Source organism: Brevibacillus sp. DP1.3A, assembly GCF_013284245.2.
GTDB lineage: Bacteria > Bacillota > Bacilli > Brevibacillales > Brevibacillaceae > Brevibacillus.
In genome coordinates this window covers 2,559,652-2,617,322 of record NZ_CP085876.1, presented here as the reverse complement: position 1 = coordinate 2,617,322, position 57,671 = coordinate 2,559,652, and the positions used below count along the sequence as shown (strand labels likewise).

Annotated in this window: 53 protein-coding genes and 3 riboswitches (2 of these 56 only partly in view); of the genes, 12 read left to right on the top strand and 41 right to left on the bottom strand. The window is 47.9% G+C overall.

The window, feature by feature from the left end; all coding sequences use genetic code 11:
• From HP399_RS12055 to HP399_RS11995, 13 genes are all read right to left on the bottom strand, one after another.
• On the bottom strand, positions 1 to 454 hold the beginning of the coding sequence (locus HP399_RS12055; RefSeq protein ID WP_173617278.1) for a homoserine dehydrogenase. Its footprint begins 812 nt before the window's first position; only the first 454 of its 1,266 coding nucleotides appear in the window; its start codon is at positions 452 to 454; its stop codon lies beyond the left edge, outside the window.
• An 89-nt stretch (positions 455 to 543) separates the two neighbouring features.
• A riboswitch (SAM riboswitch) is annotated at positions 544 to 655 on the bottom strand.
• Positions 656 to 721: 66 nt separating this feature from the next.
• A riboswitch (SAM riboswitch) is annotated at positions 722 to 828 on the bottom strand.
• A 96-nt stretch (positions 829 to 924) separates the two neighbouring features.
• Entirely contained in the window at positions 925 to 1,059 is a 135-nt protein-coding gene (locus HP399_RS30985; RefSeq protein ID WP_255654063.1) for a hypothetical protein, read from the bottom strand.
• A gap of 158 nt (positions 1,060 to 1,217) precedes the next feature.
• Positions 1,218 to 1,424, bottom strand: a riboswitch (cobalamin riboswitch).
• A 262-nt stretch (positions 1,425 to 1,686) separates the two neighbouring features.
• A complete protein-coding gene (locus tag HP399_RS12045; RefSeq protein WP_173617277.1) occupies positions 1,687 to 2,202 on the bottom strand; it encodes a DinB family protein in 516 nt (171 codons plus the stop codon).
• Positions 2,203 to 2,307: 105 nt separating this feature from the next.
• Positions 2,308 to 2,931 carry a cyclase family protein gene (locus HP399_RS12040; RefSeq protein WP_173617276.1) on the bottom strand — a complete coding sequence of 208 codons (624 nt, stop codon included), beginning with the start codon at positions 2,929 to 2,931 and terminating at the stop codon, positions 2,308 to 2,310.
• Positions 2,932 to 2,952: 21 nt separating this feature from the next.
• Complete coding sequence (locus HP399_RS12035) at positions 2,953 to 3,942, bottom strand: Gfo/Idh/MocA family protein (protein ID WP_173617275.1); 990 nt, start codon at positions 3,940 to 3,942, stop codon at positions 2,953 to 2,955.
• Between the two features lie 25 nt (positions 3,943 to 3,967).
• Positions 3,968 to 5,467: a glucose-6-phosphate dehydrogenase gene (gene zwf / locus HP399_RS12030; protein ID WP_173617274.1), complete on the bottom strand. Its 1,500-nt coding sequence runs from the start codon at positions 5,465 to 5,467 to the stop codon at positions 3,968 to 3,970.
• A 97-nt stretch (positions 5,468 to 5,564) separates the two neighbouring features.
• Positions 5,565 to 6,185 (bottom strand): arylformamidase, encoded by a 621-nt coding sequence (gene kynB / locus HP399_RS12025; RefSeq protein WP_173617273.1) that lies wholly within the window; start codon positions 6,183 to 6,185, stop codon positions 5,565 to 5,567.
• 142 nt (positions 6,186 to 6,327) lie between these two features.
• Positions 6,328 to 7,503, bottom strand: a complete 1,176-nt coding sequence (locus tag HP399_RS12020) for an AAA family ATPase (protein ID WP_173617272.1) — start codon at positions 7,501 to 7,503, stop codon at positions 6,328 to 6,330.
• Between the two features lie 183 nt (positions 7,504 to 7,686).
• The gene (locus tag HP399_RS12015) at positions 7,687 to 8,211 is read right to left on the bottom strand and encodes a phage tail protein (RefSeq protein ID WP_173617271.1); all 525 of its coding nucleotides are present in this window, start codon (positions 8,209 to 8,211) and stop codon (positions 7,687 to 7,689) included.
• A 15-nt stretch (positions 8,212 to 8,226) separates the two neighbouring features.
• Positions 8,227 to 8,736 (bottom strand): phage tail protein, encoded by a 510-nt coding sequence (locus HP399_RS12010; protein WP_173617270.1) that lies wholly within the window; start codon positions 8,734 to 8,736, stop codon positions 8,227 to 8,229.
• A gap of 27 nt (positions 8,737 to 8,763) precedes the next feature.
• Positions 8,764 to 9,279, bottom strand: a complete 516-nt coding sequence (locus tag HP399_RS12005) for a phage tail protein (RefSeq protein WP_173617269.1) — start codon at positions 9,277 to 9,279, stop codon at positions 8,764 to 8,766.
• 54 nt (positions 9,280 to 9,333) lie between these two features.
• A complete protein-coding gene (locus HP399_RS12000; protein WP_173617268.1) occupies positions 9,334 to 9,810 on the bottom strand; it encodes a GNAT family N-acetyltransferase in 477 nt (158 codons plus the stop codon).
• A 270-nt stretch (positions 9,811 to 10,080) separates the two neighbouring features.
• Complete coding sequence (locus HP399_RS11995; protein ID WP_173617267.1) at positions 10,081 to 11,301, bottom strand: peptidoglycan-binding domain-containing protein; 1,221 nt, start codon at positions 11,299 to 11,301, stop codon at positions 10,081 to 10,083.
• A gap of 190 nt (positions 11,302 to 11,491) precedes the next feature.
• Between HP399_RS11995 and HP399_RS11990 the strand changes: the two genes are divergently transcribed.
• Together HP399_RS11990 and HP399_RS11985 are read left to right on the top strand one after the other, a co-directional pair.
• On the top strand, positions 11,492 to 11,809 hold the full coding sequence (locus HP399_RS11990; protein ID WP_007728447.1) for an ArsR/SmtB family transcription factor: 318 nt from the start codon (positions 11,492 to 11,494) through the stop codon (positions 11,807 to 11,809).
• A 99-nt stretch (positions 11,810 to 11,908) separates the two neighbouring features.
• Positions 11,909 to 13,006 (top strand): saccharopine dehydrogenase, encoded by a 1,098-nt coding sequence (locus HP399_RS11985; RefSeq protein ID WP_173617266.1) that lies wholly within the window; start codon positions 11,909 to 11,911, stop codon positions 13,004 to 13,006.
• Between the two features lie 32 nt (positions 13,007 to 13,038).
• Here HP399_RS11985 and pyrE read toward each other — a convergent pair whose 3' ends face one another.
• From pyrE to HP399_RS11915, 14 genes are all read right to left on the bottom strand, one after another.
• Positions 13,039 to 13,677, bottom strand: coding sequence for an orotate phosphoribosyltransferase (gene pyrE, locus HP399_RS11980; protein ID WP_173617265.1), 639 nt, complete (start codon positions 13,675 to 13,677; stop codon positions 13,039 to 13,041).
• Positions 13,678 to 13,704: 27 nt separating this feature from the next.
• Entirely contained in the window at positions 13,705 to 14,442 is a 738-nt protein-coding gene (pyrF, locus tag HP399_RS11975; protein WP_304502542.1) for an orotidine-5'-phosphate decarboxylase, read from the bottom strand.
• A 15-nt stretch (positions 14,443 to 14,457) separates the two neighbouring features.
• Complete coding sequence (gene carB, locus HP399_RS11970; protein ID WP_173617264.1) at positions 14,458 to 17,670, bottom strand: carbamoyl-phosphate synthase large subunit; 3,213 nt, start codon at positions 17,668 to 17,670, stop codon at positions 14,458 to 14,460.
• Positions 17,654 to 18,751, bottom strand: coding sequence for a carbamoyl phosphate synthase small subunit (locus tag HP399_RS11965; RefSeq protein WP_142061874.1), 1,098 nt, complete (start codon positions 18,749 to 18,751; stop codon positions 17,654 to 17,656). Before HP399_RS11965 ends, carB begins: the two co-directional genes overlap by 17 nt.
• Before the next feature lie 55 nt (positions 18,752 to 18,806).
• The gene (locus HP399_RS11960; protein ID WP_173617263.1) at positions 18,807 to 20,087 is read right to left on the bottom strand and encodes a dihydroorotase; all 1,281 of its coding nucleotides are present in this window, start codon (positions 20,085 to 20,087) and stop codon (positions 18,807 to 18,809) included.
• Complete coding sequence (locus HP399_RS11955; protein WP_173617509.1) at positions 20,054 to 20,995, bottom strand: aspartate carbamoyltransferase catalytic subunit; 942 nt, start codon at positions 20,993 to 20,995, stop codon at positions 20,054 to 20,056. Before HP399_RS11955 ends, HP399_RS11960 begins: the two co-directional genes overlap by 34 nt.
• Positions 20,996 to 21,250: 255 nt before the next feature.
• Positions 21,251 to 22,603, bottom strand: a complete 1,353-nt coding sequence (locus HP399_RS11950) for a solute carrier family 23 protein (RefSeq protein ID WP_173617262.1) — start codon at positions 22,601 to 22,603, stop codon at positions 21,251 to 21,253.
• Positions 22,604 to 22,765: 162 nt separating this feature from the next.
• Positions 22,766 to 23,305, bottom strand: coding sequence for a bifunctional pyr operon transcriptional regulator/uracil phosphoribosyltransferase PyrR (pyrR, locus tag HP399_RS11945; protein ID WP_173617261.1), 540 nt, complete (start codon positions 23,303 to 23,305; stop codon positions 22,766 to 22,768).
• 223 nt (positions 23,306 to 23,528) lie between these two features.
• The gene (locus tag HP399_RS11940; RefSeq protein WP_173617260.1) at positions 23,529 to 24,890 is read right to left on the bottom strand and encodes a TolB-like translocation protein; all 1,362 of its coding nucleotides are present in this window, start codon (positions 24,888 to 24,890) and stop codon (positions 23,529 to 23,531) included.
• A gap of 100 nt (positions 24,891 to 24,990) precedes the next feature.
• Entirely contained in the window at positions 24,991 to 25,392 is a 402-nt protein-coding gene (locus HP399_RS11935; RefSeq protein WP_173617259.1) for a VOC family protein, read from the bottom strand.
• A 19-nt stretch (positions 25,393 to 25,411) separates the two neighbouring features.
• A complete protein-coding gene (locus tag HP399_RS11930) occupies positions 25,412 to 26,341 on the bottom strand; it encodes an RluA family pseudouridine synthase (RefSeq protein WP_173617258.1) in 930 nt (309 codons plus the stop codon).
• 45 nt (positions 26,342 to 26,386) lie between these two features.
• Entirely contained in the window at positions 26,387 to 26,836 is a 450-nt protein-coding gene (gene lspA / locus HP399_RS11925; RefSeq protein ID WP_173617257.1) for a signal peptidase II, read from the bottom strand.
• A gap of 77 nt (positions 26,837 to 26,913) precedes the next feature.
• The gene (locus tag HP399_RS11920) at positions 26,914 to 27,555 is read right to left on the bottom strand and encodes a serine/threonine-protein kinase (RefSeq protein ID WP_173617256.1); all 642 of its coding nucleotides are present in this window, start codon (positions 27,553 to 27,555) and stop codon (positions 26,914 to 26,916) included.
• 1,300 nt (positions 27,556 to 28,855) lie between these two features.
• The gene (locus tag HP399_RS11915) at positions 28,856 to 29,494 is read right to left on the bottom strand and encodes a hypothetical protein (protein WP_173617255.1); all 639 of its coding nucleotides are present in this window, start codon (positions 29,492 to 29,494) and stop codon (positions 28,856 to 28,858) included.
• Positions 29,495 to 29,820: 326 nt separating this feature from the next.
• On the opposite strand from HP399_RS11915, the gene HP399_RS11910 reads away from it, so the two are divergent.
• Together HP399_RS11910 and HP399_RS11905 are read left to right on the top strand one after the other, a co-directional pair.
• Positions 29,821 to 30,174, top strand: a complete 354-nt coding sequence (locus tag HP399_RS11910) for an ASCH domain-containing protein (protein WP_173617254.1) — start codon at positions 29,821 to 29,823, stop codon at positions 30,172 to 30,174.
• A 2-nt stretch (positions 30,175 to 30,176) separates the two neighbouring features.
• Positions 30,177 to 30,620 (top strand): DUF2269 family protein, encoded by a 444-nt coding sequence (locus HP399_RS11905; RefSeq protein ID WP_173617253.1) that lies wholly within the window; start codon positions 30,177 to 30,179, stop codon positions 30,618 to 30,620.
• A 593-nt stretch (positions 30,621 to 31,213) separates the two neighbouring features.
• Here HP399_RS11905 and HP399_RS11900 read toward each other — a convergent pair.
• From HP399_RS11900 to HP399_RS11880, 5 genes are read right to left on the bottom strand one after another with little or no spacing between them, the layout of a single operon-like run.
• A complete protein-coding gene (locus HP399_RS11900) occupies positions 31,214 to 32,638 on the bottom strand; it encodes a phosphoglucomutase/phosphomannomutase family protein (RefSeq protein ID WP_173617252.1) in 1,425 nt (474 codons plus the stop codon).
• A 19-nt stretch (positions 32,639 to 32,657) separates the two neighbouring features.
• Positions 32,658 to 34,619 carry a glycoside hydrolase family 15 protein gene (locus HP399_RS11895; protein WP_173617251.1) on the bottom strand — a complete coding sequence of 654 codons (1,962 nt, stop codon included), beginning with the start codon at positions 34,617 to 34,619 and terminating at the stop codon, positions 32,658 to 32,660.
• 18 nt (positions 34,620 to 34,637) lie between these two features.
• The gene (locus HP399_RS11890; protein WP_173617250.1) at positions 34,638 to 37,043 is read right to left on the bottom strand and encodes a sugar phosphate nucleotidyltransferase; all 2,406 of its coding nucleotides are present in this window, start codon (positions 37,041 to 37,043) and stop codon (positions 34,638 to 34,640) included.
• 30 nt (positions 37,044 to 37,073) lie between these two features.
• Positions 37,074 to 39,911: a 1,4-alpha-glucan branching protein domain-containing protein gene (locus HP399_RS11885; protein WP_173617249.1), complete on the bottom strand. Its 2,838-nt coding sequence runs from the start codon at positions 39,909 to 39,911 to the stop codon at positions 37,074 to 37,076.
• 10 nt (positions 39,912 to 39,921) lie between these two features.
• Positions 39,922 to 40,542 carry a DUF4912 domain-containing protein gene (locus tag HP399_RS11880; protein WP_173617248.1) on the bottom strand — a complete coding sequence of 207 codons (621 nt, stop codon included), beginning with the start codon at positions 40,540 to 40,542 and terminating at the stop codon, positions 39,922 to 39,924.
• Between the two features lie 337 nt (positions 40,543 to 40,879).
• Between HP399_RS11880 and HP399_RS11875 the strand changes: the two genes are divergently transcribed.
• Positions 40,880 to 43,795 (top strand): collagenase, encoded by a 2,916-nt coding sequence (locus HP399_RS11875; RefSeq protein ID WP_173617247.1) that lies wholly within the window; start codon positions 40,880 to 40,882, stop codon positions 43,793 to 43,795.
• A gap of 77 nt (positions 43,796 to 43,872) precedes the next feature.
• Here HP399_RS11875 and HP399_RS11870 read toward each other — a convergent pair whose 3' ends face one another.
• The 6 genes from HP399_RS11870 to HP399_RS11845 all read right to left on the bottom strand — a co-directional run bounded on the left by HP399_RS11870 (position 43,873) and on the right by HP399_RS11845 (position 49,944).
• Positions 43,873 to 44,664, bottom strand: a complete 792-nt coding sequence (locus tag HP399_RS11870; RefSeq protein WP_173617246.1) for a DUF4247 domain-containing protein — start codon at positions 44,662 to 44,664, stop codon at positions 43,873 to 43,875.
• Between the two features lie 17 nt (positions 44,665 to 44,681).
• The gene (locus tag HP399_RS11865; RefSeq protein ID WP_173617245.1) at positions 44,682 to 45,188 is read right to left on the bottom strand and encodes a DUF4178 domain-containing protein; all 507 of its coding nucleotides are present in this window, start codon (positions 45,186 to 45,188) and stop codon (positions 44,682 to 44,684) included.
• A 25-nt stretch (positions 45,189 to 45,213) separates the two neighbouring features.
• Positions 45,214 to 45,618, bottom strand: coding sequence for a DUF350 domain-containing protein (locus tag HP399_RS11860; protein WP_173617244.1), 405 nt, complete (start codon positions 45,616 to 45,618; stop codon positions 45,214 to 45,216).
• A gap of 66 nt (positions 45,619 to 45,684) precedes the next feature.
• On the bottom strand, positions 45,685 to 46,350 hold the full coding sequence (locus HP399_RS11855) for a PspA/IM30 family protein (RefSeq protein WP_007717775.1): 666 nt from the start codon (positions 46,348 to 46,350) through the stop codon (positions 45,685 to 45,687).
• 116 nt (positions 46,351 to 46,466) lie between these two features.
• Complete coding sequence (locus tag HP399_RS11850; RefSeq protein ID WP_173617243.1) at positions 46,467 to 48,725, bottom strand: type IA DNA topoisomerase; 2,259 nt, start codon at positions 48,723 to 48,725, stop codon at positions 46,467 to 46,469.
• 85 nt (positions 48,726 to 48,810) lie between these two features.
• Positions 48,811 to 49,944 (bottom strand): DUF2515 domain-containing protein, encoded by a 1,134-nt coding sequence (locus HP399_RS11845; RefSeq protein WP_173617242.1) that lies wholly within the window; start codon positions 49,942 to 49,944, stop codon positions 48,811 to 48,813.
• Here HP399_RS11845 and shc point away from each other — a divergent pair.
• The gene (shc, locus tag HP399_RS11840; protein WP_173617241.1) at positions 49,917 to 51,899 is read left to right on the top strand and encodes a squalene--hopene cyclase; all 1,983 of its coding nucleotides are present in this window, start codon (positions 49,917 to 49,919) and stop codon (positions 51,897 to 51,899) included. The two genes, HP399_RS11845 and shc, sit on opposite strands and share 28 nt — an antisense overlap.
• Before the next feature lie 9 nt (positions 51,900 to 51,908).
• Here shc and HP399_RS11835 read toward each other — a convergent pair whose 3' ends face one another.
• Positions 51,909 to 52,106 carry a hypothetical protein gene (locus HP399_RS11835; protein ID WP_144614134.1) on the bottom strand — a complete coding sequence of 66 codons (198 nt, stop codon included), beginning with the start codon at positions 52,104 to 52,106 and terminating at the stop codon, positions 51,909 to 51,911.
• 147 nt (positions 52,107 to 52,253) lie between these two features.
• Between HP399_RS11835 and HP399_RS11830 the strand changes: the two genes are divergently transcribed.
• The 6 genes from HP399_RS11830 to HP399_RS11805 all read left to right on the top strand — a co-directional run bounded on the left by HP399_RS11830 (position 52,254) and on the right by HP399_RS11805 (position 54,191).
• Entirely contained in the window at positions 52,254 to 52,505 is a 252-nt protein-coding gene (locus HP399_RS11830; RefSeq protein WP_016740748.1) for a spore germination protein, read from the top strand.
• On the top strand, positions 52,502 to 52,747 hold the full coding sequence (locus HP399_RS11825; protein ID WP_173617240.1) for a spore germination protein GerPB: 246 nt from the start codon (positions 52,502 to 52,504) through the stop codon (positions 52,745 to 52,747). Before HP399_RS11830 ends, HP399_RS11825 begins: the two co-directional genes overlap by 4 nt.
• A gap of 15 nt (positions 52,748 to 52,762) precedes the next feature.
• On the top strand, positions 52,763 to 53,377 hold the full coding sequence (locus tag HP399_RS11820) for a spore germination protein GerPC (RefSeq protein WP_173617239.1): 615 nt from the start codon (positions 52,763 to 52,765) through the stop codon (positions 53,375 to 53,377).
• 51 nt (positions 53,378 to 53,428) lie between these two features.
• Positions 53,429 to 53,479 (top strand): hypothetical protein, encoded by a 51-nt coding sequence (locus HP399_RS31130; RefSeq protein ID WP_173617508.1) that lies wholly within the window; start codon positions 53,429 to 53,431, stop codon positions 53,477 to 53,479.
• A 100-nt stretch (positions 53,480 to 53,579) separates the two neighbouring features.
• On the top strand, positions 53,580 to 53,972 hold the full coding sequence (locus HP399_RS11810; protein WP_173617238.1) for a spore germination protein GerPE: 393 nt from the start codon (positions 53,580 to 53,582) through the stop codon (positions 53,970 to 53,972).
• Between the two features lie 3 nt (positions 53,973 to 53,975).
• Complete coding sequence (locus HP399_RS11805) at positions 53,976 to 54,191, top strand: spore germination protein (protein WP_007717765.1); 216 nt, start codon at positions 53,976 to 53,978, stop codon at positions 54,189 to 54,191.
• An 87-nt stretch (positions 54,192 to 54,278) separates the two neighbouring features.
• Here HP399_RS11805 and ppsA read toward each other — a convergent pair whose 3' ends face one another.
• Entirely contained in the window at positions 54,279 to 56,894 is a 2,616-nt protein-coding gene (ppsA, locus tag HP399_RS11800; RefSeq protein ID WP_173617237.1) for a phosphoenolpyruvate synthase, read from the bottom strand.
• Positions 56,895 to 57,104: 210 nt separating this feature from the next.
• On the bottom strand, positions 57,105 to 57,671 hold the 3' portion of the coding sequence (locus HP399_RS11795; protein WP_173617236.1) for an Hsp20/alpha crystallin family protein. The gene runs 30 nt beyond the window's last position; 567 of the gene's 597 nt are visible here — the last part of the coding sequence; its start codon lies beyond the right edge, outside the window; it ends in the stop codon at positions 57,105 to 57,107.

Here is a 57,671-nt window from a genome sequence, read left to right as displayed (position 1 = left end):
TATCGTTCGTGCGTAGGAACTGCCGGAGCACGCTCAAGATCGGGATGCCCCCTGCCACACTCGCTTCATAGGCAAGATGCACTTGATGTTGATTTGCCAAATCGACTAGCTCCGTTCCTTTTTTCGCCAGGAGCTCTTTGTTGGCAGTTACCACATGGCAGCCCTTTTCGATCAAAGCACGGACGTAGTCATAGGTAGGTTCTACACCACCCATGACCTCCACCACTATATCCACATTACTGCTCAATACATCCTCAAAGTCTGTTGTCAGTAAAGCCGGGTCGATATGAACCGCCCGCTCTTTTTCCGAGTCACGCACCAATGCCTTGACGATCTCAATTCGTTTACCCAGACGAGAAGCCAGCTTCTCCTGCTGCGAACGGATCGTTTTGATTACGCCTCCACCCACTGTTCCCAATCCCAATAATCCCACGCGTACCACTTCTGCACTCATCCTGACCACCCCATACCCCGAATTTTAGATAAAAAGAAAAGCCATCTTCGATAAGAAGAAGGCTTGTTAGCAGCTAATAATGCTCCCCCTCCTTATCTCCCAGGACGTATATGTCCTGCAGGAATTGGCACCTTGTCACAAAATATGCGTGACGGTTGCCGGGCTTCATCGGGCCAGTCCCTCCACCTCTCTGGATAAAGAAAATATGAAATTGAAAAAAACCTTCTTCGCTAAGAAGAAGGTTCATCTACTAATGGAGTAACCCGCTTCTTATCTTTCGAGACGAAACGTCTCGCAGGAATTGGCACCTTGTCGCATTATGCAACGGTTGCCGGGCTTCATCGGGCCAGACCCTCCACCTCTCTGGATAAGAACCATTTATGCTGTTGAGCTTTATTCTAAGAAATTCCAAGGCAAGCGTCAACAAAATTCTTTCTTTTCTGATTGCAATCTGAATTGGCCAGGTTTTCTCAGTTGTGGGTGAACAGGCTTTCTACCTCTTCCATACTACAGCAAGTGCAATGAAACACGCCCTCCTGGCATTCCTCAGGCAGCTCTTTTTCCTCGACATATCCGCACCATTGGCAAATAAAAAGTTGCATCATCGCACACCCTCCTCTTCTTTTATCCTGCCCAAAATAAAAAGAGCATTTTCCACTCGACCGTGACGATCGTTAGAAAATGCCAGAAAAGGAGGGACGTACTTGTCCACTCGCTGTTTTTCGCAAGCCATCTCTAACACCTCCCTATCTCCCGTAGGTCTATCAGTGTTGTCGAAACAGGCAGGTCTCCTGACTATGGGTTCATCGTCTAGCGTCGCCTTCCCCGTCTATTTTGATAGACCAGTGGCTTGTTGGACGCTGACTCCCCTCTTACAGTGGCGGGACCGTGTCGGATTTGCACCGAGCTTCCCTATTATCCTTGTGGCGAATTGGTTACGCCCTAAGGAACCTGTTTCCACCTATGAAATTGTCATTTATTACTACCACCCTCAGATTTTACCTTATTTCCCCTTATTTTGCGAACATTGCTCGTGGGTCAGTAACCATTCCTTTCGCCACAAGCCACCCGAATAGCCTGTTAAACTTCCGTTTGCTCCTATAGGTGGTCAATGTGTGCAAGACTGTTTCTGAAAGCCTCTCCCTTTCATCCACAGGGGAACAGAAAAGGACTGTCTCTTGCCGGAAAAATATTCGTCCAGCTGTTGCCGACAAACGAGGAGAGGCTCTGACCTACCCCAAATACCGAGCCTTTAAAATGGTAGTGTGGTGAGCTTCATGTCCTGCAATCACATAAGCCAACGTCCTTGCAGATAGCTTGTTTCCGTTGGCAATTCCTGTACGCAACCACGCTTCCGGAGAGATTCCGCGGACCTGTGCGATGGTGGAAGCCCGAACAGCCTTATACTCTTCCAGTAAATCTGAGAGGTCTCTTAGCTGATAACACCCGTGTTCGACAAAAGCATTCTCATCAAAACCAACGAGGGGTGTCTGATCTCCTCTCGCGATTCTCAGCAAGCGATAGCTCATGATGCGTTCTGTATCGACGAGATGACCCAAAACCTCTTTTACCGTCCATTTTCCTGGTGCATATCGATAATCCATTTGCTCGGGCGCAAGTGACGAAAATAATGCGACTTGCCTCTCGCCTTGTTGTGTGAGGATCGTTTGCAGCTCCCCCTCAGGTACAAGCCCAATATAATAGTCAAAATAAGCAACGTATTCATCGCGATCTGGTCGTCTGAGCATGTATTTCCCACTCCTCGTCATTCATTTTGGTTAGACAAATTATACCCCCATGCATCCCAATACGAACGAACCCGCCTGATCTTCACAGGCGGGTGACGCTCACCATTATTCGCTATGTAAGCCTTCAAACAATAGGACCCTTGCCGGGGCTGCATCCGTGCCGATCAGCTTGAGTGGTGCAGCTACCAGAAAATACTCGCCTGGCGGGACCTCTGCTAGCCGCAAGCCTTCCACGACAATGACTCCCGCTGCAAACAGCTTTTTATGTGTGGGGTGTCCTTCCTGGGCGCGTTCGATTCCAAGTGCATCGGTACCAATACCCCGCACACCCAGCTCACTTAAATATTCTGCTCCTTCTTCAGACAGAAAAACGAATTCAAAAGAGAACGCCTCTTCAAAAGAGTTTTTCGTTTTAAACAGGACAAAATCTCCTCGCACAAGATCGAAACTCTCCAAGTCGGAGCGAGTGATCCTGTCTTCTACCGCTGTGAGATCGAGAACCTTGCAATTGCCCACTAGCTTCTCCAAGGAAATACTCTCAAATGTATCGCCAGCATTCACCATGTGCAGGGGAGCATCTACATGGGTACCAGAGTGAAGGTCCATGTCGATTCTCGATTCAGTTACATAGCCATTCGTAGCGGTTCGTATTTTCGGCTGCTTTTCCGGCTTGTTTTTATACACCGTCATTCCTTCGTACACGGTGGCAGTTACATCATACATTTTCATCCCAAACGCCCTCCCCTTTGCCTACTGTTTTTTACGATCCGCTGGAAAAACAATCCCCATCTGTCTTCTCGCTTCATCCATGACCTGCATGGCCATTTTGGATACTTCATGCGAATTCGTTGCAGATTGTCTGGCCCCGCTCTTCGCCAAGTCTAGGAATTCTCTTATTTCATAATGCATGGTCTTCGGGGTTTGTGGCCTTGTCACTTGCTCGATTCGTCCGTCCCTGTAACGAATGTCCACTTCTTTGAGATGGTTGATTCGATCGATCACCATCGTAGCGTCCTCCCCTTGAATTTCTGCTGGTTGATAGGAGGTCGTAATTTTCGAGAAACTAATGATTGCATCCATCTCTCGATACTTCAAAAGCATACTGCCCTCTCCGTCCACTCCAGAATCAAGCACAATTCCTTCTGCTTTGATGTCGTCTGGTCTGCCAAAAAGGATGAGTAACGGATAAAGACAATAGATACCGATGTCCATCAAGGCTCCGTTTGAAAAAGAAGGATCAAAAGCACGTAAAACCTTCCCTTCGCGATACGCGTCATAGCGCGAAGAATATTGGCAATTACTAGCAATAAAGCGTCGTACTTTTCCCAGCTTGTGCAGGTTGTCTTGTATCGCAAAAAAATTGGGCAATAGTGTAGATTTGACGGCCTCCATGAGCAGCACGTCATTTCTTTTCGCTGCCTCGATCATTTCTTCTACCTCAATCGCATTGGAAGCCAGTGGCTTTTCACATAATACGTGTAGCCCCGCGTCCATGCACTGGATCGCTTGCTCCGCGTGGCAGGAGTTGGGGCTCGCAATATAGACCGCGTCAATATTTTTGCTTGTAGCCATTTCTTCTAGGCTGTTATAGGCAAATGGAGCATGGTACTTGTCAGCGAATTCCTTGGCGCGTTCGATGGTACGTGAATAAACAGCCTGAAGAGAAAATCCTTCTACTTCTTGACCAGCCTGGATAAATTCCTCGGTGATCCAGTTCGTTCCGATTACGCCAAATCGCATCTCATTCGCTCCCTTTTCTTTTTGTCTATCTCGTTGCAGTAACTGGCACTGGTTCTTCGAACTTATCCAGCCACCACACGAATCCGTCCGCAGCAAGTAATTGCTCTGCGGCCTTCGGTCCGAATGAGCCAGCTTCGTACGTAAAGAGTGGCACCAAATTTTCACCGAAGGCTTCCAATATCGGTGTCACCCACTCCCACGACAGCCGGACCTCATCCCAATGCGCAAAGTAAGTGGAATCCCCTCGGAGTGCATCGAACAAAAGCAGCTCGTACGCTTCTGGCACGTCTTTTGTCCCTGCACTGAAATCTACCGTCACCGGCTCAATCTTACCGCTATTTGTCGGATTCTTACTATTTACCTGCAAGGCAATACCTTCGTTCGGATTCACGTTGATGATCAACAAATTAGGCGATGTCGTTTCATTTTGCTCCTGATATAGCTTTTCGTGCGGATTTTTGAACTCAATAACGATCCTGGTTGATTTCTCTTGCAGTCTTTTTCCCGTGCGAATATAAAATGGTACCCCTTGCCAAAACGGGGCATCAATCCAGACGCGCGTGGCAATATACGTTTCTGTCATCGAAACGGGATCGACACCAGGCTCGTCCCTGTAGCCAGCCATAGGCGTTCCTTGAATATGTCCCGCGCTATACTGACCGCGAATAACGTGGGTGCGAACTTCTTCTTTCTTCATCGGACGCACGGCTGCCATCACCTTGCGCTTTTCTTCGCGGATATGGGCGGACGTAATTCGCTTCGGAAGCTGCATGGCGATGATCATGAGCATTTGCAGCATGTGATTTTGGAGCATGTCGCGCAGTGCCCCGGCAGGTTCGTAATATCCAGCCCGATCCTCAACGCCGACCGTTTCATTCGCCGTAATTTGCACGTTGGCGATGTACTGATTGTTCCAGAGAGCTTGGAAGACTGGGTTCGCAAATTCGAGAGCCCCGAGATTTTGGACCATTGGTTTTCCCAAGTAATGGTCAATGCGATATATTTCTTCTTCCAAAAATGCTTTCCCCAGCTTTTCATTCAATTCTTCAGCGGATTGCAAATCATGTCCAAATGGCTTTTCAATGATCAGACGCTTCCAGCCTGTCGTTGAACCCAGTCCGCTGGAGTTGATATTGGTTGCAATTCCCTCGAAAAATTGCGGGGCTACTGACAAGTAAAACATCCGGTTTTGCGGGATTTGCAGCTCTTGCTCTCTTTGCAGGACCAGATCATGTAACGTTACATAAGCACGTGGTTCCATGACATCTACTTCCGCATAGCGACAAGCAGACAAGAAAGCGTCTAGCTCGTGGGAATCAATCTGGGCGCGACGAGAAAACTCATGGACAGACTGGCGAACCGATTCCTGAAATTCGTCATCAGACCAGGCCCTTCTCCCCACACCGATAATCGAAAAGGCAGCAGGCAACTTTTGATCTACATATAAATTAAAGAGCGCAGGGAAAATTTTGCGTTTGGCTAAATCTCCTGTCGCGCCAAATAGGACAAAGGTCATCGCTTCCATCTACTTTTTCATTCCCTTCATACGTACACCGTGATGATGGTTTTTGTAGTTACACTGTTATTATTCGAGAAAATCACTGCTTTATCAATATGCAGCCTTACGACCGACGCAAAATTGCACGTACCGGACTTCCATCTGCCTCCATCAAAAGCAGCGGCAGTGCGATCAGTTCGTAATCACCCGGTTCCACATGATCGAGCAGGAGCCCCTCCAAAATATGAATATCATGCTGGTGAAGCCCATGATGAGCAGCCAGTTCCTTGCTGTCCAACGGATCGACAGATGGGACATCCACTCCGATCAGCCGAATGCCTTTTTGGGCGAGGAACGCTGGCAAATCTGCTCGCAGATGACAGATGGTTGACGGAAACAGATTGGGGTCGCTCCATGATAATGTTTTGAGCAGCAAGCGTTCCACCCCCTCCAGATCAACGTGGGCAAAATCTTCTGGGCCAATGCTGGAACGTCCAGTAAGCTCTACCACTCTTGCCACTCCAATGTACAGGTCCAAGGGCAATGCCGCCATTTTTCGACCATCATCATCGAAATGGAATGGAGCATCCACATGTGTACCCGTATGTACACTCATCGTTATTTTACCGACATTGACTGAGCCACTCTCCGCTTTGGGCCAGTTTATGACATAGTGAAAGGGAGTGTCCCCTGGCCAGGTCGGCATACCTGCCATGAGCGGACGGGATATATCTATTATTTTCATCGCGTATCCTCCACCTTCCAGCAACTGTTTATACCTATACTCAGCGTACAAAAAAGACTATATTGAGTCAATATTCTAACATTTGTACCCAAAAAAAGACCGCAGCTTGTTAGTGAGCCGACAGTCTTTTCGTTTGTTGATATCAGATTCTACTATGAAGAGACAGGTAGTCCCACACTTCATCATAAATTCCGTTGTAATCCACTTGTTTCAAATGCTCTTTCAAAGTCCTCAACCACTCAATGGTTGTTGGATAGGTAGCTGCAATAGCCTCTCGTAGATCGCTCATTTGAATCGGGCGATCGACCCCTTTTGTAACGATATCATGCCATACCTGCTCCGTTGCGAGCTCCACTACATACTCGATGTCTGCCCCCGAATAAAACTCTGTCCATCCTGCTAATTGCCCATAATCGAGCATCTCAGAAGGACGGCCCTCCAGTTTTAAGCGAAAAATATCCTCCCTTGCTTGCCGATCTGGCGGTCCAACAAAAATCCAGTGATCAAAACCAGCCGCTCGGAGCATGGAAGGCTCCAATTCCCATGGAACGTTGGTTGCGCCCATCAGGACGAATCGTTCGTCGTACTCTCCTGCCTCCGCTATCTGCTGAAGCCATTTGGAATCGATCCCCTGTCTGTTATAGGAGTTCGCATTCTCGTCATAATGGCTGGAAGCGTCTAGTTCATCTAAAAAGAACAGAAACGGTTTATTGGCAGGGACTGTTGCCAGTAAGTCATGGATGTTGAACTGCCTGTTCGACGACGTATACATGCTTCGACCGCCTGTGATCGCCATGGAAAAAAAATGAGCCTGACATTCTTCTGCAGTTGCTTTTGCTAGCAAAGATTTTCCGCACCCCGATGGTCCGTAAAGTAAAATGGTACTTCTCTTTTGAGGCAACCGTTGCGAAATAGGATGTAGGAGTCTTTGAAAGATTGCCTCTTTTACTCGTCCAAGCCCGCCGACCATTCCAAAACCCTCAGTTCTCTCAACGAGTTGAACCGAGTTTGCGGTGGTCTTCCCTTTGCCCCCTTCGATGACGCGTATCTTAGGTGAAAACATCGTATATGTAGAGGAATCCTTTTGATGGATCCCTTTTAACGTCCGCGAATATGGGGATTCCTTTTGCAGCTTGTTGAGCTCGATCACAATTTTTTCCTTCATCGCTTCATTTCCATAGGCAAGGGCCTGCGTAAACGCCTGTAAAGCCTCCGTACGATCCCCCTGCTCAGCATGCTCTAATCCTAATAACAGCCATACTGGTGCGTTGCGTTGATCGCTCGTCAACATGCTTTTCAGTATTTCTATCTTCGTCATCTGCTTCATCCTCTGCGATCGTTCTGCTTCAAGCGATCGTTTAGTATCACGGACATATCCATTATAATGCATACGTCTCGCAAGAAGAATACGAAAAGTAGGAAAAGATGGAAGAAGGGCTGTGACCGTCATTCGAAAAAGACGCCTCCTGCTACACAGCATCGGGCGTCCAAGATACAGTTCCTATCCTCTCGGCGGAAAATTTCCGCCACTCACACAAATGATGAACGAGAGTCCAAGATAAGGTTGCATATTATTATGTGGTTGAGTCCCGCCAGTGGTGCCGATTGCTTGCGGGCTAAGCTGTGTCCCATCACTCGTGTTGGAATAAGGAATGACAGATCCCCGGCCAACGGTGGAAGACCATTTGGCCCCTGTTGGCGTATCCTCTGTAGGAGTTGCGCACGCATTCGGAACATGAGTATGCGCCGGAATATCGTTTTGCAGCAGAGTGATGTTGACATCACCACCTGTTTCACCTGCCACACGCGGTGTCAAGGCAGGTCCTTCCCCCTGGTTCATGGGTGCTGAGCCTCTTAAATTGGGAAGCGCGAATGTCGTTTTGCCATCTCCACCATACTTCGTTCCCAATACCGCATACAATACAGGATTGGAAGGGATCGAGATCAATTGTCCATCACAAAAAGCCCAATCCCTCGGTGGGAAGTTGCCACTGAAGATACGAATTTCTCCAATATACGGGTCCATATGATAGTACCTCCTCTAGTTTCTTGACGGGTAAACCCCTTGAATCGCGATACAAAAATTCCCTACCAAATACGGCTGCATATTTGTATGAGGTGCACTATTCCCTATCGTTTGCAACGCACTCTCGCTCATCGTCGTATCCGGGGTTGTCCCATAGGTTGCGGCGGAAGCTTGTGCCCAGTAGTTCCCAGCGCATACTTTGTCATTGGCAGTTGCATTTGAGCCAGTTGCCGTATGGGTATGGGCGGGTATTTCGTTCGTCGTTAATACATGGGTTTCTTCGCCGGCTGACATACCGAGCGTTACAATTGGACGATCGGCAAGTCTGTTTTGATGAACGGGGACGCGGCCTCTTAAATCTGGTAAAGCAAACGTCGTGGTCCCGTTCCCCCCATAAGAAACACCTAACAAGGAAAACAGTGCCTGGTTTCCGTTGATAGACAGCACCGCACCATTACACAAGGCCCAACCCTTTGGCGCAAATGCAAATGGAAAAAAGCGAATTTCTCCAAGAAATGGTTCCATGTAAAATCCTCCTGTTCGATTTGGATGTTACTGTTGTGAAGGATAGATCCCGTACAGGGCGATGATGAAATTAATAACCGTAAACGGCATCAGGTTACTGTGTGGGTGATTCCCACCTACACTGCTCAAGCTGGACGCGTTCATTAATCCATCAGGTGCATTCGCTGAATATTGCTGCGCATTCTTTGCCCATACAGCATTGGCAGGGCTGTTCTGCGTTCCTGACTGCGATGATGCATGGACCGTATGCGTATGCGCGGGCAATTGTGGGACGGTTAAGGTGACGGATTCTACACCATTTTTTTCACCCATCACGTAGGTAGTTCCTGTACCCGGATTTTTCCCTTGATTAAGCGGGATACGTCCCCGTAAATCAGGCAACGCAAAAGTCGTTTGTCCATCCCCGCCGTATGTGGTTCCAATCAAACTAAACAATGTGTCGTTTTCAGAAATAGATATGATTTGTCCTTCGCATAATGCCCATCCTTGTGGAGCATAATCTCCCCCAAACATCCTGATTTCTCCAAGAAATGGCTCTGCCATGTTGCTTCCCCCTTATGTAAAGTGGTTATTTCCGTTGTCGAACGAACAGATAGGTCATTTTTGCAGAACTGGCTGCCATTCCATTTGGCTATACAGCCCTGTTGAGTCTGTCACAATGAATTGAAATCGTTCATATAATCGAAAGGCGGGATTCCCTTGTAAAACGCTTAAACGAATTGGTAATTGGAAGGCTTGAGCATCTTTTTGCAAATCGCCAATCATGATAGAACCAACACCCTGTCCCCGATAAGCAGGCAGCAAGGAAATATCTACAAGATGCAAAGCATCTCCGCTCGCATCCGTGATCATCCGACCGATAGGCTGCTCGGATCGGAGAATGATTTGATGCTTCTGAGCGGGAAACTGCATTTGGTAAGATTTCTGTTGCATGATAAACTGCGACTGTAAAAAAGCAAGCTTGTCCGACTCACTCCAACCCCAAAGAGCCATTTCTTCGGTTCTCGTAGAACAGTACAATTCCCAAATAAATGCTTCGTCTTGCTCATATTCAAAAGGTCTGGTATGTACCATAATCCTCCTTGCATGCAATCGTTGTACTTTTCTGTCATTTAATCAGTTACCTGCTTGCATTCTTTCAGGCCTGGATACGCCGACTTGTCCTTCCTATGTATCGCTCTTCCTCCTTCGAACTTTTTCTGATATCCTGGCTGATTAAATAGCAATCATGAATAATGATATCATTAGCCAAATTCCTTCTAACACTAACTAAAGTTAGCTCTTTTACATGAAAAACGCTTCGTCCCTAAAAAGAGAAGAAGCGTTTTTATCTCCCGTGTGCAATTAGTCTTTTCCAGTACCTTTGTTGTCCTCATTGTTCTCATTGTTCTTACCGTTGCCGTTACCGTTGCCGGTTCCGGTTCCACCTCCATTGCCATTGCCATTGCCGCCACCGTTGCCGTTACCACCACCGTTGCCTTTTCCACCACCGTTGCCTTTTCCACCGCCGTTGCTGGTTCCACCGCCGTTACCGTTGCCTTTACCTTGGCCTTTACCTTGGCCCTCACCTGTTCCGCCACCGTTGCCTTTACCTTGGCCTTTACCTTGGCCTTCACCTGTTCCGCCGCCGTAACCTTTTCCTTTGCCTTCACCTGTTCCGCCGCCATAGCCTTTACCTTGACCTTGACCTTGGCCAGTTCCACCGCCGTAGCCTTTTCCTTTGCCTTCGCCTGTTCCGCCGCCGTAGCCTTTACCTTGGCCTTGACCTTCGCCTGTTCCGCCGCCATAGCCTTTACCTTGGCCAGTTCCACCGCCGTAGCCTTTGCCTTGGCCTGCTCCGCCGCCCATACCTCCACCTTGACCTGCTCCGCCGCCCATGCCTCCACCTTGACCTGCTCCGCCGCCCATACCTCCACCTTGACCTGCTCCGCCGCCCATACCTCCGCCTTGACCTGCTCCGCCGCCCATACCTCCACCTTGACCTGCTCCGCCGCCCATGCCTCCACCTTGACCTGCTCCGCCGCCCATGCCTCCGCCTTGGCCTGCTCCGCCGCCGTGACCTTTACCGCCTCCTTGGCTCGCTCCGCCACCGTGACCTTTACCGCCTTCATGGCCTGCTCCGCCACCGTGACCTTTACCGCCTCCTTGGCCCGCTCCGCCACCGTGACCTTTGCCGCCTCCTTGGCCCGCTCCGCCACCGTGACCTTTGCCGTCTCCTTGGCCGCGTTTGCCAGATTTGATACTATCATAAGAATAAACAATGTTTTGGAACGTACGATTATCTACATTTCCTGTAACAGGCAACCCGTGTTTTTTCTGAAAATGCTTCACACCACGTACGGTAACATCATCATAGTATCCATTGATTTGACCCGAGTAACTACCTAATGATTTCAACATTCCCTGAATCACATAAATATCTGGCCCATGAGCACCTTTGCCCACAGCCAGTCCTGTATGAGGAAGGGAAAACATGAGTGTGGCAGACAAAAAAGCTGCACCGATGATTTTCTTAACCTTCCCTGTTTTCATAAGAGAGCCCAGGCTCCCCGTTCCTTTATTCATACACAAGCACCTACCTTTACTTTTTTTGTAACCTCCCTTACTATTCCCTACTTTTCTTTCCTATTGCATCTGGCGATTCTCGCTTCCTCTTCTTTTATTGCTGATCTATCAACGTTTTTATGACTTGCAAAAATAAGGAAGAACTCATATACTTTGGTTTAAATGATTAAGTTTATTAACGGAGTGTGCAATGACGAATCCAACCTGCAATGAAAAAGCGATTCAAATATTTATGGAGTTAAGTCCATACTTCCAAGGCTTGGGTGATCCGATTCGGCAGCAAATCGTAGCTCTTCTCATCGACAAGGAAAGCATGAACGTAACACAAATCGCCGAGCATATTCCCATGTCTAGACCTACGGTGTCTCATCACTTGAAAATATTAAAACAAGCGGGCCTAGTAAACGTTCAAAAGAAGGGAACAGAGATGTTTTATCGGCTTGAAATTACAGAAGCGATCCGACTTTTCAAGCAATTGGTGACTTTCGTCGAAGAAGAGTGCAACTGAATTTGAACCGTCACGAAAAGGGACAGTGTGTCCCTGTTTTTCACAGCTATCCGTTAATGAACTTAAACGAATAAACGTTTAATCAAAGGGGAAATCTACATGAATCTCACCAAAGTTCTAATTGTCGGCGGCTACGGAACGGTCGGGAGCCAAATTGCCAAGATTCTGCACGATCGCCACCCTACTCTCGAATTATTGCTGGGAGGAAGGTCTGCGGGAAAGACTTTGCCATTTGCGTCCACTAGGCTAAAGCCTTTCCTCCTGGATATCTCCAAATCCGATCCTCTCGCCCATGCTCCAGATGATTTGACCTTGATTATTAGTGCAGTAAATGATCCTGATGACACACTGCTACTTGCTGCAGTTCGCCGACAGATTCCTCTGATTGACGTCACTCGTTGGACAGAACGATTTACACGATCGATCGAACGCTTGAAGAATGAGAACATTGGCTCTCCAGTCATTCTCGCCTCAGGGTGGATGGGGGGAACTGTAGCGCTTCTCGCAAGCATACATGCAGCTTCCATGCAAGATGTCCAGATACATCTTCACGCCCTTTATTCCCTTCAAGACAAAGCAGGTCCAGATTCCACCGACTATATGGATCGCATGACGATCCCTTTTACTGTGACCACACCCACTGGCGTAAAAGAAGTTACACCCATGTCTGATCCGGTACCCGTGACCTTTCCCAATGGATACACTACGAAATGCTATCGTCTTGACACACCGGATCACATGACGCTCGTGAAAGCCCAAAACGTAACTACCGCTGATTTTCGCATCGCCTTTGACCATAAACTGTCTACTTTTGCCCTCGTTTCATTGGTAAAAAGCCGGATATGGAACCTGCTCAGCAAGAGCACACGTCAAAAAATACTGTACAATCCAGGCGCAGGCTCTCCTCATCATGTTGTCATCCAAATAAATGGGCGCAATCAGCATGGCATGAACGTGAAACGCCAAGTCGACATTACTGATCCGAAAGGGCAGACTCATCTGACCGCTTTGGGAGCTGCCATTTTTGCACAACAAATCATTCTGCAAAACGAAAACCCAACGGTTACGCCCGGTATTCTTTTTCCAGAGGATTTCGGTCATTTCGAAATGACTGGCGACGATATCCTCCAGTTCTATCGATCCGAAGGGGTCCAGATTGTGATCCACGACGAAACAAAAAAGAGTAGGACGGTTTAACCGCCGCCCTACTCTTCATCATGTATCACTTATTATTCAAAAAAAGTACGCGGGGATTTCCGCCATTCACCCAATACTTTTTCCTGTTCGCTTGTAATAACCCCTTGCTCTGATGCTACTTCCAAAAGTGCTGTGTAATTCGATATGGTGGAGCAAGGAACACCCGCTTCCTCAAACAAAGCTTGGGCATCCGGGAATTGGTAGCTAAAAATGGCTACGACCCCTAGTACCTCTCCACCCTCAGCCTGCACCGCTTGGGCTGCTTTCAAGGAGCTGCCTCCAGTGGAAATCAGGTCTTCAATCACGACTACCTTTTGACCAGCCGCCAATGCGCCCTCAATCTGGTTTTGGCGACCGTGGCCTTTTGCCTTGTCCCGTACGTAAATCATAGGCAGATCAAGCACCTCTGCTACCCATGCAGCATGTGGAATACCAGCAGTCGCTGTTCCAGCAACGACTTGCGCATCTGGGTACTGCTCCTTGATCAAATCGGCAAATGCTCTCGCAATGGCACGACGCACATGCGGATAGGACATCGTGATCCGGTTGTCGCAGTAGATTGGGGATTTGATCCCGGACGTCCATGTAAAAGGTTGCTCCGGTCGCAGATGAACTGCCCCGATTTCGAGAAGATTCGCTGCAATTTGTTTAGCAGTTGTCATTGTCGTCATTTCACTTATTCCCTCCAGCTGGCTACTTTACGAACGATCTTTTTCCACTGCTGCGACGATACTTTGCCAAACCCCTACCGGATCTTTTGCACCCGTAATGGCGCGTCCGATCACGAGGTAATCACTGCCCAAGCGGAATGCCTGTTCCGGCGTCGTGATACGCGTCTGATCGCCTTGATCTGCTCCCAGCGGACGAATTCCTGGCGTGACTGTTACAAATGAGTCTCCAGCAGCTTTTTTGATCATCGGTACTTCTAGTGGAGAAGCAACGACCCCATCCAAACCAGCTTGCTTGGTCATTTGTGCATAGTGCACCACAACATCTTCTACCGCACCCGGAATCGCCAATTCTTGATTCATCGTTTGCAAACCAGTGGATGTCAGCATCGTCACACCGATCAGGAGGGGACGAGCAGCACCTGCCGCTGTCCCTTGCTCCAAACCTTCTCTCGCTGCCGCCATCATGGCTACGCCGCCTGCCGCATGAACGTTTACCATGTCTGCTCCCAGCCGCGCTAGGCTTCTCATCGCGCCTTTTGCTGTATTGGGAATATCGTGAACCTTCAAGTCGAGGAACACTTTAAGCCCTTTTTCCTTCAGAAAGGAAACGATCGCTGGCCCTTCTGCGTAAGCGAGCTCCATCCCCACTTTTACATAGCGGATATGCCCCGCTAAAGGCTCGATGCACTTCTTGACTTCATCCAGTGTGGAAAAGTCGAGCGCAACAATCATGCGTTCGCGAATATCGGTAAGTTGTTGTTGCACGCTGCTCTCCCCTTTTTATATGGTTACTGCCACTTTGGCACCAGCACGCTGGGCTGGCATTGCTTCTGTAGAGAATGTGATCGTCTCCAGTACGTGCAGGAGAGCGGAAGCTGTATCGAGAGAAGTCAAGCATACAGCGCCGTTCTCTACTGCTTCCCGACGAATGCGGAAGCCGTCGCGTTGTGGCGTTTTGCCTTTTGTCAGTGTATTGAGTACGATGTTCGCTTCGCCTGTATGGATGACATCCAACAGGTTTGGCGTGCCTTCGGACAATTTGCTTACGCGTGTTACTTGTAGTCCCGCTTGCTCCAAATAATCGGCTGTGCCTGCGGTCGCCATCAGCTTGAAGCCGAGGTGGCGGAAGCGTTTCACGATGTCTAGCGCTTCTTCCTTGTCTTTATCAGCAACTGTCACGAGCAAGGTGCCTTGTGTCGGGATATTCATGCCCGCTGCGACCAAGCCTTTGTACAACGCTTTTGCCAGAGTGCTCTCGCGTCCCATGACTTCTCCGGTCGATTTCATTTCAGGGCCGAGCGTAATATCGACGCGACGCAGCTTTGCGAAGGAGAAGACTGGTACTTTGACAGAAACCATTGACTCCTCTGGATGGTAGCCCGGTGTAAAGCCTTGTTCGATGATAGAGTGACCTAGGATCGCTTTCGTTGCGATGTTCGCCATTGGAATCCCCGTTACTTTGGAGAGGAATGGCACCGTACGCGATGAACGCGGATTGACCTCGATTACGTATGGGCGGTCTTTATAGATGACGAACTGGATGTTGAGCAAGCCTTTGATTTGCAGGGCACGCGCCAGCTTTGTCGTCATGTCGATCAGTTCATCCTTGATTGCTTGGGACAAGGATTGCGGAGGATATACAGCGATAGAGTCACCGGAGTGCACCCCTGCGCGTTCGATATGCTCCATGATACCTGGGATCAGAACGTCTTCGCCATCGCAGATCGCATCGACTTCCGCTTCTACCCCAACCATGTAACGGTCTACCAGTACAGGGTGATCAGGATTTACCTTCACCGCTTTTTCCATGTACTCCAACAGTTCGGATTCGTTGTAGACGATTTCCATCGCACGTCCACCAAGTACGTAGGATGGGCGAACCAGGACTGGGAAGCCAAGACCTTCTGCTGCCACTACTGCCTGTTCGACTGACGTAACCGTTTTGCCTGGTGGTTGGGCGATTTCCAATTCGCGCAGCAGTGCTTCGAACTTCTCGCGGTTTTCCGCTGCGTCGATGTTTTCCAGACTCGTACCCAAGATTTTGATTCCGCGTGCAGCCAGCTTGTCAGCCAGGTTGATCGCGGTTTGCCCGCCGAATTGTACGATGACACCCTCTGGTTTTTCCACATCGAGAATGTTCAGGACGTCTTCGATGTACAGCGGCTCGAAGTACAGGCGATCAGAAGTGTTGAAGTCTGTAGAAACCGTCTCCGGGTTGTTGTTGATGATCACAGCCTCATAGCCCGCTTCTCTCAGTGCCCAGACAGCGTGGACAGTCGCATAGTCAAACTCGATTCCTTGACCGATGCGGATTGGTCCGGAGCCCAGCACGACCACGCGCTTCTTACCAGTCTCGATACGCTCGTCTTCTACTTCATACGCGGAGTAGTAGTACGGTGTTTGCGCTTCGAATTCTGCCGCGCAAGTATCTACCATTTTATATACAGGTACAAAGCCTTTTTCTTTGCGCATTGCGTGTACCGCTTCTTCTGTCTCACCGCACAGCTCGGCAATTTTGCGGTCCGTGAAGCCCATGCGTTTTGCTTCGTACAGCTTTTCGCTCGTCAAGCCCTTTGCCAGTTCCGCTTCAAAGGCAATCATTTTATGGAACTTGTGCAGGAAGAACAGATCGATCTTGGTCAGGTTGTGCAGTTGTTCGATCGTCCAGCCACGGCGCAGTGCTTCTGCCAGCAGGAAGAGTCGTTCGTCATCCGCGTGCACCAGTCGTGCTTTCAAATCGTCCTCGCTGATTTCGTCTGCTCCCTTGATCTCGATGTGGTAGCTGCCGATTTCCAAGGAACGGATGGCTTTCATGATCGATTCTTCAAAAGTCCGACCGATCGCCATGACTTCTCCAGTCGCCTTCATTTGCGTACCGAGCTTGCGGTTGGCGGATTGGAACTTGTCGAACGGCCAGCGTGGGATTTTGCTAACGATGTAGTCCAGTGTTGGCTCGAAGCATGCGTATGTTTGGCCTGTCACTGGGTTTTTCAGTTCATCCAACGTGTAGCCGATTGCGATTTTGGCTGCCATCTTTGCGATTGGGTAGCCTGTCGCCTTGGAAGCCAGTGCAGAAGAGCGGCTCACACGCGGGTTCACTTCGATCACGTAGTACTGGAAGCTGTGCGGGTCGAGTGCGTATTGTACGTTGCAGCCACCCTCAATACCAAGCGCCCGGATGATGTTCAGTGCAGATGTGCGCAGCATTTGATACTCACGGTCAGCCAGTGTTTGGCTTGGCGCTACTACGATGGAGTCACCTGTATGCACGCCGACTGGGTCGATGTTTTCCATGTTGCAGACTACGATGCAGTTGTCGTTGGCATCGCGCATCACTTCGTACTCGATTTCTTTCATGCCAGCAATGCTTTTCTCGATCAAGCATTGCGTAATCGGGGAGTATTTCAATCCGCTTGCGACGATCTCGCGGAGGGTTACTTCATCTTCACAAATTCCGCCGCCTGTACCACCCAAGGTGTAGGCAGGACGAACGATGATGGGATAACCGATTTCGTTTGCAAAATCGACAGCTTCTTCTACCGTGCTCACGATGACAGATTCAGGTACCGGCTCGCCCAGTTCATTCATAAGGGAGCGGAACAGCTCGCGGTCTTCTGCTTGCTTGATCGATTCCAGCTTGGTTCCGAGCAGCTTTACATTTTCTTGCTCGAGTACGCCTGCTTCTGAGAGGGCAACAGCCATGTTCAAGCCTGTTTGACCTCCAAGTGTAGGCAGTAGTCCATCCGGCTTCTCTTGACGAATGACTCGCGCTACGAATTCAGGTGTGATTGGTTCGATATATACTTTGTCCGCCATGTTTGTATCAGTCATAATGGTCGCTGGGTTGGAGTTGATCAGAACTACCTCCATGCCCTCTTCTTTTAACGCTTCGCATGCTTGTGTTCCTGCATAGTCAAATTCAGCAGCCTGCCCAATGACGATAGGTCCAGAGCCGATTACGAGGATTTTTTTCAGATTATCTTGTTTTGGCATGAGTTTTTTCCTCCTTAGCGGTTTCCATCATCGCAAGAAACTGGTCGAACAGGTAGCCGGAATCATACGGTCCTGGAGCTGCTTCTGGATGGTACTGTACTGAGAATGCATTCTTCGCTGCATGTCGTACGCCTTCGATGGTGCCATCATTAAGTGCGATATGTGTAACTTCCAGTTCCGTGCCTGCCAATGAGTCTTCTTTGACTGCATAGCTGTGGTTCTGGGATGTGATATATGTGCGTCCGGTTGGCAGCTCTTTTACCGGATGGTTGCCGCCACGGTGTCCGAATTTCATTTTCGTCGTGTCAGCGCCAGATGCAAGTGCAAACAGCTGGTGACCGAGGCAAATTCCGAACAGAGGATATTCACCCAAGATTTCGCGAATCATTTCTACGGCTTGCGGTACGTCCTTCGGGTCCCCAGGGCCATTGGACAAGAGTATCCCGTCCGGCTGAATGCGGCGAATCTCTTCTGCTGTCACATTGTAAGGCACAACGACTACGTCGCAGTTGCGTTTGGTCAACTCACGCAAAATCCCGTGCTTGGCGCCAAAGTCTACCAGCACTACCCGATGACCTGTACCTGGGCAGCTGAAGACGCTTTTCGTAGAAACGCGTGATACTTGGTCTGTCATCAATGTCGTGCCGTTTAGGGCAGCAACCAATTCAGCCAACGGGGCTTCACTGGTTGTAATCATGCCCTTCATCGTGCCGTGGTAACGAATTTTTCTCGTCAGCATCCGAGTGTCGATACCGGCAATGCCCGGGATGTCGTATGTTTTCAGCAGTTCATCGAGTGTGTTCGTATTGCGCCAGTTGCTCGGTGCCTCGCAATGCTCGCGAACAACGAAGCCGTGAATGTATGGACGAACAGCTTCAAAATCGTCTCGATTGATCCCGTAATTTCCGATCAGCGGGTATGTCATGGTGACGATCTGTCCGCAGTAGGATGGGTCGGACAAAACCTCCTGATAGCCAGTCAGCCCTGTATTGAAAACCACTTCACCGTAGGACTCCTTTGTCGCTCCAAATGCAGTCCCGATAAATTCTGTTCCATCTTCCAAGATCAATCTTGCACGCATCTATGCTCCTCCTCCATTGTCGTGTAAAAACTTGTGTCTTGTCTGTAAGTCGTTTTTACACGTTTTGATATACGATCTTCCCATCTACCAGCGTCAGGGTCGGCCAGCCTTTGCATGCCCAACCAGCAAATGGTGTGTTGATTCCTTTACTTGCGAATGTGCTTGGGTCAATTGTTTTTTCGGTTTCCAGATCAATCACAGTCAGGTCTGCTGGCGCGCCTACTTCCAGACGTCCGTATGGCAGTTTGAATGCTTCTGCTGGCTTTACGGTCAACAGCTCAACCAGCTTCTTCAAAGTCAGCTCTCCAGTTTGCACGAGATTTGTGTACAGGAGCGGGAATGCTGTCTCCAGTCCGACGATTCCGAACGGTGCACGGTTCATCCCGTTTGCTTTTTCCTCTTGAGTGTGTGGTGCATGGTCTGTGGCGATCATATCAATGGTGCCGTCTTTCAATCCCGCAATCAGTGCAGCGCGATCCTCACGAGAGCGCAGTGGCGGGTTCATTTTCCAATTCGTATCCAGATTGTCTGGGATATCCTCGTCGCACAGCAAGAGGTGATGCGGACTGACTTCACACGTTACATTTACGCCAGCGCGTTTCCCGTCGCGTACCAGACGTACCGACTCTTTCGCGCTGATGTGGCATACGTGGTAGTGCACACCAGTCTGTTCTGCCAGCAAAATATCGCGGCCAACGTGGATGGACTCTGACTCAGATGGAATTCCAGGGAGACCGTGGCGAGCTGCTACCACCCCGTCATGCAAAGCTGCTCCCGGGATCAACAGGTCTTCGTCTTCACAGTGAGCAACGATTGCGATACCAAGCTCTGCTGCTTTTTGCATGGCCTTTTTCATCATCGCTGTGGATTGCACACCCACACCGTCATCTGTCAGCGCGAAGATCCCCGCTTCTTTTAACCCCGCAAAATCCGTCAACTCTTTTCCCAATTGGCGAACAGTAATCGCACCATACGGGATCACGCGCGCCATACCAGCCTCGCTCGCTTTGTCCAAAATGTAGGTCACGGTCTCGACACTGTCGATGGACGGTCGTGTGTTCGGCATGCATGCTACTGTTGTAAATCCGCCTTGTACCGCTGCTTTTGCTCCTGTTTCGATCGTTTCTTTATGTTCAAAGCCTGGCTCACGCAGATGTACGTGGGCATCGATGAGACCCGCGCTAATCATGCCGCCGTGGCAATCGATCCATTCATGCCCCTCGCGATCGAGCGTTTCCCCCTTCGCTGTGATTCTTCCCTTTTCCACCAATATTTCCATCGGGGTGAGTTCCCCCGCCTGATTTAGTACGTTGCCGTTGCCAAGGATGATTCCCATGTCATTTCGCTCCCTTTCAAAAGAGTTTCTAGAACTGCCATTCTTGCTGCGACTCCATTGGTCACTTGGGTTTGAATCAAGGACGTTTCGCATTCTACCAAATCGGTATGAATCTCAACCCCACGATTGACGGGTGCCGGATGCATGATAACTGCGCTGGACTTCATCATTTTGGCTCTTTCCAGAGTCAGCCCGTGTGCCTTGTGATACTCTTCCTTCGATAGATAGAGGGATTCCGCATGGCGCTCCAGCTGAACGCGCAGCATCATGACCACATCTGCGGTTTGAACCGCTTCTTCCATTTCCACGATTTTGACACCTTGCGGGATATGTGCCGGCATCATCGTAGCTGGACCTGAGAGCAGCAGATTCACGCCGAGCTTTGGCAGCGCGTGCAGGTGAGAACCGAGCACGCGGCTGTGGCGCAGGTCTCCAATGATCGCTACCGTGAGACCAGAGAGCTTGCCAAACTGCCTTTTCATGGTCAAAAGATCGAGCAGGCATTGAGTCGGGTGCTCATTCGTTCCATCTCCCGCGTTGATCAGCTTCATGTCTACGCTTTCTGCTAACTCTTGCAGCAGGCCTTCTTTCTTAGTGCGGATAACGGCTGCTTCCACTCCCATTGCTTCCAAGGTGCGGATCGTGTCATAGACCGTTTCGCCTTTTACGGTAGAGGAGGTTTCCGGAATGAAGTTCAAAACATGTGCGCCCAGTCGCTTTTGTGCTACCTCAAAAGAGAAGCGGGTTCTGGTACTGGCCTCGAAGAACAGATTCGCGACAAACCGTCCGCGAAGGATATCCGCCTGCTCAGTTGGTCTGGCAGCCCAATACTCTGCTCGCTCGAGGAGCTGGATGATCTGTTCTTTCGATAAGTCTTTGAGGCCAATCAAATGCGCTACATTTTTCATCATGAATCCCTCCGGTTCTTTAATATTCAAAAGGAACGGTCAATCCCGTTCTTTTGCAGACCGCAAGCGGTCGGATCCTGTTTTATGGAAAACGTCGAGACGTTTTTCACAAAGAAAAAGCTTCTTGGCATCGCTTTGCATCTGGAGGCAAGCGAGACAAGAAGCTGGTTGAGTGCCTTTTTTGGGCAGCCAAAACAGCGTTCTTTGCCTTGCCAGCCTCTCTGGACTGGATTTAAAGGATTGGGAACGTTTGTGCTATTGATTTTGTTCTTCGCGGTGTGCTTCTCCCATCGCGGACTCTTTTCCCGGAAGGATCAGGTGTAGAATGATTCCCAGGAAGGTAGAGAGTGCGATATTATCGATGGTCAGATCGTTCAGGAAAGCGATACCTGTACCTGCAAAACTGATTTTGTATCCGCCGATTCCCGTTACGAGGATGACCGCTGCGAGAATCATGTTGCGCTTGTCTGCAAAATTCACTTTGTTCTCGACGTACATCCGCAAGCCTTGTGCCGCGATGATACCGAACAGGATGATGGAGACACCGCCAAGTACCGGCGTTGGGATCGTCATCAAGAAGGCACTGACCTTACCTGCGAAGGCGAACATAATCGCGAGAACCGCAGCCAAACCGATGACGACGCGGCTGTATACCTTTGTAATCGCAAGGACTCCGATGTTTTCACCGTACGTCGTTGCAGGTGGACCGCCCATAATCGCAGCGAGTGACGTTGCAATACCGTCCCCGAGTAAGCTGCGGTGCAGTCCAGGGTCTTTCATCAAATCACGATCCATGACTTTACTCGTTACCAGCAAGTGACCCAGATGCTCTGCCAATGTGACGAAAGCGACTGGTGCGATAACCAGGGCAGCGATCCATGCGCTTGGATTCGCCATTGCACTCGTCACCTCTGCGAATTTGAAGTGGGAGGTAAACATTTCACCGAATCCAACAACCCAAGGAGCATCTTTCACTGTTTGAAAATGAATCAGATCAGGGTGACGCAGCAGTGTGTATACATAACCTGAAACCATTCCGATCAAGATTGGGATAAGACCAAGGAAACCGCGCAGCATGACCGCTGCAAGAACTGTTATGACCACGGTAATGAGCGAGATTTCAATCGAAGTCAGTGACATCTGCGATTGACCGTCTACAGTGACTTTCGTTGCCATATCTACTGCTACGCCAGCTAGGCTCAGACCGATCACAACGATGACGGATGCGATGACAACTGGTGGCAGTACCCGATCGAGCCATTTGACTCCTGCCTTCTTCACGATCCCGGCGACGATGATGTACACAATCCCGGAGAGGAAGCAGCCTAAGAGTGCCGTCCCTACGCCATGCGATTGACTCACGACGATAATCGGACCAATGAAGGCGAAGGAAGAACCGAGATAGTTTGGAAGCTTTCCTTTGGTGATCCACAGGAACAGAAGTGTCCCGATCCCGCTCGCCAAGAGGGCGGTTGCAACATCCAAACCCGTCAAGATCGGTACGAGTACAGTCGAGCCGAACATCGCAAACAAATGTTGAATACTTAGTGGCAGCAATCGCGAAATATGTGGTGTTTCGTCTACATCGATGTAATTTTTCTGGCTCATGACTGTATGCCCCCTGTTTTGTTTCTTTCATTCAAAAAGCTTCTTTTATACAAAAAGCCTCTTTGTGCGGACACAAAGAGGCTAGCTTCGCCATGCTCATGGGAAGTTTCTTGCCTCTTGCCGACCTCACGGGATCGTTTTTAAAGAGGAGTTATTTTATTTTTACAGTAGCTGTCGGATGGACACAATGTCCATAACGTCCACTTCTGCCAATTGTACATCGACAATTTCCGTTCGAGCAGTTGGGAGGTTTTTTCCGACGAAATCAGGGCGGATTGGCAGCTCGCGATGACCGCGATCAACCAGAACAGCCAGTTGAATCATCCGTGGGCGACCGTTGTCAATCAGTGCATCCAATGCGGCACGCACGGTTCTTCCTGTGTAGAGAACATCATCCACCAGAATCACAGTCTTGCCTGTGATTTGATCCGGGAGCTTGGAGCCTTGCAAAATGGCATCTTCGGACTTGTGTTGCAGATCGTCACGATAGAACGTAATGTCCAGCTCACCGACTGGTACCTTAACATTCTCAATCATTTCGATTCTTTCCACGAGGCGTTGCGCGAGGTAGATCCCTCTGGTCTTGATACCCACGATAATGAGATCCTCGACGCCTTTGTTTCGCTCGATAATTTCATGTGCGATTCGTGTAAGCGCTCGGCGAATTGCGGCATCGTCCATAATGACGCTTTTGTTGATCATCTCAATATCCCCCTTCTCGACGGGAACAGTGGACCTTACGAAAAAAGGCTCCTTGTCAGGAGACAAGAAGCCCTCGGACAAACTGACCGGACTGTAAGAGTCCCGCCTGCTTGTCATTCCGTGCCCTTGCCAGCCTCACTGGACTGGATTTAAAGGTTCCATTCGTCATGTAGAATTATGTCACGATTCTGGACGGGTGTCAATGCAGCCCGGAAAAGTCTAACTATTCCCAATAGACGCTGACCCACGGTGGCAAGTAGTTCGCATAATAACCAATATCCCCTGCAATGTCTTTGATCAGCTCGACTTGTTTGTCCGCGTCCGCTCCAATTCCTTGGATAAACAGGGAGCCATGCTCCGCTCGATCCAAACGCAAGAAAAGAAGTTGTTTTCCATCTGGAGACGGCGCAGGATAGTAGTCCGCTGTATTCGCTTCCCCTTTTGTCACCTGCTGCTCAGCTCCCTCTGCGGACCGCCGCCAGATGCCTTGTTCCGGTACCATGACCTTTTTTGGATCATACGAATACGGCGTAGACAAGCCTCTAGTGAAAAGCAGCGTGTACGGAGCTTTTGGAATCCATACTGGATAAGTGTCTACCACCACTGGACCAGGGCTGACTGTATTGACCTTTCCTGCTCGATCCGCCAGCTTCAACTGCTTGTTAGTCGTGGCGATCCGGTCAGTGCCATCGATAAAAGCGAGCTGTTCGCTATTTGGTGTCCAGGCAAGCCAATCAGGATAAGCCAATCCTGTACCGAGCACTATTGGCTTTTTGGCAGGCTGTGTCAAATCAAACCATTGAATAGGTACGCCATCAGCAGACAAGGAGCCGGAGTTATACCTGACAAAGTAGGCCACAGCCTTCCCATCCGGGGATACTTTTAAGCCTGTCGCTGCCCATGGGTAGATACCTTCCTCCACTTTTGGTGGTTCTGCAATCGGGTAGGCAACCAACGGTTTACCTGCAAGCGTACGCAAGGCTAGCGTCATCGGCTTATTTTTTTCGGCAGGTAGCGAAACAAGCATGTTTTCCCCATCCGGCATCCAGGCAAAATCTGCGAAATCAGCCTTCGTTGAACTTTGCAAAGCTAGTTCTCCATGCTCATGGACGTCTTTTACAATCAGCAATGGTCTCGGCGCTTCATTACTACCGATATTCACGGTGTACGCTAGCTTGTTCGCTTTCGGGGACCATTTAGGCATTTCAAAAACCGCTCGCTCGTCTACCTGGACAGCTTTGCTGCCGTCAGCACTGACGATCCACACGTAGCCAGGCGACGAGTAATTGTCGTTGCCTTTGTATTTCACGAACAGGAGCCACTTGCCATCTGGCGACCAACCCACGATCTGCGCATAGCCGTCCTTGGTGATTTGCTTTATCTTTCCTGTTGCATCCCGTCCATCTGCCAAAAACAAATGCTGGTTGCTCGTAAATGCAATTTTTGCCGGAACACTTATCTCCTTGTTCACACGCTCTGGCAGTTGGCTTTGGGCTGCCACCTTTGCTTCACCGTTTGCTGTGACAAGTACAACCAAAAGGACAAAAAGGCTGATCAGCTTCCCCCATTTTCGAATCACAGGCATCCACTCCTTACACTCTCGATTGAATGATGAAAAAAAACGCCAGAAGAAAGTAATTAGCTCTCTACTAGCGTTTTCCAATCCAACTACCATTATGTAAGTGTCATAGGAAGACTGGCTGCAACAACAAAAAACGATTGCCATACAGATCCTCGAAAACAACCTCAATGCCATACATCACTTCGTTTGGTTCACTCACAAACTTCACGCCGCGTTGACGCAGCGCTTCGTATGTGGACCCAAAATCATCCGTCTCCCAAACCCACATTGGATTTTTGCCAACCTGACGAAGCATTTCCTGCGCAACTTCTTCCCGATGCCAATGGGTAGGGTCATGCAATACGATCTCTATCTCCTGCCCTGGAAGACCGACAGTGAGCCACCGAGAGCCATCATCCATACGAGAATCCATGCGTTTTTCGAAACCGAGTTTTTCCGTGTAAAATCGCAATGCCTCTTCACAATCGTGAACGTACAGCGTCACATGCGCTAATCTTTTTAGCACGGCTATTCCTCCTGTTCTCTTACGCTTGTTTGAGAACCTCTATGACGTCAAGCATTTCCTTCGGCATTGGTGCTTCGAATTCAAGTTGCTCTCCTGTACGGGGATGGATGAAGCCCAGTGTTTTCGCATGCAGAGCTTGTCCATCGAGCTCCAATGTATTTTTCGGACCGTATTTCGGATCGCCCGCCAGTGGATAGCCAATGTACTTCATGTGTACGCGGATTTGATGGGTACGACCTGTTTCGAGTTTCAATTCCACCAACGTGTACTCCTTGAAGCGTTCCAGCACGATAAAATGCGTGACAGCCGGCTTGCTGTTTTCAAAAACGACCGCCATTTGCTGGCGATTTTTCGGATCGCGCCCAATCGGTGCTTCAATCGTTCCCATTTCATGCAGGATGACACCATGAACAATCGCGACATACTTCCGATTGACCGTATGTGCTTTCAATTGTTCAGCCAACCCCATGTGTGCCTTGTCATTTTTGGCTACCATTAGCAGGCCGGAAGTATCCTTGTCAATGCGATGGACAATTCCCGGACGCAAAACGCCATTGATTCCGGACAAATCCTTGCAATGTGCCAAAAGCCCATTGACGAGTGTCCCACTGTAATGACCAGGAGCAGGATGCACAACGAGGCCACGTGGTTTATTCACGACCACGACATCGCTATCCTCGTATACAATATCAAGTGACATCTCTTCTGGCTGGATCGCCATTTCTTTTGGCGGCGGAACACGGAGGGTCACTTCGTCCTCTGCCTGCAGCTTGTAGTTGTTTTTGATCGGTTCACCATTAACAGTGACACGGCCTTCCTTCACCCAAGCCTGCACTTGTGAACGGGACCAATCTTCATTTTGCAGCGTGATAAATTTATCGATGCGCTCGTTCTTATCCGCTGGGTCTACCGTCCAATCGTAACGTTCAAATAATTGCGTGTCATTCATGTATGTTCTCCACCTATCCGAGCTTTCCCACTATTATTCTCATGACTACCTGTTTTTCTTCCCATCCAAAAAAACATCGAGAAGCAAAATCCCCACACCAATCGTGATGGCCATATCAGCCACGTTAAAGATCGGGAAGTTAATCAACGTAAAATCGAGAAAATCTACGACTTGACCGGTCATCGCACGATCAATGAAATTCCCGACGGCTCCACCCAAGACCAATGACAGCGCCAGCGATGCACGAGGTTGTTTTTTTCCCAAACGAATCAAGGATATGACAATCCCAATCACAACGACAGTGGTAATGACAATAAAAAACCAACGTCGATTTTGCAGGATGCCAAACGCCGCTCCCATGTTTCGATGGGAAGTTAGATGAAATACGTCCGCGATCAAAGGAATGGATTCTCCCAGTTCCATATACTTCACGACTAAATACTTTGTAAACTGATCAAGCGCAATAATTACTGCCGCAATGAGATAGTACAACAATGGAATGTCCTCCTTATTCTACTTCGACCAGCAACTGTACAAACACAATGTCAAATGACAATTTTACCAGAGACAGTCTACGTGAACAAGCGCTTTCCTTTTTTGTACAGTCGATAGCCTTTTCGCACGACTTCCAGCATCCACAATGGGATTTTCCATCCACGATCCTTGATAAATGGCAGATACACCTTGTAATACGCCTTGCGTAAATCACGCCATTTCGTGTCTGTATCATTGACATAGTAATCCGATACGTCAATCAGATAACCTCGTCCCTGATCCATTAATACATTTTTCCCATGGACGTCATGCGGAAACAAACCCTTCCTGCGCGCCTCTTCTAGCGCTTCCTCCACGTCTTCAATCACCTGGGGAGGAATCGGAATACCAAAGCGAACACAGTCAAACAGGGGGATGCCGTTCATCCGCGTAATGACCAAGTATCCTTCCCCATAATCATAACAGACGGGGAAGGAACGAGTCTCCCCTAGCTTGCGATAGACTTCGATTTCCTGTTCGGCTCCTGGTCTTCCAGGTGCGTACAGCTTGATCACTACCTTTGGATAGTCTGGGTGGGCAAATACGGCAGCATAATTGCCGGTACCGACCAGCTCCCACGGGTATGGCGTATGGTGTACTACGACTGGATCATCCGGCGACAGACTCTCCACTTGAACTTCCTGTAAAAAAACTTGCAATATATGCTGATCGATCCGCATCGTTTCTCATCATCTCTCATCAGTTACCGACTTCGAACTACGTTAAAACAAAATTAATGAAGGTTCATCTACTACGATCATTCAGACACTTCTTATAAGGGGCAAAAAATCCTTTACACTGGTGAGGCCAGGAAGTCCTGTCCGATTCCAATGAAAGGATTGCATATGGACAAGAATACCTCATTTTTTTGATTTGGTAAATGGGTAGTGAATGTCCAGCAATAGCATCTGTTTTTATGTAGTGTATAACGAGTGATTCTATATCATTCATTTAGAAATAAGTTGCTGTTGTGCTGGGGAGGAAACAGGAGAAAACGCTCAGATTCTAGGGCCACCCCCTGCAGGATTGACTGTACGACTCCATGCAAAAAGCGAAACCGCGTCCAAAGTGGTCCTTTCAAGGATGAGTTTCAGAGGTGGACGCTTAAAGGCGTGTTTCGCTTTTTGCATTGCGTCTCGGTCGGTGTCCCTAAGATCTTCGCTTTTTTCTCCTGTTTCCTCTACGAACATTTTATTGTGATCCGATTTTTAAATGCTCTAAAAGATTGAAGAACCTCATCTGTTACGCCAGAGAAGAATATTTCCAGACGTAGCGACTTGTGGAGTCCTACCAAGCGGAGAAGGGATTCGGGGCAAAAGAAACGCAACGTGCTCGTGCTACGTAGCGGCTACCACTTTTGCGTTTCCCCGCGAATCCCTTCGGAGCGGACAGTCTCAGCCCCCTGCGGGATTGACTGCACGACTCCATGCAAAAAGCGAAACCGCGTCCAAAGTGGTCCTTTCAGGATGTGTTTCAGAGGTGGATGTTCAGAGATAGTAAAGTTTTAGACCGGAACCCCCTTACAGTACAAGTAATCCCGGTCTTCTAAATCACCAGGTAATTGAAAATTAGTTTTAGTCTATACGTCAGAATGAAGTAGTCTATGGATCTTAACTGAATAATAAAGTCTTAGACTGCCCCATTGAACTATCAAACCCGTTAGCTTAAACGTAGATATTAGAGTATACATCTAAAATCTCAATTGTTGTCCTACAAGTTTCTAGGCTCAATATTTATAATAATTGGACCAAGCCTTCCATCGTCTTTAGTTTTGAAGGTAACTGCAAGAAATTTATCTTTATCTGATTTAAACATTTCTATTTATCCATTTGGCATTTCGTTCATCCTCAATTCCAAACAGTACAGCAGCTGCTTGCTCCACGATGTAACACTATTTTTCGTACTTCTTCTGTAAGGCTATTTAACTTATTGATGACATTCTGAAGTCCCAATTCTGTTGACTTCATGAAATAAAAAATTTCAAATTACTACTCCCAGTTTTGAGAGAACCCGATCCATTTCATCAAAATGTTCTTTGTCGCATGAAGCATAGATCAAATCAAAACTATCGTTATTTTTCATCACTGTTATTATGCTGTCATCGTAATTTCCATAAAATTCGATGCCTATCCAATGCCGAAAGGAAATACCTTTATTATTAAAATTTTCACGAATAAAATCCAAGTCGGTTTGTTCAATGGAATAGAACGATTCACAGCCGTATTCAAGAGCGAATACGGTTTGCAAATAGGCCATCGCATGAAAAAAATCGGTCAATGTTTCAAAATCCTTTTTCCATACCTTTTCATCGTAACTCATATAGACAGGGGGATTGGACCTGAATAAATCGTTCTTATGGATTCCCCAAACACAGACACGTTGATTCTCGCAATAAAAAATTAAATATTCTTTATGTTTGAAGTGTTGGAGTTGCTCGGGTTTGATCAAACTATCTTGCGTATGATTCAGCCGCTCGTCTTTACCGAGTTCCAAATAATAATCTATAAACACCTGGGGCAATTCACCAAAATTATTTTTAATGATTTGTATCTCGTCATGACTAAACCCATTTCGTTTCGTAATATGAAACAGCTTTTTAATCATTGAAAAATCAGTCATCCGCATCACACCTTATCCTTGTATAATACTCCATCGATTGACTTAAGAATATTCCAAGTCGGTCTCCTTAATCATCAAGAGAGCATATTATACACCCATTTTACCATTTCTTTACTCCACTATTCTGCCCGTTAGTTTAACGGCCCCAGTCTAAAATTTTATTATCCAGTCTAGTACTTTATTTATCAGTCTAAAACTTTGTTATCTCTGTACAATCGTGACCGTTAAAGACTGACCCACCCGTCCAACCATACAGTCGTGTGCTTGTGCATTCATGGCTCGACTTATGATAAAGTGGTTTTGAAGAAAAAAGGAGGATGGCATGTATGCAAAATCAAATGGGTTCTGACGCTTTGCCGCCAAAAACCTGTACAATCGATCGTTTAATTACCGTGAAGCCGGATATCGAGAAAGTATTGTCGGGACAAAAAACCGCGACCCGGCGCAATGGACGCTACGCAGATGTTGGTGAAATCATGACCCTCGAAGGCCACGAATTTGTAATAGACAAGGTTTATTCACAGTCGCTCGGGGAATTAACCGATGATAATGCCAAGCAAGAGGGATATTCAAATGTAGAGGAATATAAGCAATACATTCTATCATCTCATCCTGGGATGCCTTGGCTGCCGCAAATGCGAGTGTGGGTCCATGAATTTAGCCCGGACAAGAAAAAATAACGGTGGGCATTTTATTATATAAATCGATTCTTTATCTACATATTCTCAGTGCCATGATGTCCATTGGACCGTTTTTTGTTCTTCTACCCATGATGAAAAGATTGCGAGAGGCTGACCTCACCAAACAACAAGCCTATCTGGATACTTTCAGGTCTACCACACGTTTGGCGAAGCATGCCGGTCATGTTTTGGTCATATCCGGGGTATTGCTAGTCATGGGTGGGAATTGGTCATGGAAGTCGTCCTGGATCGTGATGACCATATTGATCCTGGTAAGCTCCTTATATTTCCTAGCACGCGCATTTTCGCCGAAGATACGGAAGTTTAATGAAACTGACCAGGACAAGGATAAATTGGTGCAGTCGCTTACTCGTTCGATCTGGATCTATTTGTTTCTTTTGCTGGCCATGTTATGGTTCATGGTAGTGAAGCCTGAGCTATGGTAGAAATGATCGTCCTCCTAACTGTGTTCTCGTTCACTGATGGAAAAAGGCGCCTCAGGTGTCTTTTTCTTTTTTGTTAACTAGCAGGTTAAATCTGCCGGTTTAATTGGCGTTTGATCTTCTTTTTATTCGGTAACCAATTCCTCGATGTGTTTAATATGCCGATAACCCGGCGGATGGTGCCGGTGCTGCACAATGCATTGCGTCTCGGTCGGTGTCCCTAAGATCTTCGCTTTTTTCTCCTGTTTCCTCTACGAACATTTTATTGTGATCCGATTTTTAAATGCTCTAATCAGATTGAAGAATGCGATCTGTTACGCTAGAGAAGAATATTTTCAGACGTAGCGACTTGTGGAGTCCTACCGAGCGGAGAAGGGATGAGCGGGCAAAAGAAACGCAACGTGCCCGCGCTACGAAGCGGCTACCACTTTTGCGTTTCCCCGCGAATCCCTTCTTAGCGGACAGTCTTAGCCCCCAGCAGGACGGAGCCTGGAGCCTAGACTGGAAATATTCTTCTCTTCACCGCAGCCACATAGCAGGAACTTAGTAAAAAAAGAAGAACCTCGCACATCCATGAGGCTCTCCCCTTCAGAAATTTACACATTAATCTCCAAAAACCATTCGCGAATCGCATCTTGCAGCTTTTGCAAAGCCGTCGCATTCGTTGCTTCACAATAGATGCGTACCAACGGTTCTGTGCCAGACGGACGGATCAGGACCCAATGTCCTTCCTCGAGCAACAGCTTGACCCCATCCACACGTTGAATCTCCAAAACCTGATAAGGACCAACCAGTGCAGGAGGCTTGGTGATCATTTGCTGAACCCATTGATCTTTTTGCGGCAATTTCATATCAAGCCGTGTATGGAACAGCTCGCCAAACTGTTCGCATACATCTCGCAGTATTTGATCGATTCCTTTGTTTTCATGCGCGCACATCTCGGCGAGCAACAAATTGATGAGTACGCCGTCCTTCTCTGGGATGTGACCGAGAATACTGGCCCCGCCACTTTCCTCTCCGCCGATGAGCACGTCGCCTTTGCGCATTTCCTCACCTACATACTTGAAGCCGACTGGCGTCTCCACCAGCTCAAGACCGTAATGTTTAGCCATCCGATCTAGTAGATGCGTAGTCGCTACTGTCCTGACAATCCGTCCGGTCAAACCACGATTTTTTCTCAAATGATAGGTTAGGAGCACGAGTGCTTCGTTTGGCGTGATGTACTGTCCGAAGCGGTCGACGACTCCGAAGCGATCCGCGTCCCCGTCATTGGCAAGACCAAGAGATGCTTGGCGTTCTACGACTTCTTTTTTTAGCAAATGCAAATGCTTATCATTTGGCTCAGGCAAATCTCCTCCAAAAGCCGCATCCGGGACTTCTCGAATTCCGATGTTTTTCACCCCCGCCTCTGACAAAAAACCGCTCACGTAGCCCATGCCTGCACCATGCATGGCATCGACAACAACGGACAAGGACGAGTTTTGCAAAACATCCATGTTTATCATCCGTCTAAGATGCGCCTCGTAATGAGGTCGCAGCACAATGACTTGCAGCAGCTTGCGGGCCTTTGCTTCCGCGAGGGAAATCGTACGTACCGATTTCGCCTGGTAGGTTTCGGTGATCCACTCTTCCAATCTTTGCGTGATCGCAGGCGTTGCAGGCCCAGCATACTCCGGAATGTATTTAATGCCGTTATATTCGGGTGGATTGTGACTGGCCGTGATCATGATTGCGCCACTCGCTGCAAAATGCTTCACTCCAAAGGCTACGGCAGGCGTTGGCGCTGCTTCGTTCACCAAATAGGTACGAATGTCATTCGCGGTCAGGACAGCTGCAACCTCCTCAGCAAAGCGTCTCCCCAAAAACCGCGTGTCGTGCCCGACCAAAACAGGCTGCTCCTGTTGTCCGATTTCTTTGGTATAGCTGGCGATGGCTTGTGCGACAATGCGGGCATTCTCGACAGTAAAGCCATCTGCGATTATGTCACGCCAACCGTCCGTACCGAAACGGATCGTTGTCATCTCCTCATCTCTCCCCTCGTTACCGCAACTCATTCACCTTCTCCAAATAACGCAAAACAGTGGCAACATAAGTAGCATGCGACCACGTCAGCGGTGCAACGGATACGGGAGCACCTGTATACGGATCGAGCTGTTCGGATAGCACGCCACTTTGTAGAGCATGGCGTACGACCCAGGCCAGTCTGTTCTTTGGCTCTTGGAGTTCATCGAGCGATTTTGCCTTGGCAATTTCCCAATCAGCCACCCATAACGTGCAAATGATCCATGGATTCCCCGGCACCTTCGCCGTGTCATGTGATTTTTTGAAATAGTAATCCCCTTGATAACGAGCAATTCCACCGATCACAGTATCTACCCGCAAACTCTTTTTGACAGCTTCCATTGTCCGCTCAACTCTCGGATCGTCTACGGAAAACACATCAAGCGCAAACAAGGCGAATAAGCTGCTCTCCACCGTGAAATCTTTTTCGACACTCCCATCTGCTCTTACATAAATCCCTCGCAGAAAACGCCCGATTTCAGGGTCGTACAGATGTTTTTCCATTGCCCCACGAATGCGCTCTGCCCCTTCTGCGTAGCGTTTGTAGCGCCGATCATCCCCGAACAACTGGGCGAAACGAGCCGCAGCCATTAAGCCCGCGAAAACCGTAGCACTGGTAAACGTAAAAATTCCCCGTCGCTCTTCCCATAAGTCGTAGCTTGGATTCGGGAGTTGCAGCTCTGGATGGACATACTCCAGCAAAAAGCGGGCCGCCGGACGAACCAGCGTGGGATATAGCGCCTGGCAGTCTTCAATTTGCTTGCCGCTCTTGTATTGCTCCCAGAGCGCGTACAGCACGAGCGCCGTCTCATCCTCCTGAATCGGGAGCTGAATTTCTCCGTCAACAATATACGGATGCCAACTGGAACCGACAGACCCATCTGGATTGTACTTGTGCAGCAAATACCCTTCCTTATTCAAGGCATCTGCGCAAAATCGAAAAAATGGTGCGACCACTCCCGTATAGCCTGCTTTCGCCATCGCACTCGCAATCAACGCCCCATCTCTTGGCCACATGTAGCTGTAATGGTCGCGATTGAATTGGAGAATATCCGAGTCATTCGCAGCGAGAATAGCTCCGTTCTGATCGATTTGCGTGCGCACGAGTAGCAAGCTGGTCTTGTACAGATTGACAACCTCTGCCGGAAGATCAGCAAAGTCCCGCTCTTCCTTATTGACCCAACGCTGCCAATACACCGCGACCCGACTGAGCAAACGTTCTGGATCACTTTCGAGTACATACTGGTTCAATACTTTGACATCCTCATACGATTCACCAATGCACATCCAGTAAAAGAGCGCCTTCTCTTCTTGCGGTTGCAGCATGAGGGAAAAGGAGATCGTACTATCTACGGAGCCTTGTGCAATCGGATTACCGGACAAAAGACCATCCTCCGCGTCCCTCCAGGTCCCCTCCGCATAGTTGAACCGCTTGATCCCGACGCTATATTGATTGATCCCACCCGTATCCGTTTTTCCATTCGCCATGATGTACACATTGCGCTTGTAGTGATAAATGGTGCGCAGGATGGGATCAAAAACAGCGGTATCCCCTACCTCCGTCTCATTCAAGCTGAAATCGTGATTAAAAAACAGCCTGACCTCCCGCACCTCGCTCGTCAAATTCCGAACGCACACCTTTTTCAAATAAATCGGGTCACGCTGATGCACCCCATCTGCAATTTGCAGGGAGATGCCCAGATGTTCATGATGCGCATGAACATCTGTCACCAAAGACTCCTGTCCGTATCCGAGCTTCCGCGTCCAGCCGTCTTCATCCAGCCAGGAAAAGCGACCTTGCACCCATATCCCCAGCTTGCTAAAGTGTCCCCCAACATGATTCAGCTGACCGACATACGGAAAATAGAGATCTCGCATGTGCAGCTTGTCATCAAAATTAATCAGCAGTTTTCCGTTCCCGACGACGAGCGGTCTCGGCATGCCTTCACGTCCTTTTCGTTATAGGCTGTCGATCTCTCTCTTTTCGTGAAACTGATATTCGGCAATTCGCCTCGCATAGGAAGAAGCAAGCGTAGCCGCGGTCTCTGCCGTCGCCCCTTGCGAAATCACTTTTACGTGCGAATCCTCTGAATCGGGTAATATCAGCACCCAGCCGTTCGAATCGTATACCTTGATTCCATCGACGAGCTCCAGCAGCTTGCCTTTGTTTTCTTCCATCACTCTACGCATGACCTTCCCTTTTGCTGCCCATGGGCAAAAGACAGTCTTTTTCTCCATATGGCACGCTGGCAACAGCTCCAACAAAACACTGAGCGGTTTTTCCTCAGAAGCGAGATACGAAAGAATTCTCATGAGGCTGTACACGGCATCAAACATCGGATGAAAGCGCTGTTCGCTCGATACCTCCATCATGGAGCGCGGAGAGACCTTGGTGCGTACAACTTCCATTTGCAACAGCTGGGCCATATGCTCCAATTCAATCGGTGCACTCACAGGAAGACCGATGCGCCGATGTTGACCACTGCAAGCCAGCAGTTGCAGAGCCGTGATCTGTTCATTCGAGAGTTTCTCTCCATGCTCGGTAAACAAGGTAAATTGCTCGCCATTTTTATCGAGACGAACTCCTAAATCCGCTCCCTTTTTACGAATACCCTCTTGTATGGAGCTGTATTGTGCAGAGACTCCCAGTGCATGCAAGAGTGGCGCAAGAAAAGTAGGGAAAAAACGCTGTTCACAATCGATCAGCAGGTGGAAGCGCTGACGCTGGATGGACGGTACATTCAAGTGTTGAACCAATGCATGAAGATAAGCTTCTTGTACTTGATGCTCGACTTGCAGTGCTCCCAACCGATGCAGGTTGCGAACATAAGTCTCTTGCCAGTAAGCATTCTCAATTTTGCGCTCCTTATCACGAGAAATCGGCAAGCCCGCTTGATCGATGAATTGGATGACAATCTCTTTATCATCGACTGGCTCTGCCATATAAATATGAATGCCGCCTCTGCAATCCAGGGAGCGCACGCCGTATCGAATCAAGGGTGAATTGCCAATCCCGAGATCGACTGTATCAATTCCGGAAGAGCACAAGCTCGTCATGATGCTATGCTTCAATAGCTGAGCAAATGGGTGTGCGCATGCAGAGAGCGCAATTTTATCCCCCGCTTGTAGTAAGTACGCGTAGGCAGCAGCAAGTCTCGTGACGAATTCGGGCGTGATGTCAACGTTGCCAATGCCCTTAATTCCATGCGTCCCAAACAAATTTTTCGTTTGCTTGGCACCGTAGATGAGCGAGGTGGTGACAGTCGCATTTTCCCCGACTTCCTTATCCGGCCAAATTTTGACCCCTGCCTTTACCACCGACTTCGCTCCAATGAGGCACTGGTCTCCAATGACCGCCCCTTCCCCGAGTTGTACGCAATCTGCTATTCGGGTGTTGCGGCAGAGGGTCGTTCCTGTGATCTCTGCTTTTTTCCCAATGACACTGTTTTCCCAAATGATAGTCCGGGACAGCTTCGTACCGGAAGAAATCACGGTATTTTTCCCCAGAATGGAATAAGCACCAACGGAAACTCCAGCCTGCAAGTGTACATTTTCACCGATATAGACAGGGCCTTCCAAACGGACCGATGAATCGATGCGAACATCATTTTCCAAGAAAATGCGCGGTGCGATTTCTTGTGCTTTTATTTCGAGATGCACGCGTCCATCCAGCAAATCAAACTGGGCTTGCTGATAAACCTCCAAAGAGCCAATATCAGACCAATAACCACTTGCCTCATATCCGTATAGAGGCTTTGCTGCTTGTAAAAAAGACGGGAAAATTTCCTTGCTGAAATCCACTTCCCGCTCTTCTTCTATATAAGACAAGACCTCGGGCTCGCAGACGTATATCCCGGTATTCACCGTATCGCTAAAAACCTCTGCCCAGCTCGGCTTTTCTAAAAAGCGGGTAATGTGTCCGCTCTCATCTGTCATGACAACTCCGAATTCCAGCGGTGTTTCTACACGAGTCAAAATCAAAGTAGCCAGTGCGTTATTTTGTTCATGGAAACGTACAGCTGCCGACAAATCGATGTCTGTCAACGTATCTCCACTGATCACGACAAAGCGCTCATCGAGAAAATCAGCGCAGTTTTTCACGCTGCCTGCCGTGCCCAAAGGAATTGTTTCTTCAAAATAGACGAGCGAAACACCGTAGCGAGATCCATCACCAAACGTATCGCGGATGACATCAGGCAGATACTGGAGTGTCACTGCTATCTCTGTAATCCCATGCTTTTTCAATAGATCAATCGTGTACTCCATGCAAGGCCGGTTTAAGAGTGGCACCATTGGTTTTGGCGTATGGCATGTTAACGGACGTAGTCGTGTACCTTTTCCCCCAGCCATGATTACTGCCTTCATCTTCTTTTCTTCCTCCTTCATCGTTGCAATCTATGTTGTCATGCCGATTCCCGCGGATACGCCAAGTGAACGGTATAGATCGATGGTTTGACTAGCCAGAAGAGTCCAGTTATAAAACTGTTTAACGTCTTGCATTGCCGTCTGAGCCAGTTGATGCCGCTGATTAGGGTCGCGAAGTAGCCAGCGGAGTTGATTCGTCATGGATTCGGGGTCGCCTGTGTACATCATGGCGCCGTTTTCGCCATGGCGAACGATCTCACTCAGCCCTCCCGTATCCGCAACAAGAACTGGCGTACCCAGAGCCATCGCTTCCAGCGCAACAATTCCAAATGGCTCATACAAGCTCGGGAATACCGCCACATCAGCCAAGGCGAACAGCTCATTTCGCCTTGCGTCGTCTACAAAACCCAAGAAGCGGACTTGCTCAGAAAGTCCCATCTGATGAACCAACCGCTTCCACTCGTCTTGCATTGGTCCTCTGCCAGCTATAAGCAACTTCGCATGCAAAAACTCATTGCGTAGCCTTGCCATGGCTTCCAACAATAGATGAACACCTTTTTCCTGGACCAAACGCCCTACAAAAAAGAGGACCGGTCCATCGCCTATCGCCAACTCCTGCCGAAGCTGTTCACGATTTACATCCGGTAGGGGAATGAGATCGACACCATTGTGAATGACACGTAATTGGGATGATAGTGTTCCGAACAGACGCATGACTTCCGACTCCATATACTTGCTGCAAACGATTATTGAGTCAGAACTTTGTGTTAGCGTACGTTCACACTCATGAATCCTTTGCTGCAACGGTGTATGAATGCCTTGATGCCGACCATGTTCCAAAGCATGAATCGTGCTGATGAGCGAAAGAGAGTACCTCTGTTTCAGTTCGATCGCAGCCCAGCTGACAAGCCAATCGTGAGCGTGGATGACATCTGGTCGCACCCCAAGTGACCAGAGCTGGGAGGCAGCATCGACCATTGCCAAATTCAGTTGAAACACCCATGCCAGAAAGTCAGCTTGTTCAGAAGGAATGTACGTAGGCAAACGGTGTACGTGAACCCCTTCCATCGTCTCATCTATGGAGCATGAATCTGTCGCGCGTGTCAGCACATGCACCACGATTCCTTGCTGGACAAGATGCCTAGCAAGATCGTAGACAGCCCGACCAAGCCCCCCTACCACATGAGGGGGAAATTCCCATGCAAGCATCAAAACTGTTTTTGTCGAAGACTGATCTTGCGTAGCCGCTACCAAATGACGCGATACGTTCACTCTATGCGTTTGTTTAGGCAAATAGAACGTGATATCCAAGTCAGGAAAGATCGGAAAGTCAGCTTCTGCTTGTGCAATAGCCTCTTCATCCAGTTGATGCTCTCGATACATCGCTAAGAGTGCCCGCATGCGAAACAAATGATCATGAACGCGTTGCACCGCATACCGGGTGACCGTTTGACCGTCTAAAATAAACGCCCAATCACTGCTTTGAGCCAGCATCAATTCGCGTGCAGCCTGCTGGAGGCACCGTAAAGAAAGCTGATCTCCTTTCTGCTCAGAAAAGGTAGTAATCGCTCCGATCAGTTCCCGCTCTGCTTGATGCAGATGCCTGTATATCCAGCCATTGTTCTCGTTCAGCCAGACTTCTCCGTAGCCATTTCTTCCCCATGTAGACATAGGCAAGTGACCGCGATCCTGCTCTGGGTACTCCTCCAAATATTCAGATGGTGTCATTAATTTCACTTCTTTTGAATCACAAACCGTTTTCCGCATGAGGTCATCCAAAAACTGCGGACCCTCGAACCACCAATGACCAAACAGCTCCGCATCATAAGTGGCGACGACCAACGGCTTGCGATCCATCCAGTGACTGGCTTCCTCCACTTGACGCTCTCGGTGATACAGGAAGTGTCCCGCATGTGACGCTGCTTTTTCGCGCGCCCAGCTTGGCTCATACCAGTCCTTATCCCCTTCTTTTCCGGTGATCCGATAGTATTTCAAACCAGTATGCACGCGAATGCCGTCAGGATGGATGTACGCCTCGATGTAGCTCATCTCCCTGTCAAATCCAATATCCCGGTAGTATTCACGATAGTCGTAGTCCCCTGGATAACCATCGATCGAGCTCCATACCTGGCGGGAAGCCACTTCATCACGGGCAAAGGCAGCCACATCATGCGGCGTGAACAAGGGTGCCAACAACCCTCTGCGAGGTAAAGGCGTCGCATGCTCTATCGTGTGACTGTCTACAAAGAAATACCGAAGCCCTGCCTCTTTCAGCAAGCGATCCAGTCCAGGTGTATATCCGCATTCTGGCAGCCAAATCCCCTTCGGACGTCTTCCCAGAATCCGCTCGTGTGTATCGATGCCCACCTGAAGCTGTGCCCGAATCGCCTCTTCTGTTTCCACATAGGGCAAAAAGGAGTGAGTGGCTGCGCAAGTGATGAGTTCGAGGCATCCGCTATCCGCAATATGCCTAAAGGCCTTGATCAGTTGAAAATCCCACTTGCGACAATAGGCAATGATGCTTCGAAAACGCTCCACGTACATTTCGGCGATACGGTGTTCTTGGGGTTGACCTGCGGTGCGTTTGACTTCCTTCCCAGCCAATTCAACGGTCTTGGCTAGATGTGTGCGAAAGCGTGTCACGATCAAATCATCATCTAGCATGGAAAGTAATGTCGGAGAAATAGCAAGGGTCATGCGAAAAGCGATGCCGTCTGAGAGGAGCTTGTCGAAAACCATGAGCAAGGGAAGATAGCATTCCAGCATGGCTTCATACACCCAGCGCTCTTCCAGGCGATCGTCCCGATCCCCGTGTCGGACATAAGGCAGATGGGCATGCAACACGAGGGAGAGATAACCTTTGTGCACAAATGACACCTCACTTATTTGATGTTTTGGTATACAACGAGTAGGAGGAAAAGTTCTCAAACCAGGAAGGAGTAGCTGGATCGCGGACGGGTTCAACTAACGGTTCCCCCCAGCTAGCTTTTGAATTGTGTGGGGTAACTACCGTTTCCGAGCGTAAAATCGGACAAAACCGATTGTGTTCATATAAACCAAAATCAACAATGTATGTACGTCCTGGCTCTACATCTTTCACGTACCAGGAATGAGCCTCTTCATGTACAAACACATCTCGGACGGAATGCGCATTTTTTCCATCAAATAAGCGTTCGGTAACATCATACAGACGCAAGCCCTTCTGGATGTGACGATAATCGGCTTGCAGGTACGATGCGACCATTCTCATACGCGGCCAAGTGATTTCCCAATAGATGAATAACACAGTCGGTCCTTGTGCCATGACTTTGACAATGTCCCGACCATAAAACGCAGGCAATTGCCATTCCAATTCCGTTCTAGCGGGAGGTGGTGTCTCTGGCTTCGCACGGTCTTTTTTCAGGCGATACTTAACTTGACCGATCGTTAAGCCGCACTCTTTGGCAATTTGTGCAATGGACATGGATCGTGAACGCAGTTCGAGAATTTTTTCCAGCATCTTCTAGCACTCCCCCTCCGCCAACTTCGCCTATCTGTGCTTTCCCAATGTCAATCATAGCCAATGCTGCTAACAAAGACTGTCGAATGCTGGATGCACATCCCTTCTTCTTTTGTCGATCAACAATCAGGTTTTCGTCATAGGCAAACAAAAGTCGCTCTCCTTCCATTCTTACAAAGCTACTTCTCTAGACATTCTTTTCTTTTTGGCAAATAGGAAGAAAGAGCTATATTCCGTCATCTTTTGTTTTATTTGTAAGGATTTTCATGTTGGATACCGATACTATAAAATATTCAATTCTACTTCCAAAAAGAATGAAAAAGGAGTCAATGAAGAAATGAATCGTTCATGGATTAGCATGGTAACAGCAGGATCAATTGCAATTTCAACGGTAGCGGTAGGCATGCCACTAGCAGCTCAAGCCAAAAGCACACTGCCAAGCCCATCCCAAGAGCCCAATGATTCGCAAATTGGTCATACACCGGTTCAGGAAAACATGTCGAAACAACAGGTACGCCAAGCAGCCAAACAGGAGAAGTACAGCATCTCGCACCTGAATACATTAGACAATTCAGAGCTTGTTGAATTGTTGAAGGAAATCAGTTGGACGCAAATCCCTGAGCTGTTTACTTACAACGAAGACACCCAGGAATTTTATGAAGATCGGGAGCGGGTTCAGGCGATCATCGATGCCTTGCAAGAGAGTGGCAAGAACTTCACCAAGGATGACGAGCAAGGCATACATACATATGTAGAGGTTTTGCGTTCGGGGTATTACCTGGGGTATTACAATAATGAATTAAAGTATTTGATGGAGCCAAAGTATAAGCAAAACATTATTCCAGCACTTCAAGCCATTACTTCCAATCCAAATTTAAACTTAGGTACAAAGACCCAAAACGAAATCATCAGTTCTACGGGAAAATTAATTAGCAACACGACTGTTGATTCTGAGACAATCGGTCTTCTGTCAAAAGTAATGGAGGACTTTAACGACAATCGGGATAAATGGTCAGATGATCGCGAAGCAAGCGAGGCCTTTTACAGCGTCCTTCAAGGTGTTGGCTATGTTCTGATTTGGGGTGTAGATGATTCAGAAAGAGATGAGCTAAAAGGCAGCATCGACGCATTTCTCGACCCCATTTTTGACATGGCGGAAAATGGTGACACTTCCGCTGATCACGTATGGTTGACGAACAATGCCTTGTATTACACAGGGAAATTAGGAAGCTACTACAGTGATCCAGACAAAGCCAATGACATTTTGACGAAAGCGATGAAAACTTATAAAAAGTGGAGCGAGCCATACTTCACTGCCGCGCAACAAATCGAAGAAACATATGGCGAGGATGCCAATGGAAACAAAATCGACCTCGAGGAAATGAAAAAAGAAGGGAAAAAGCATTATCTTCCGCAGCAATTTACTTTTGATGGCGGAGCGGTTGTGTTCAAAACGGGAGATAAACTAACAGAAGAACAGGTTGAGCGCTTGTATTGGGCATCCAAGGAAGTGAAGGCACAATTTCATCGTGTCATCGGCAATGACAAGGAGCTAGAGAGCGGTAATCCGGATGATGTACTGACTATTGTCATCTACAATACGCCTGATGAATATAAAATGAATCGCTTCTTGTACGGATACGACACAGATAATGGTGGTATCTACATTGAGGGTACCGGCACTTTCTTCACCTACGATCGGACAAAAGAACAAAGCATCTACAGTCTGGAAGAGCTGTTCCGTCATGAATTCGTCCATTATTTGCAAGGAAGATATGAAGTACCGGGCATGTGGGGACGTGGAGAGATTTATGAGAACAGCCGCTTGCCTTGGTATGAAGAAGGCGGAGCTGAGTTTTTCGCAGGTGCTACCCGAACAGAAGGAATCAAGCCTCGTCAATCAGTTGTAGGCAATATCCGAAATGCATCGTCTTATCTCGATTACACTGCGGCAGATATGATGCGTGCCAAATATGGAACCCTGGCATTCTACGACTATTCATTTGCACTTCAGTACCATATGTTCAAGAATGATTTTGCTCGTCTGGATAAAATCAATGATACGATCCGTTCCAATGATGTATCTGCTTATGATAACTTGATCGAAGACTTCAGCCGTGATCGCGCTCTTGAACGTGGCTATCAAGAAACGCTAGAAGAATTGATCGACCAGTATGAAGAGTTGGATGTCCCTCTCGTTTCAGATGATTACTTACAAAAAGTGGACGTGACGAGCAAAGAAGAGGTTTATCGTCAAATCGCAGAGGTTGCCTCTCTGACCGATGTAAAAACAGATGAAAAGGACTCTGAGGAATTCCGCAGCTTCACGTTGCGCGGGGTCTATACGGGAGGAGCTTCCCAAGGGGAATATCAGGATTGGCAAGAAATGAATCGCCTCACAGATGGATTCCTCAAGGAGTTATCGGATCTTTCCTGGAATGGCTATGACACGGTTACGAGCTACTTCACCAATTATCGTACGACAAAAGATGGACGTTTTGCCTATGATGTCGTGTTCCACGGGAAGCTGGCTCAAGAAGATGGCTCCGAAACAGAACAGCCAACCCCTGACGAATCGTCTATTACATTGGGCAAGTCGATAACTGGTATCATCCATCCACAAAAACCGAATCAGGAGTTCCGTCTCGATGTGAAATCAGCCCAACAGCTTCAAGTAGAGATGGAAACGAAGCAAGGAGATGGAGTGGCGTGGCTTGTATTCCACGAGTCTGATAGAGAGAACTACATCGCCTATCCCACCAAGCGTGAAGGTAACAAGCTGATCGGATCATTCGATGCAAAACCTGGGACTTACTATGTGACTGCTTATACGTATCGTACAGGACAAGAGGACCAACCGTTTACCTTATTGGTTACGGGTGAAGATAGCCCGCAAGAGCAACTCTATCAAGAAAGCGAGAGCAATGATTCTATCGAGCAAGCAAATGGTCCATTGCCGATAGGTACGTCTGTTTCAGGTGACATGAAAGGAAACGACTGGCAAGATATCTTTGCCTTCCAAGTAGATAAGCCAGAAGAAATACGTATTTCTCTGAACCCTCAGCAGGGACAAGGTGTGACTTGGATGCTATTCCACGAAGGAAATCAAGATCAGCCTGTAGCGTACCCACAAGAGACAGAGGGAAATCTGCAAAGCGCCCATTATCAAGTAATGCCTGGCCGTTACTACTTGTATGTGTACAAATATCAAAATGAAGACGTTGTGTATACGGTAGAGACCAAGCAGCGCTAATCTGCAAAACAAAAACACCCCCAAACGAGCTACAAAAATCGTTTGGGGGTGTTCGTTTCTCTCCTGTTTTTTTACAGTTATCGGCGCTTTGTAATTCGCCCAGAGCCCCCTACCTTCGTTCGTGGAGGCGATTTACTTTTCGGCGGGGAAAAGCTCGAGCGTTTGGATGAGACAGATCCACTCGACTTCGAAGATTGTCCGCTGGAAGAACGAATAATTTTACCTGAACTACCGCTAGAAGACGACTCCCCCTGCTTCTTGAAAAGGCTGCCGTCAGAACCTACCGTACCATCCGTGTTCTTCGCATTACTCCGTTTGAAAATACTTCCCGTACCCTCTTTGGTAATTGGCGGCGCAACTTTTTTGTCCTCGATTGTAGGCACGCGATACGTTCCGGAAGGCTTGTATATATCCTTGCTAGAGTAGCCACGATAGCTGCCCTTTTTACTTTTCTTAAGCCCGTCGAACAAATCATCCAGTACGCTAGCTACAATGTATCCCTGCAAAAACGAAGAATCGTAGTTTTGCCGGACGTACTCTTTGCTGTCGACCTCGATCAACGTATCCGTCGGCTTGGCAGCGTCTTGCTGCAGATGGTATATCTCGTCCGGGTAAATGAGGAACATATGCTGCGGATCTTCTTTGGAGATTTCATCTGGCGTATTCTGCTCCGCCAGCTCCAAGGCTACCTCCGGTACAGTCTTGTCTTCCGCACGATAGACGCGTGACGACTGTCCATTGTCCTTGGTTGAGACAGATTCAAGCGGATATGTCTCGCCAACCGCAGGGCTGCCACAACCCGCTAGCGTAAGGAGGAACAACGCCGGAATCAGCAGGAGCTTGATTGATTTCATCCATGGATTTGGCATGTACTTGTCCCTCCTCTCTATGTGCCGCGCAGCACCTGCACATCCGCTGGCAGAACACTTTCTCCCTCATAGAGCATAAAACGGCCATCCTGCCACTCGATTCGCAGCAACTGGCGTTGATCGGATTGGAATTGCCAGATGTACTGCTCCCCTGATGTGTGAAACGGCGCTTTCCCCACAGTCTGGACGGAGCCATTATATTGCTCCTCCAAATGGTAGGTAACATCGTCCATCTCGATTGTAGTTGGTACTTCGTCTATTGAATCCAGTCGTCCATCAATCACGCTATACAGATGATAGACAACCTTCTCCCGTTCCTCGATATACAGGTAGCGAATGGTCGTTCCATCCTGCAACGTAAGCATTGTGGCTTTGCGACTCGCATTACTCGCCTTCCCTATTACTTGATAGGTAACGAGCGATACATCGACCACATCACCCGGTCCCACCGTCAGGATGCTCTTCTCAGGTGCAGGAGGCTCATGCTTGGCAAAAATGTTTTGGATTCGCTTCATCAAACTCATGCTGTACTCCCTTCCCTATCACGTCTTACAGACATGCAGCCAAAATCAAGGCACCCACGAGATGGAATGAACCCGCCATCATGGCATGTGCCACTTTTCCTTCCTGCGTCCCTTTTTCCAAGTCCAGTCCGGCCACTTGCTTTAACAGCCACTCCACGATTCTCTCCAAAAGGAACAGAATGATAAATGAGAGCACAGAAACGAGCAGTGCTGTCCACAATAGGTTGGAAGTCATAATAGATTGCGATAAGATGTATCCTTGCGCAAACAGCTTCATGACAAAACGCGTCGTGACCGCGATGTTTCCATTTTTGATTTCCGTGATGTCCTTGTATTTCGTAAACAACGAATCGATCCACATCAAAACAAAAAGTAAAATGCCGCCGGCTCCTGTCCAAACCAGCATCCCTAGTATTTCTGTCCACGTCAAAGCGAATCACTCCACTTTCGTCAAGGTGTTTAAGGTCTGAAAAAAAGGGAAACCGCCTGAAGCGGTTTACCCCTCATATTTTTTCAACAGAGCAGCCAGTTCGTCCTCAACGGCTTGATCCTTATTCAGCTTCGCAATTTCATCATCTAAAGAGCTCTGTTTTTTGTAAATCTCGCCGCTGGCTTCTGCTTCTGCTTCCATTTGCAGTGCTTTTTCTTCCATGCGTTTCAAGCCAGACATAGCCGAGTTCGTGTCGAAGCCACCCATCGCCTGGTTGATCGTCTTTTGCGCTTTGGCTGCATTGACGCGGGCAACTAATGTTTCGCGCTTGTTTTTCAGCTCGGTAATCTGTTTTTTCATTTCAGCCAGCTTCTCGCGCAATCCATCGGCTGCCAGCTTGTTTTTCTCGTAGCTATCCTTGTATTCGTTCATTTTTTGCTCGGCGGCTTTCTTTTCTTCCAGAGCTCGTCGAGCCAGATCGATGTTCTGCGCTTGTGCTGCGATATGAGCTTGCTCATCACGCTTTTTCACCAAGGCTTCCTGTTCTTCATACAGTACCTTGAATTTCTTTTCCAAAGCAATTTGGGCGGCAACCGCTTTCTCTGCTTCATTCAAGTCTTCTTGCATATCACGCAAATACTGGTCTGTCATTTTGATTGGATCTTCTGCTTTCTCAATCAAAGCGTACAAATTGGACATGGTCAAATCACGCAGTCTTTTAAAAATGGACATGGAATATTCCTCCTTAAGTACCTGCTAGGTAGTTCGGCCTGAATTTGCCGTCCCCGTTATACCTGTATTTACGATCATTACGCAAGTAAGTTTCAATAATTTATTTTTTTATTGGATTACTGCTCGAAAGTAAGTTCGCCCGATTCTACACTTTTCAAAATAAGCTTTGCTTGAAATTGTGTCCCATCCTGACGTTCAAGCTTCATTTTACCTGTTTTGCCTTTTTCAATGAGTGCTTTAATCTGTGTATCCGTCAGCATTCGCCCGTAATTCTCTTTCCATATGACGAATTTACAGCCTACGTTGTAATTCGAACAACCGTAACCTTTGCGTCCCATGAAAATGGAGCCTCCGCAACCCGGTCGTGGACATTTGGTGATGATACTCGAAGTTGTACGAGTGGTCTTTGCTACTGTTCGAGTTGAAGCCTTTGTTGTGGCATTACTGCTACTTGATCTACCTGTACTTCGCCCGCCAGCTCGTCCTCTTGTTTTCGAAGATCCTTTCTGAGTGGTACTCTCACTCTCAAACAAGGTCTTCTCAGCACGAGATTGTACGCGAACCTTTTCTACGATCATTGTAGCGAATTTCTTCACATTCTCCATAAATTGCCCGTCGGAGGCGGTCCCTCGGGAGATCTCATTCAAGCGGCGCTCCCAATGCCCCGTCATTTCAGGAGAGGTTAATAGTTCGATACCTGCTCCCCTAATCAATTCGATAACGGTACGGCCTTTTAGCGTAAGTTGAACCTTTTTCCCCTGCATCTCAACGTATCCGACCTTTTTCAGTCGTTCGATGGTAGCTGCACGAGTTGCCGGAGTTCCCAGACCAGATTCTTTCATCGCATCACGCAGTTCCTCGTCCTCGATTTGCTTACCTGCGCTTTCCATGGCCTTTAGGAGCGTTCCTTCCGTAAAATGCTTGGGCGGCTGTGTTTCTTTCTCCTTTACCATCGCATCCGAGCATACTACACTGGCATCAGATTGAATGATAAAAGGCTCGTTCACTTCAATCTCTTCTTTATCCTCTTCTTCTTTGGCCGCACCTTTCACACTCTTGGGCTTTTCCTTCTGCTGATCGGCATAAATAATCTTCCAACCGAGACTTTTCCGTTCTTTCACCGACGTTTTGAACATTTCATTTTCCACATCGGTTATGATCGTATGCATCTTATATTCAGCTGGCGGATAAAACTGTGACAGAAAGCGGCGCACGATCAAATCGTATAGCTTCTGCTCATCTGGCGTAAGCCCTGAAGCCTTTCGATTTGTCGGCAGGATAGCATGGTGGTCGTCTACCTTTGCTGGATTACATATAAATTTGTTGCCTTTATGAACCAAACTACGGTTTGCACCCTTTACCAGAGCGTCATATCCAGTGCCTTGCAAGGACGACAAGGTGTTGTGCATTTCGGGAATATTTTGCTCTGTCACATAGTTGGAATTCGTCCTCGGATAAGAAATCACTTTGTGTTTTTCATAGAGTGCCTGTGCTACATCCAAGGTTTTTTTAGCGGAAAAACCGTACTTGCCATTGGCCTCACGTTGCAGCAATGTCAGGTCATACAGCTTAAATGGATACTCCTTGGTATCCTTTACTTCGTAGGATGCTATCCGCCCTTGTTTTCCTTTCACTTTACGAGCCAACATTTCTGCTTTAGATGAATCGGTTAAGCGATCACCTTGCCAAAGACCCTTGTACATCCTCTCACCCTGCGAAAAATGCCCTTCCACTTGAAAAAACGTAACCGATGAGAAAGCCTCAATCTGTTTCTGGCGATCATAAATAAGAGCAAGGACAGGGGTCTGTACTCGTCCGACAGAAAGGAGCACGTTATGTTTGGTCGTAAATGCACGCGAGCCATTCATCCCGATTAGCCAATCGGCTTCACTACGAGATTTTGCTGCCCTCGTTAAGTTTTCATAGGCTGCGGCATCCTTCATCTCCGCAAATCCTTTCCTGATCGTTTCAGGGGTCAAATCCGAGATCCACAGTCTTTTAACGGGGTGGCTCAATTTTAGATGTCGCTGAATGAGTGAAAAGATGTGTTGACCTTCCCGCCCGGCATCGCATGCATTAATCAGCAGATTGCTTCGTTTGGCCAACTGCCCGATCATTTTTAGCTGATCGAATGTTTTCCGATTGGGCACTAGCTTAAATGGATCGGGAATGATAGGAAGATCATTGATGTTCCACTTTTTATATTTTTGATCGTACGCCTCCGGTTCCGCCAGTTCAATTAAGTGCCCGATTGCCCACGTAATAATGTATTTTTCACCTTCTAAATAGGTGCGGTGATTTTTAGCTTTAGGATCTATTGCGGCGGCAATATTTCGTCCCATGTCAGGTTTCTCCGCAATAATTAGTGTCTTCAAATGATAATCGCTCCTTCTAAAACTCTCTAAGCAACCCGTCGAGGATTAGTCTTACGTTCTGGATTCCACTCTATTTTACTACAAGTTAGCTAAGTATTCTCGTTCTGGCTGCGACAGCCCACTCGATTTTTGCCAACGCCTGACAATACGCTTCACTCATCTCTGCTGCATTTGCTGTCTCCTCCCTCTGAGTTAGCACACGCCATACATCGCTCTTGTTTTTGTACCAATCGAACTCCTTTGGCGGCTCATGGTGGATAGGCTTCCAAACTTGGCGCAACGTTGGGGAAAATAGCCGCTTTGCCCCTGAACGCAGCTGACAGTTCATTAGTTTTACCTGATAAGGCTTGCCAGGAGCTGTATCATTCACATCGTGAAAGAGATGGGGCCAATAATCTTTTCGCGAACCTGTGTGTGGCTGTTCCAATGCCCAAGTGCACACAGGCTCCTGCCTATTCGTACCACCGAACAGCAGACTGTACAGCCTTTTTCCCAAGGTGATTCTCTCCGGTAAGGAGGCAAAATGAAACACTCGCTCACCCGCGAGCTGCAAGGAGCTTCCCTGCACATCAGTCACTTTCCGATAGGGAAGCAAGATCATGTTCAGTTGCAAAAGCTCCTGCAGGACAAACGGGATTGTTCGGACAACTGAATTTTGATAGGCCGGGTCTTTCATAACCTGTTCTTCCAAATAGTTTTGTTCATTGATAATCAATCCAATGGTGAGTAGCTCTTTGTCAGTGGTCTTCCAGAAATGATTCCAGATCGCCTGCATGAAAGTAGACACGCCCAAATGAGGCAGTATATAAAAAAGGTTGGTCTGTCGCCTGACACTCTCTTCATACAGTAACAATTGAGGGTACGCATCGTGAAAAATCAGCCAGTTTCCCCGCTCCAAAAACGAAAAATAATCCTGCTGCTCTTTTGTTCGCAGCAAGCGAGGCAATAATTCTCCCCGCAAATCGGTCATACTCCATCCCGCATTGCGCGATACGAGATGGGCCAATAACGCCCAATGAATTTGTGGATGTTTTTGATAAAACGACAAATAGGCGCGCGTTCTGTCGATATTGTCACGGTTTTGGGCGAGCGTCTCCTGTCTAATCCGCTCTACCGTCTTTTGATCTTGTGCTGGCAATGGTGCTGTCGCCGTACGGACTTTCCCCAGATTTTTGGCAAGCGGCAAGCGAGATGCGTATTGGTACCACGACAAACCCATCGATGCTCTTCCCCCTCTCTTCCTTTGGTGCCGTATTTTATCGGGAGGTGAATGAGTTGCGTGAAGTTCAGCAAGAAATGAACCGCATTCAAGCCTTTTTGTTACAGCGCCAACAAGAGGATGGCACTTGGCGCTTTTGTTTGGAAAGCTCACCGATGACAGATTCTCACATGATCATCCTATTGCGCACGCTGGGTATTCATGATGAGCGTTTGATGGAGAAGCTCACTGCTCACATCACGTCTCTCCAACACGATAATGGGGCATGGAAGCTGTATCCTGACGAGCATGAAGGCCATCTATCTACGACGATTGATTCGTATTACGCCCTTCTACTATCAGGCAAATACACGAAGGACGAACCGAGAATGGCCCTGGCTCGCTCCTTTATTTTGGAAAAGGGTGGGCTGACACAAGCGAACCTGCTGACCAAATTCTCTACAGCCCTGACAGGCCAATACCAATGGCCCTCGCATTTTCTCGTTCCCGTCGAGATTGCACTATTGCCCCCGAGCTTCCCTGTCAGCTTTTACGATTTTGTCAGCTACGCACGTGTCCATCTTGCCCCCATGATGATTGTGGCTGATCGCAAATATGTAAAAAAGCCTGACAATGCGCCAGACTTGTCCGATCTATACGCAGATACACCTATCACTCGCGGGCTATATCCGCATCGATTCCTAGATCATTTCCTCAAAGAGGGCCAATCGTTCCTCGCTACCATCCACGATTCCTTGCAAAGTCTCCCCTTTTTGCCCGGACAACTACATAAGCTCGCCCTACGGCGTCTGGAACAATACATCCTGGCGCGAATCGAGCCGGACGGAACTCTGTACAATTATTCGACCTCTACCTTTTTCATGATATTTGCGCTGCTCGCTCGGGGGTTTTCTCCGAAAGACCCACTCATCCAAAAAGCGATGCAGGGGCTTGCGAATAGTGTCTACGATTATGAAAACGGCGCACATTTGCAGCTAGCTACCTCAGCCGTCTGGGACACTGCGCTCTTGGCTTCTTCCCTGCAAAAAAGCGGACTTCCTACCACACATCCCGCGATTCAAAAAGCAAATCGTTACCTTCTCCAAAAGCAGCAGCATACGTACGGTGACTGGAAAATCCGCAATCCAAAAGGAAAGCCTGGCGGTTGGGGCTTTTCTGACTACAACACCATGAATCCGGATATTGATGATACGACGGCAGCTCTGCGCTCTCTGCGCCTGCTCGCCCGCACGGATATAACAACAGCAGCCGCTTGGAAACGCGGTCTCGAATGGCTATTATCGATGCAAAACGACGATGGGGGCTGGCCTGCTTTTGAACGAAATACAGATGCTGATTTCATTCGCCACCTGCCGATCGAAGGTGCCGATACCGTCAGTACAGATCCCTCCTCTGCCGATTTGACAGGGAGGACCTTAGAGTTCCTCGGAAACTATGCCGGCCGAACATTGACTGACCCACATGTAGAAAAAGGAGTCCGCTGGCTTCTCAAACATCAAGAGTCAGACGGCTCCTGGTATGGACGTTGGGGAATTGCTTACCTATACGGTACATGGGCTGCGATTACCGGGCTGATGGCGATTGGCTTTTCCCCTACTGATCCCGCCATCCAAAAAGCGGTTTCGTGGTTGGTTGCCAATCAAAATCCCGACGGCGGCTGGGGCGAATCTTGCCAAAGCGACCAGAAAAAAACGTACGTCCCCCTCGGAGCAAGTACTCCCTCGCAGACGGCATGGGCAACCGATGCACTGATAGCCGTGTCATCCAAGCCGACAGCAGAGCTTCAACGAGGGATTCACTATTTGCTCACTCACAATCAAGCAAATGACTGGACGACTCGCTACCCGACTGGCGGGGGCCGTCCTGGCGGCACTTACTTTGCTTATCACAGCTATCGTTGGATTTGGCCGTTGCTGGCTCTCAGCCACTACCAGACGAAATACGCGAACCAGTAAAAAACACCTCTACCCTCTTCGCAAGCCAAGGTCTAACGGCTGGAGAGGAACTTGGGGTGAATAAATCACGGCGTGTGGCGGCGTATCAAATATTGAGTAGCAGGAAAGGACATCGGTGTCCCCAATCAGCACAATCGACGACTTAGTTACTCCACCAAAGCTGAAATCACCGACGTCAATTTTTTTATTCGTCACCTTCATATTCATGGAACTTTTTCTCCTTTTCCTATAACTCGCGCCTATCCATACATCGTATGCTGCTTACACTGGTTCGGTCGCAAAAACAGGTATGAACACCCACTGGCCTACGACATACAATACAGAGAGGATCTCTCCCAAAAGGATGTGCCGAACATGCCAGCATTCGTTGGAGTCATCAATGTAAACAACGTGGGCGGCGTTTTCAATGTCGGAGACGTCCGTAAAATCGCACCTACCACTTATGCCAAAACCTTCGCGGGTGGAGGATCATTCAATTCTGGTACCAATCTGTCCTTTAAAATTCCACGTAGCGTCGTCTACGTCAATGAACAATCCGATAATGATATCCCGCTTTTTGTAGAAGAAACGAACGATTTCAGGGCAAAGGGACGAGATTTCGCATGAATTTTTTTGTTACGCAACATATCGTAATCAATTCGCTCAAGATCGAAGGCATAAGCAACTCTTCGGTGTGCCAAATAGGAAGCGCAGGGATTATCAAGCCCGTATCCAAGCTTTACAACACCGGCGGATTCACAGAGCCAGCTCCACAGGTGGGGCCTCTCCCCACAACCGGTGCGGAAGAATTCGTGCCCCTCATTCCATTGGTTCAGCCTTCACCTGTTCGCTCTGGCACTCTTAGATGAAGAAGGATGGTCGTCATGTACATGGATCCCGAAATGATGCAGTATATGCAACAGTTACATGACTATATACAATTGCAAAATGATAAGATCGAGAAATTGAAGCAAATGATTGAACAGCTGCAGCAAGATGTAAATGATCTCAAGGAAAAACAGATTCCTTCCGTCATCAAAAACGAGTACAAATTCGATCTGCTAAAAGTTGAGCGACTGGAAGGGACTCTCAATATCGGTTTAAACCCGAAAGGAAATGATGCAGGAATCGGTGATTTTTCCATCAATCAATCGATGGATGTCCCTAATCCGTACCAAAGCACTGCCCCACTTTTTAACCGTGTCCAGAAAGAAATTTATCAATACTTGGAGCAAGATGCCTACCTCGTTCTTGAAAGAATCGAAACAGAGTGCAACTATCCACTGGATAACAATTATCGTGCCTTTATCTTGGATGACATTAAAAAGCAGATCGATCAACGGATTAAGTATTACCTGAGTGAGCTCCCTACCGATGAACTAGAACCAGAGCAGCTCGATGTTTTCGTACAAAAGACAGTCCAAAAAGTGAAACGGGATATCGACAAGACCTGCGAAACATTCGTGAAAAATTTGCCTCGTGAGGTGAACGAACCATGATGAGGTATCAAGTGATAAACGAAGCCATTTGTGTAAAGAGGGTCTCCGTCAGTGCTCTCACTTCTTCCGCTTCCTTGTTTATTGGGGACACGCAGACAGTAGACCTCAGAGCGATTTATGAAACGCCACCCGAAAAAATGATTGTCGGAGCCACGATCCCGATTGATACTGCGCTGCCCGCTTCATAAGGAGGGTTGTCACCATGTACCGAAGGACCAGTCATGTCCGTAAGCTGGATGTTCTCTCGGTCGATACCTCATCTGTTCTGCAAATAGGTGATTCCCGGCAGATTGACGCTGTCGCAAACATATTAGCCGTCCAACGTGAGCAGGCCATCTTCTATGAAAATGAATTTATGTTTGAGAATTACTCGACCTTTTCCGTACCTTTAACTCCCCCTAGTCTCTCAGATCCGATTTGCATCGATACGTTCCACGACTGCCCGTACATTTTCATTCGAAAAGTGGAAGTCCCTTTCGTAGCAGGATCCTCCGTCATCCATGTTGGTTCGAACGAATCCATAAAACTCGAAACACGAGTCGTAAATATTCGTCACATTTTCCAAGAAGAACCAAAAACTGGAGGGAGGGGGTAAACTGTGCCTTCTGTCATTGGAGCTGTCAATATCAATAATAATTCGGGTACAGTTAACTTCGGAGATACGCTCAACATATCGCCAAAAACAGCCGCCAAGACATTCTCCGGTTCAGGAGGCGGCAACACAGGTAACGTAGTCAACACGCTCAATGGTGTCAACGCAACGAATACACTGGACCCCAATGTCGTCGATCAACCGATGTTTGGGAACATCTAATCCCGGCAGTGTTAATGTCTTTTCATTGACACTGTTTTTATTTTGGCTGAAAAACGAAACAAAAAAGGAGGCACGAGGCCCCCCTGACTACAATATTTCAATATACCCTTCTGTTCCATGCACGCGAATTCGTTGCCCGTCTTTTATCAGAGTGGTAGCATGTTCCACGCCGACAACTGCTGGCAAGCCATATTCACGCGCGATCACTGCCCCATGGGTCATCAGTCCACCGACTTCGGTGACAAGACCTTTTATGGATACAAACAACGGTGTCCAGCCAGGGTCAGTAAAGGAGGTGACTAATATATCTCCATCTTCTAGATCAGCATCTTCCATGTTTACGATGACTCGTGCTCGCCCCTCTATAACCCCGGAAGAAACAGGTAGACCTACAATCGCATTGGCTGGCAGATTTTCTCGTTTGTACTCACCTGTAATGATTTCACCATCAGACGTGATTACACGTGGGGGAGTCAGTTTTTTAAAAAACTTGCAATCGTCTTTTCGTTTGCTGATGATCTGATCATCCGGTTTGTTTGTGCGTACGACCTCGTAAAGTTCTTCAAAAGTGAGATAGTATATATCTTCTTTTTCATGAATAACACTTGCTTGTACGAGTTGCTCGGCTTCTTTCAGTAAAGCCTGCTTATAAACGAAGTAGCGATTCACCATGCCGTATTTTGGATATTCCCTAAACCCACTGAAATTCCGGATGAGGTCGATCATTTGTTTTGTTTCTTTGGATTTTTGTTCACCATCCGGTAATTGCTTCAATCGCTCTAATAGCTCTTGCTCTTTTTCCAAAGCTTCCTGTCGCCCTTGTTCGAATTTCCGATTGCCAGCATTCGGCTCAAAGTTTTTGATGTTACCTAGAATTATGGGGACAAGCGTCATTGGTTTTTCACTCCAACGCGTTTTCGTTATATCGATTTCTCCGGCACATCGCATTCCGTATTTCGTGAGATAAGCATAGATTGCGTCTTGCGTTTCCTGTCCACCTTCAAACTGAACCAAATCATCCAAAAAGTTATCTTCTTTTACACGCTGTAAAAAATCAATTACTTCTGGATAAGGACGAACCACATCTGCAACATCCATGAGCGCCAGTCCCATTTCCGACGTAATATTGTGTGGCACAGACTGAGAAAGCGTGTCTGCTACGTTTTTTTCCCCCAACCACTCGTTCATTTTTTCATTGATCCATTTTGAAGCATTCATAGCAGCCGTAATCACACCAATGGTTTGTGGATCAAATAAAATCTTCTTTAATTGCTGAATGTCTTCTCGAATAAAATCAAATAAATCCGCTCCTGATTTCGTTTGGATGTCATGCTTTAACTCTTCGATCGATGCTTGACTACGCTTAATCAAATCAGAAACAATGATCGGATCGTTTTCGAATTGTTCTTGAAAACCCAAAGACGACATACCTTTCTTGCTTTTACCAGGACTCTGCTCTTTTTTATCTATGGGTAACAATGGTATAAAATCTCCTCGCTCTATTACGGTCAGAAGCGCGTCTTTTATAAGCGGATCGGATTGTCCCAGGGTATCTAATATGATTTGTCTGCTATCAGGTGAAGCTAACATATTTGTAACATCAACAAACAACCTTCCTCCTGCTTTACGCATAGGTGCCGGAGTCGTTAACAGGAAAAAAGACAGTCCCAATGGTTTCATGGGGTCGGTCATCATTTGTTGATGACCAACAGATACATAGACGTGATTTTCTTGATCATTTGCTTCAGGGATGGGGTATAAAGTCGTGATTGGACGGCTCTGGACAATAGAAAAAGTATCATCAACCAAACACCATTCGATATCTTGTGGGCAACCAAAATAAGCTTCGATCTGTCTTCCAATGCGTGCCAGTTGTAATATTTGTGGTTCCGTAAGAGTTTGGGTCTTTTGCTGATCAGGATCGATCTGCTTTGTCTCTGTTCCACCTTCTTTTCGTCCATAGATAGCCAATTTTTTGGTTGCTATCCTCTTATCGACGATTTCCCCTTCCTGCACTTTATAACAATCAGCAGATACCAGGCCAGAGACCAGTGCCTCTCCAAGTCCATAACTGGCGTCGATCGATAGCAACTTCCGGTTGGATGTAATGGGATCAGCGGTAAATAAAATTCCGGAAGCCTGTGGGAAAACCATTTTTTGAACGATAACGGATAAATAAACGTGACGGTGGTCAAATCCATTTTGCATACGGTAGATTACCGCGCGATCCGTAAATAGAGAAGCCCAACATTTACTGATGTGCTGCAAGATTGCTTCTTTACCAATAATATTTAAATAGGTGTCTTGTTGACCTGCAAAAGAGGCATGTGGTAAATCTTCAGCAGTCGCACTGGAACGCACTGCATAAGCATGCTCCTCTCTGAATTGGGAGAGATAATGAGTAACGGCTTTCACAACATCGGAAGGAATTTCTACTTCCATAATGAATTGGCGAATCTTCCTGCTGATTTCACCAATTTGATCTCGATCTTGTACTTTTAGCATGGCTAGTCGATCCAACAAAGCACGATACGTTTCGTTTTGTTCGATGGCCTTTTGATATCCCACTGTTGTCACACAAAATCCTTCCGGTACTTGTATTCCTTGAATTTTTGACAATTCCCCTAAATGTAACCCTTTTCCGCCAACGAGCAAAAGCTGCGTTTTTTCCATCTCCTGAAAACTGAGAACCAAAGAACTCATTCAATATCTCTCCTAACCATTAAATTGAGAAAAAACATTTGACAAGAGTTCACCAGCATGGTACGATTAAAGTGAAAGATGCAATAACTATGAATATATATAATGAACAGTCGTGAGCTGATTATATCATCGCCTCTGTTTATGTGCAATAAAAAAGAACCTGGTAGGAATACTCAGGTTCTTTTTTGATTTCTCCACTACCACCTGTTTTTACAAACTCGCTTTAAATGTTGTTCTTCGTTCGTTCGCAGCTCCATCACGCATCAAATAGATTTCTAACACCCCGTCTTGATACTGGGCCTTCATCCCTTTTGAACTAACGGAAACCGGTAAAGCCAGCTTTCGATAAAAGGGGCCGTAGCTCCTTTCCCCTTGTGTACGAAGTCCCTGATGCTCACTTTCTTTGAAGTTCCCTTTGACCTCAAGCAACCGTTGGTCGGAGAGGGTAATCTCCAAACTATCGCGATCGAAGCCCGGCAGTTCACAGGAAACGATGACCATTTGCTCTGATTGGTAAATATCCGAGGCTGGGGAAAAATGCGAATCGTCTACCTGCACGAAACGCATCGGTTTTTCCTTCGTCTTTTTTTTCCCCTTTTTCACGGGTGGTGCATTTGGCGCTGCGGCGGTGGCCGTCTTTTGTGCTGCTTGCTTATTGAGCGTCGCGATATTCTCCCAAAAATTCGTATCCAGCACCTGCCCCATCTGGCTCAATGCTTTCCACGGATGATCTGGGTCAAAGCCGAGCTTGGACAAACTTTCGGATGCTTTTTGTAA

Excerpts from the sequence above, each read along its gene's own strand:
- HP399_RS30985 (WP_255654063.1), bottom strand. The coding sequence starts at position 1,059 with ATGATGCAACTTTTTATTTGCCAATGGTGCGGATATGTCGAGGAAAAA.
- HP399_RS12045 (WP_173617277.1), bottom strand. The coding sequence starts at position 2,202 with ATGCTCAGACGACCAGATCGCGATGAATACGTTGCTTATTTTGACTAT.
- HP399_RS12040 (WP_173617276.1), bottom strand. The coding sequence starts at position 2,931 with ATGAAAATGTATGATGTAACTGCCACCGTGTACGAAGGAATGACGGTG.
- HP399_RS12035 (WP_173617275.1), bottom strand. The coding sequence starts at position 3,942 with ATGCGATTTGGCGTAATCGGAACGAACTGGATCACCGAGGAATTTATC.
- zwf (WP_173617274.1), bottom strand. The coding sequence starts at position 5,467 with ATGGAAGCGATGACCTTTGTCCTATTTGGCGCGACAGGAGATTTAGCC.
- kynB (WP_173617273.1), bottom strand. The coding sequence starts at position 6,185 with ATGAAAATAATAGATATATCCCGTCCGCTCATGGCAGGTATGCCGACC.
- HP399_RS12020 (WP_173617272.1), bottom strand. The coding sequence starts at position 7,503 with ATGACGAAGATAGAAATACTGAAAAGCATGTTGACGAGCGATCAACGC.
- HP399_RS12015 (WP_173617271.1), bottom strand. The coding sequence starts at position 8,211 with ATGGACCCGTATATTGGAGAAATTCGTATCTTCAGTGGCAACTTCCCA.
- HP399_RS12010 (WP_173617270.1), bottom strand. The coding sequence starts at position 8,736 with ATGGAACCATTTCTTGGAGAAATTCGCTTTTTTCCATTTGCATTTGCG.
- HP399_RS12005 (WP_173617269.1), bottom strand. The coding sequence starts at position 9,279 with ATGGCAGAGCCATTTCTTGGAGAAATCAGGATGTTTGGGGGAGATTAT.
- HP399_RS12000 (WP_173617268.1), bottom strand. The coding sequence starts at position 9,810 with ATGGTACATACCAGACCTTTTGAATATGAGCAAGACGAAGCATTTATT.
- HP399_RS11995 (WP_173617267.1), bottom strand. The coding sequence starts at position 11,301 with ATGAATAAAGGAACGGGGAGCCTGGGCTCTCTTATGAAAACAGGGAAG.
- HP399_RS11990 (WP_007728447.1), top strand. The coding sequence starts at position 11,492 with ATGACGAATCCAACCTGCAATGAAAAAGCGATTCAAATATTTATGGAG.
- HP399_RS11985 (WP_173617266.1), top strand. The coding sequence starts at position 11,909 with ATGAATCTCACCAAAGTTCTAATTGTCGGCGGCTACGGAACGGTCGGG.
- pyrE (WP_173617265.1), bottom strand. The coding sequence starts at position 13,677 with ATGACGACAATGACAACTGCTAAACAAATTGCAGCGAATCTTCTCGAA.
- carB (WP_173617264.1), bottom strand. The coding sequence starts at position 17,670 with ATGCCAAAACAAGATAATCTGAAAAAAATCCTCGTAATCGGCTCTGGA.
- HP399_RS11965 (WP_142061874.1), bottom strand. The coding sequence starts at position 18,751 with ATGCGTGCAAGATTGATCTTGGAAGATGGAACAGAATTTATCGGGACT.
- HP399_RS11960 (WP_173617263.1), bottom strand. The coding sequence starts at position 20,087 with ATGGGAATCATCCTTGGCAACGGCAACGTACTAAATCAGGCGGGGGAA.
- HP399_RS11955 (WP_173617509.1), bottom strand. The coding sequence starts at position 20,995 with ATGAAAAATGTAGCGCATTTGATTGGCCTCAAAGACTTATCGAAAGAA.
- HP399_RS11950 (WP_173617262.1), bottom strand. The coding sequence starts at position 22,603 with ATGAGCCAGAAAAATTACATCGATGTAGACGAAACACCACATATTTCG.
- pyrR (WP_173617261.1), bottom strand. The coding sequence starts at position 23,305 with ATGATCAACAAAAGCGTCATTATGGACGATGCCGCAATTCGCCGAGCG.
- HP399_RS11940 (WP_173617260.1), bottom strand. The coding sequence starts at position 24,890 with ATGCCTGTGATTCGAAAATGGGGGAAGCTGATCAGCCTTTTTGTCCTT.
- HP399_RS11930 (WP_173617258.1), bottom strand. The coding sequence starts at position 26,341 with ATGAATGACACGCAATTATTTGAACGTTACGATTGGACGGTAGACCCA.
- HP399_RS11920 (WP_173617256.1), bottom strand. The coding sequence starts at position 27,555 with ATGCGGATCGATCAGCATATATTGCAAGTTTTTTTACAGGAAGTTCAA.
- HP399_RS11915 (WP_173617255.1), bottom strand. The coding sequence starts at position 29,494 with ATGACTGATTTTTCAATGATTAAAAAGCTGTTTCATATTACGAAACGA.
- HP399_RS11910 (WP_173617254.1), top strand. The coding sequence starts at position 29,821 with ATGCAAAATCAAATGGGTTCTGACGCTTTGCCGCCAAAAACCTGTACA.
- HP399_RS11900 (WP_173617252.1), bottom strand. The coding sequence starts at position 32,638 with ATGACAACGATCCGTTTCGGTACGGACGGTTGGCGTGACATAATCGCA.
- HP399_RS11895 (WP_173617251.1), bottom strand. The coding sequence starts at position 34,619 with ATGCCGAGACCGCTCGTCGTCGGGAACGGAAAACTGCTGATTAATTTT.
- HP399_RS11890 (WP_173617250.1), bottom strand. The coding sequence starts at position 37,043 with ATGAAGGCAGTAATCATGGCTGGGGGAAAAGGTACACGACTACGTCCG.
- HP399_RS11880 (WP_173617248.1), bottom strand. The coding sequence starts at position 40,542 with ATGCTGGAAAAAATTCTCGAACTGCGTTCACGATCCATGTCCATTGCA.
- HP399_RS11875 (WP_173617247.1), top strand. The coding sequence starts at position 40,880 with ATGAATCGTTCATGGATTAGCATGGTAACAGCAGGATCAATTGCAATT.
- HP399_RS11870 (WP_173617246.1), bottom strand. The coding sequence starts at position 44,664 with ATGCCAAATCCATGGATGAAATCAATCAAGCTCCTGCTGATTCCGGCG.
- HP399_RS11865 (WP_173617245.1), bottom strand. The coding sequence starts at position 45,188 with ATGAGTTTGATGAAGCGAATCCAAAACATTTTTGCCAAGCATGAGCCT.
- HP399_RS11855 (WP_007717775.1), bottom strand. The coding sequence starts at position 46,350 with ATGTCCATTTTTAAAAGACTGCGTGATTTGACCATGTCCAATTTGTAC.
- shc (WP_173617241.1), top strand. The coding sequence starts at position 49,917 with ATGCGTATTGGTACCACGACAAACCCATCGATGCTCTTCCCCCTCTCT.
- HP399_RS11845 (WP_173617242.1), bottom strand. The coding sequence starts at position 49,944 with ATGGGTTTGTCGTGGTACCAATACGCATCTCGCTTGCCGCTTGCCAAA.
- HP399_RS11835 (WP_144614134.1), bottom strand. The coding sequence starts at position 52,106 with ATGAATATGAAGGTGACGAATAAAAAAATTGACGTCGGTGATTTCAGC.
- HP399_RS11830 (WP_016740748.1), top strand. The coding sequence starts at position 52,254 with ATGCCAGCATTCGTTGGAGTCATCAATGTAAACAACGTGGGCGGCGTT.
- HP399_RS11825 (WP_173617240.1), top strand. The coding sequence starts at position 52,502 with ATGAATTTTTTTGTTACGCAACATATCGTAATCAATTCGCTCAAGATC.
- HP399_RS11820 (WP_173617239.1), top strand. The coding sequence starts at position 52,763 with ATGTACATGGATCCCGAAATGATGCAGTATATGCAACAGTTACATGAC.
- HP399_RS11810 (WP_173617238.1), top strand. The coding sequence starts at position 53,580 with ATGTACCGAAGGACCAGTCATGTCCGTAAGCTGGATGTTCTCTCGGTC.
- ppsA (WP_173617237.1), bottom strand. The coding sequence starts at position 56,894 with ATGAGTTCTTTGGTTCTCAGTTTTCAGGAGATGGAAAAAACGCAGCTT.